This window comes from Micromonospora sp. NPDC047644 (assembly GCF_040704315.1).
Taxonomy (GTDB): Bacteria; Actinomycetota; Actinomycetes; order Mycobacteriales; family Micromonosporaceae; genus Micromonospora.
This window is the reverse complement of sequence record NZ_JBEYSY010000006.1, coordinates 230,687-288,357: the sequence shown is the minus strand read 5'-3', so window position 1 is coordinate 288,357 and position 57,671 is coordinate 230,687. Positions and strand designations below refer to the sequence as shown.

Annotated in this window: 43 protein-coding genes, 1 tRNA gene and 5 pseudogenes (1 of these 49 cut by a window edge); 25 read left to right on the top strand and 24 right to left on the bottom strand. The window is 70.1% G+C overall.

Going from position 1 to position 57,671, the window contains the following annotated elements; all coding sequences use genetic code 11:
- On the bottom strand, positions 1-319 hold the start of the coding sequence (locus AB0877_RS12445; protein ID WP_366608657.1) for a GH1 family beta-glucosidase. The gene continues 1,025 nt to the left of window position 1, outside the view; only the first 319 of its 1,344 coding nucleotides appear in the window; its start codon is at positions 317-319; the stop codon falls past the left edge of the window.
- Between the two features lie 845 nt (positions 320-1,164).
- Between AB0877_RS12445 and AB0877_RS12440 the strand changes: the two genes are divergently transcribed.
- Complete coding sequence (locus AB0877_RS12440) at positions 1,165-4,071, top strand: glycoside hydrolase family 48 protein (RefSeq protein ID WP_366608656.1); 2,907 nt, start codon at positions 1,165-1,167, stop codon at positions 4,069-4,071.
- A gap of 319 nt (positions 4,072-4,390) precedes the next feature.
- Here the strand turns inward: AB0877_RS12440 and AB0877_RS12435 are convergent, their stop codons facing one another.
- On the bottom strand, positions 4,391-5,059 hold the full coding sequence (locus tag AB0877_RS12435; RefSeq protein WP_366608732.1) for a DUF3159 domain-containing protein: 669 nt from the start codon (positions 5,057-5,059) through the stop codon (positions 4,391-4,393).
- A 170-nt stretch (positions 5,060-5,229) separates the two neighbouring features.
- Here AB0877_RS12435 and AB0877_RS12430 point away from each other — a divergent pair, with 170 nt between their 5' ends.
- The gene (locus AB0877_RS12430) at positions 5,230-6,117 is read left to right on the top strand and encodes a phosphatase PAP2 family protein (protein ID WP_366608655.1); all 888 of its coding nucleotides are present in this window, start codon (positions 5,230-5,232) and stop codon (positions 6,115-6,117) included.
- A 36-nt stretch (positions 6,118-6,153) separates the two neighbouring features.
- On the opposite strand, the gene AB0877_RS12425 is transcribed toward AB0877_RS12430, so the two are convergent.
- Positions 6,154-7,017: a DUF1028 domain-containing protein gene (locus tag AB0877_RS12425; RefSeq protein ID WP_366608654.1), complete on the bottom strand. Its 864-nt coding sequence runs from the start codon at positions 7,015-7,017 to the stop codon at positions 6,154-6,156.
- Positions 7,018-7,064: 47 nt separating this feature from the next.
- Complete coding sequence (locus AB0877_RS12420; protein ID WP_366608653.1) at positions 7,065-8,285, bottom strand: low temperature requirement protein A; 1,221 nt, start codon at positions 8,283-8,285, stop codon at positions 7,065-7,067.
- A gap of 154 nt (positions 8,286-8,439) precedes the next feature.
- Between AB0877_RS12420 and AB0877_RS12415 the strand changes: the two genes are divergently transcribed.
- Positions 8,440-9,423: an LLM class F420-dependent oxidoreductase gene (locus AB0877_RS12415; RefSeq protein WP_366608731.1), complete on the top strand. Its 984-nt coding sequence runs from the start codon at positions 8,440-8,442 to the stop codon at positions 9,421-9,423.
- A complete protein-coding gene (locus tag AB0877_RS12410; protein WP_366608652.1) occupies positions 9,420-10,211 on the top strand; it encodes an SDR family oxidoreductase in 792 nt (263 codons plus the stop codon). Before AB0877_RS12415 ends, AB0877_RS12410 begins: the two co-directional genes overlap by 4 nt.
- A gap of 4 nt (positions 10,212-10,215) precedes the next feature.
- On the opposite strand, the gene AB0877_RS12405 is transcribed toward AB0877_RS12410, so the two are convergent.
- From AB0877_RS12405 to AB0877_RS12380, 6 genes and pseudogenes are all read right to left on the bottom strand, one after another.
- Complete coding sequence (locus AB0877_RS12405) at positions 10,216-11,016, bottom strand: class I SAM-dependent methyltransferase (RefSeq protein ID WP_366608651.1); 801 nt, start codon at positions 11,014-11,016, stop codon at positions 10,216-10,218.
- 80 nt (positions 11,017-11,096) lie between these two features.
- Complete coding sequence (locus AB0877_RS12400) at positions 11,097-13,442, bottom strand: transglutaminaseTgpA domain-containing protein (RefSeq protein ID WP_366608650.1); 2,346 nt, start codon at positions 13,440-13,442, stop codon at positions 11,097-11,099.
- Entirely contained in the window at positions 13,436-14,599 is a 1,164-nt protein-coding gene (locus AB0877_RS12395) for a DUF58 domain-containing protein (protein WP_366608649.1), read from the bottom strand. The genes AB0877_RS12400 and AB0877_RS12395 overlap by 7 nt, the downstream gene beginning before the upstream one ends.
- A 14-nt stretch (positions 14,600-14,613) precedes the next feature.
- Positions 14,614-15,609 (bottom strand): MoxR family ATPase, encoded by a 996-nt coding sequence (locus AB0877_RS12390; protein ID WP_124777372.1) that lies wholly within the window; start codon positions 15,607-15,609, stop codon positions 14,614-14,616.
- Positions 15,610-15,636: 27 nt separating this feature from the next.
- On the bottom strand, positions 15,637-18,255 hold the full coding sequence (locus AB0877_RS12385) for a fibronectin type III domain-containing protein (RefSeq protein ID WP_366608648.1): 2,619 nt from the start codon (positions 18,253-18,255) through the stop codon (positions 15,637-15,639).
- A gap of 2,817 nt (positions 18,256-21,072) precedes the next feature.
- Positions 21,073-21,489, bottom strand: a pseudogene (locus AB0877_RS12380) (tetratricopeptide repeat protein); the annotation flags it as partial.
- A gap of 231 nt (positions 21,490-21,720) precedes the next feature.
- Here AB0877_RS12380 and AB0877_RS12375 point away from each other — a divergent pair.
- The 4 genes from AB0877_RS12375 to AB0877_RS12360 all read left to right on the top strand — a co-directional run bounded on the left by AB0877_RS12375 (position 21,721) and on the right by AB0877_RS12360 (position 28,107).
- Positions 21,721-21,804 (top strand) — tRNA-Leu (locus tag AB0877_RS12375).
- Between the two features lie 880 nt (positions 21,805-22,684).
- The gene (locus tag AB0877_RS12370) at positions 22,685-25,717 is read left to right on the top strand and encodes a family 16 glycoside hydrolase (RefSeq protein WP_366608647.1); all 3,033 of its coding nucleotides are present in this window, start codon (positions 22,685-22,687) and stop codon (positions 25,715-25,717) included.
- Between the two features lie 266 nt (positions 25,718-25,983).
- Positions 25,984-27,432, top strand: coding sequence for an MMPL family transporter (locus AB0877_RS12365; RefSeq protein WP_366608646.1), 1,449 nt, complete (start codon positions 25,984-25,986; stop codon positions 27,430-27,432).
- Between the two features lie 30 nt (positions 27,433-27,462).
- Positions 27,463-28,107 carry an MMPL family transporter gene (locus tag AB0877_RS12360; protein ID WP_366608645.1) on the top strand — a complete coding sequence of 215 codons (645 nt, stop codon included), beginning with the start codon at positions 27,463-27,465 and terminating at the stop codon, positions 28,105-28,107.
- Positions 28,108-28,135: 28 nt separating this feature from the next.
- Here the strand turns inward: AB0877_RS12360 and AB0877_RS12355 are convergent.
- Positions 28,136-28,252, bottom strand: a pseudogene (locus AB0877_RS12355) (IS5/IS1182 family transposase); the annotation flags it as partial.
- A gap of 215 nt (positions 28,253-28,467) precedes the next feature.
- Between AB0877_RS12355 and AB0877_RS12350 the strand changes: the two are divergent.
- On the top strand, positions 28,468-29,448 hold the full coding sequence (locus AB0877_RS12350; RefSeq protein ID WP_366608644.1) for a helix-turn-helix domain-containing protein: 981 nt from the start codon (positions 28,468-28,470) through the stop codon (positions 29,446-29,448).
- A 270-nt stretch (positions 29,449-29,718) separates the two neighbouring features.
- Positions 29,719-30,045 carry a DUF6355 family natural product biosynthesis protein gene (locus AB0877_RS12345; protein ID WP_366608643.1) on the top strand — a complete coding sequence of 109 codons (327 nt, stop codon included), beginning with the start codon at positions 29,719-29,721 and terminating at the stop codon, positions 30,043-30,045.
- A gap of 31 nt (positions 30,046-30,076) precedes the next feature.
- Here the strand turns inward: AB0877_RS12345 and AB0877_RS12340 are convergent.
- The 4 genes and pseudogenes from AB0877_RS12340 to AB0877_RS12325 form a co-directional block, all read right to left on the bottom strand.
- A pseudogene (locus tag AB0877_RS12340) lies at positions 30,077-30,160 on the bottom strand (IS5/IS1182 family transposase); the annotation flags it as partial.
- Positions 30,161-30,249: 89 nt separating this feature from the next.
- Positions 30,250-30,441: pseudogene (locus tag AB0877_RS12335) on the bottom strand (transposase); the annotation flags it as partial.
- A 64-nt stretch (positions 30,442-30,505) separates the two neighbouring features.
- Positions 30,506-32,143, bottom strand: a complete 1,638-nt coding sequence (locus AB0877_RS12330) for a hypothetical protein (RefSeq protein WP_366608642.1) — start codon at positions 32,141-32,143, stop codon at positions 30,506-30,508.
- Complete coding sequence (locus tag AB0877_RS12325; protein WP_366608641.1) at positions 32,140-33,033, bottom strand: ABC transporter ATP-binding protein; 894 nt, start codon at positions 33,031-33,033, stop codon at positions 32,140-32,142. Before AB0877_RS12325 ends, AB0877_RS12330 begins: the two co-directional genes overlap by 4 nt.
- Before the next feature lie 919 nt (positions 33,034-33,952).
- Here AB0877_RS12325 and AB0877_RS12320 point away from each other — a divergent pair.
- Complete coding sequence (locus tag AB0877_RS12320) at positions 33,953-35,020, top strand: FUSC family protein (protein ID WP_366608640.1); 1,068 nt, start codon at positions 33,953-33,955, stop codon at positions 35,018-35,020.
- Positions 35,021-35,199: 179 nt separating this feature from the next.
- Here the strand turns inward: AB0877_RS12320 and ctaD are convergent, their stop codons facing one another.
- A complete protein-coding gene (gene ctaD, locus AB0877_RS12315) occupies positions 35,200-37,200 on the bottom strand; it encodes a cytochrome c oxidase subunit I (RefSeq protein WP_366608639.1) in 2,001 nt (666 codons plus the stop codon).
- A 448-nt stretch (positions 37,201-37,648) separates the two neighbouring features.
- Between ctaD and AB0877_RS12310 the strand changes: the two genes are divergently transcribed.
- The 4 genes from AB0877_RS12310 (at position 37,649) to AB0877_RS12295 (ending at position 40,310) form a co-directional block, all read left to right on the top strand.
- Positions 37,649-38,755, top strand: coding sequence for a glycosyltransferase family 4 protein (locus tag AB0877_RS12310; RefSeq protein WP_366608638.1), 1,107 nt, complete (start codon positions 37,649-37,651; stop codon positions 38,753-38,755).
- Between the two features lie 164 nt (positions 38,756-38,919).
- Positions 38,920-39,258, top strand: coding sequence for a hypothetical protein (locus tag AB0877_RS12305; protein ID WP_366608637.1), 339 nt, complete (start codon positions 38,920-38,922; stop codon positions 39,256-39,258).
- A 36-nt stretch (positions 39,259-39,294) separates the two neighbouring features.
- Positions 39,295-39,483: a DUF6766 family protein gene (locus AB0877_RS12300; protein ID WP_366608730.1), complete on the top strand. Its 189-nt coding sequence runs from the start codon at positions 39,295-39,297 to the stop codon at positions 39,481-39,483.
- Positions 39,484-39,653: 170 nt separating this feature from the next.
- The gene (locus AB0877_RS12295) at positions 39,654-40,310 is read left to right on the top strand and encodes a DUF1345 domain-containing protein (RefSeq protein WP_366608636.1); all 657 of its coding nucleotides are present in this window, start codon (positions 39,654-39,656) and stop codon (positions 40,308-40,310) included.
- Positions 40,311-40,376: 66 nt separating this feature from the next.
- Here the strand turns inward: AB0877_RS12295 and AB0877_RS12290 are convergent, their stop codons facing one another.
- From AB0877_RS12290 to AB0877_RS12270, 5 genes are all read right to left on the bottom strand, one after another.
- A complete protein-coding gene (locus AB0877_RS12290; RefSeq protein ID WP_366608635.1) occupies positions 40,377-41,228 on the bottom strand; it encodes a hypothetical protein in 852 nt (283 codons plus the stop codon).
- A gap of 258 nt (positions 41,229-41,486) precedes the next feature.
- Positions 41,487-42,167 carry a TMEM175 family protein gene (locus AB0877_RS12285; RefSeq protein WP_366608634.1) on the bottom strand — a complete coding sequence of 227 codons (681 nt, stop codon included), beginning with the start codon at positions 42,165-42,167 and terminating at the stop codon, positions 41,487-41,489.
- A 144-nt stretch (positions 42,168-42,311) separates the two neighbouring features.
- Complete coding sequence (locus AB0877_RS12280) at positions 42,312-43,487, bottom strand: zinc-dependent alcohol dehydrogenase (protein WP_366608633.1); 1,176 nt, start codon at positions 43,485-43,487, stop codon at positions 42,312-42,314.
- A complete protein-coding gene (locus tag AB0877_RS12275) occupies positions 43,484-44,404 on the bottom strand; it encodes an SRPBCC family protein (RefSeq protein WP_366608632.1) in 921 nt (306 codons plus the stop codon). The genes AB0877_RS12280 and AB0877_RS12275 overlap by 4 nt, the downstream gene beginning before the upstream one ends.
- 409 nt (positions 44,405-44,813) lie before the next feature.
- A complete protein-coding gene (locus AB0877_RS12270; RefSeq protein WP_366608631.1) occupies positions 44,814-45,395 on the bottom strand; it encodes a type 1 glutamine amidotransferase domain-containing protein in 582 nt (193 codons plus the stop codon).
- A gap of 235 nt (positions 45,396-45,630) precedes the next feature.
- On the opposite strand from AB0877_RS12270, the gene AB0877_RS12265 reads away from it, so the two are divergent.
- The 3 genes from AB0877_RS12265 (at position 45,631) to AB0877_RS12255 (ending at position 48,300) form a co-directional block, all read left to right on the top strand.
- Positions 45,631-46,473, top strand: coding sequence for an aldo/keto reductase (locus AB0877_RS12265; RefSeq protein ID WP_366608630.1), 843 nt, complete (start codon positions 45,631-45,633; stop codon positions 46,471-46,473).
- Positions 46,474-46,639: 166 nt separating this feature from the next.
- Positions 46,640-47,128, top strand: a complete 489-nt coding sequence (locus AB0877_RS12260) for a hypothetical protein (RefSeq protein WP_366608629.1) — start codon at positions 46,640-46,642, stop codon at positions 47,126-47,128.
- Positions 47,125-48,300 (top strand): zinc-dependent alcohol dehydrogenase, encoded by a 1,176-nt coding sequence (locus tag AB0877_RS12255; RefSeq protein ID WP_366608628.1) that lies wholly within the window; start codon positions 47,125-47,127, stop codon positions 48,298-48,300. Before AB0877_RS12260 ends, AB0877_RS12255 begins: the two co-directional genes overlap by 4 nt.
- 57 nt (positions 48,301-48,357) lie before the next feature.
- Here the strand turns inward: AB0877_RS12255 and AB0877_RS12250 are convergent, their stop codons facing one another.
- Positions 48,358-49,488 (bottom strand): hypothetical protein, encoded by a 1,131-nt coding sequence (locus AB0877_RS12250; RefSeq protein WP_366608627.1) that lies wholly within the window; start codon positions 49,486-49,488, stop codon positions 48,358-48,360.
- Positions 49,489-49,658: 170 nt separating this feature from the next.
- Between AB0877_RS12250 and AB0877_RS12245 the strand changes: the two are divergent.
- From AB0877_RS12245 to AB0877_RS12220, 6 genes and pseudogenes are all read left to right on the top strand, one after another.
- Positions 49,659-49,759: pseudogene (locus tag AB0877_RS12245) on the top strand (IS5/IS1182 family transposase); the annotation flags it as partial.
- A gap of 72 nt (positions 49,760-49,831) precedes the next feature.
- Entirely contained in the window at positions 49,832-50,125 is a 294-nt protein-coding gene (locus AB0877_RS12240) for an NUDIX domain-containing protein (RefSeq protein WP_366608626.1), read from the top strand.
- A 189-nt stretch (positions 50,126-50,314) separates the two neighbouring features.
- The gene (locus AB0877_RS12235) at positions 50,315-51,856 is read left to right on the top strand and encodes a phenylacetate--CoA ligase family protein (protein WP_366608625.1); all 1,542 of its coding nucleotides are present in this window, start codon (positions 50,315-50,317) and stop codon (positions 51,854-51,856) included.
- Between the two features lie 128 nt (positions 51,857-51,984).
- On the top strand, positions 51,985-52,299 hold the full coding sequence (locus AB0877_RS12230; protein WP_366608624.1) for a DUF4188 domain-containing protein: 315 nt from the start codon (positions 51,985-51,987) through the stop codon (positions 52,297-52,299).
- On the top strand, positions 52,296-53,408 hold the full coding sequence (locus tag AB0877_RS12225; RefSeq protein WP_366608623.1) for a hypothetical protein: 1,113 nt from the start codon (positions 52,296-52,298) through the stop codon (positions 53,406-53,408). Before AB0877_RS12230 ends, AB0877_RS12225 begins: the two co-directional genes overlap by 4 nt.
- Positions 53,405-54,328 (top strand): hypothetical protein, encoded by a 924-nt coding sequence (locus tag AB0877_RS12220; RefSeq protein ID WP_366608622.1) that lies wholly within the window; start codon positions 53,405-53,407, stop codon positions 54,326-54,328. The genes AB0877_RS12225 and AB0877_RS12220 overlap by 4 nt, the downstream gene beginning before the upstream one ends.
- Before the next feature lie 463 nt (positions 54,329-54,791).
- Here the strand turns inward: AB0877_RS12220 and AB0877_RS12215 are convergent, their stop codons facing one another.
- Positions 54,792-55,868: a YafY family protein gene (locus tag AB0877_RS12215; protein WP_366608621.1), complete on the bottom strand. Its 1,077-nt coding sequence runs from the start codon at positions 55,866-55,868 to the stop codon at positions 54,792-54,794.
- Positions 55,869-55,960: 92 nt separating this feature from the next.
- Between AB0877_RS12215 and AB0877_RS12210 the strand changes: the two genes are divergently transcribed.
- Positions 55,961-56,359, top strand: coding sequence for a VOC family protein (locus AB0877_RS12210; RefSeq protein ID WP_366608620.1), 399 nt, complete (start codon positions 55,961-55,963; stop codon positions 56,357-56,359).
- A gap of 298 nt (positions 56,360-56,657) precedes the next feature.
- Here AB0877_RS12210 and AB0877_RS12205 read toward each other — a convergent pair whose 3' ends face one another.
- The gene (locus AB0877_RS12205; RefSeq protein WP_366608619.1) at positions 56,658-57,314 is read right to left on the bottom strand and encodes a nuclear transport factor 2 family protein; all 657 of its coding nucleotides are present in this window, start codon (positions 57,312-57,314) and stop codon (positions 56,658-56,660) included.
- Positions 57,315-57,671: the final 357 nt, after the last annotated feature.

Genomic DNA, 57,671 nt, shown 5'->3' with positions numbered 1-57,671 from the left:
AGTCGAGGCCGCGTTGGTTGGGCGTGCCGGTGCCGTCGGGCTGGATCCGGGGCCAGGAGATGGAGAAGCGGTAGCTGCGCAACCCGAGGTCGCGCATGAGGTCGAGGTCCTCGGCGTAGCGGTGGTAGTGGTCGATGGCCACGTCGCCGGTGTCGCCGTTGCGGGTGCGACCTGGGACGCGGCTGAAGGTGTCCCAGACCGACTCGCCGCGCCCGTCCTCCTTGGCGGCGCCCTCGATCTGGTAGGCGGAGGTGGCCGCGCCCCAGCCGAAGTTGTCCGGGAAGCGCAGCGGGCCGGCGGGCCCGGTAGGTATCGACATGGATTCTCCTCATGGATACGGGGCCACCGCCGAAAGATTCGGGAGCGCTCCCATGATAGGGCAGGCGCTGCCAGCCGGTCAGCCGGCCGTCAGAACGGCCGGCGCTGGCGGTTGGGAGGCGGGTGTGGGCCCCGAGCAGCGAACGAGGCCGTCCGGGCGGCGCGGCGCGCCTGTCCCGTCGGCCTCTTTTCCTATCGTGTACGGGGGTTTAGTGTGGGGACGGGGGAGGGCAACCCCCGTCCCCACCGTAACTGCACACACACGGGCGGAATTTGGGTCCTGCCGTGCGTGTCGCGCGGGAGCCGGGCCACGCGAGTGGCTCTGGTTCCACCTCCCTCCCTGTGGCGGGACGATGGCTGACGACGGCGTCCGGGCTGGCCCGTCGTCGGCCTTCGGTCTGGTCACTGGGCTCGTCAGGACGACCCCAGCGATCTTCTTGTTGGAACCTTGTCGATGGAAGCGCTCCCATCGACCGATGCTGCGACTGTAACGCCCGTCACGCCTTTGTGAAAGACCCAAAACGAGATCGAAACAAGGAGCTGATCCAGCGCTCCGTGCGCTTGTTGTGGGAGCGCTTCCATGGCACACTGTCGATTCGACGCGACAGGAGCCACATCGCGTGAGTGCGGGTCCACCGAGGGCAACCGGCAGCGTCAGCTCCGGTCACGGTCACCCGAGCGCAGCCGGCGGGACCCCTCCCGTGCGGGCCGCGACCGCCCTACCCCGGCCGGGCCCGGGGAAGACCACCTTCCCGGCGCCTCAACATCCCCGCGGACCACCACCACCCTCGCGGGCAGGCGCCTCGCCGGGACCATCCCGGCCTGGTCCGAGGAGACACCGCGCACATGAGACAACTGGCAATACGCCGCCGCGTGGCGCTCGCCGCCGCCGCGCTGCTGGCCATCGGCGGGGTGACCCTGCCCGCCGGCGCCGCACAGGCCGCACCCGCCTGTGACGTGGTCTACGCGACCAACGACTGGAACACCGGCTTCACCGCGAACGTCACCATCAAGAACCTGGGTGACCCGGTGAGCAACTGGACGCTCAAGTGGACCTTCCCGACCAGCGGTCAGCGGGTCACCCAGGGTTGGTCGGCCAGATTCAGTCAGACCGGCAGCGAGGTCACCGCGACGAACGAGTCGTACAACGGCAACCTCGCCACCGGGGCCTCCACCACCATCGGCTTCAACGGCGCCCACTCGGGCAGCAACCCGAAGCCCACCTCGTTCACGCTCAACGGCACCCCCTGCAACGGCACCCCGGCCAACCAGCCGCCGACGGTCTCCCTCGGCCTGCCGACCGGGCCGTTCACCGCGCCGGCCGACGTGCCGCTGACGGCCACCGCCAGCGACCCGGACGGGACGATCAGCAAGGTCGAGTTCTACCGCAACGGCCTGCTGATCAACACCGACACCTCCGCTCCGTACGTGTACACGCAGGAGGACCTGCCGGCCGGCAGCTACACCGTCCAGGCCAAGGCCTACGACAACGCCAACGGCATCGGGGTCGACGAGAAGGCGTTCACCGTCGGCAACGCCACCGGCCCGACACTGGTCGCCACCCCGTCCGCGGTGAGCGTCGCCGAGGGTGGCAGCGCCACCTTCAACCTCAAGCTCAGCGCCGCCCCGACGGCCAACGTGCCGGTCACCCTCACCCGCACCGGTGACACCGACGTCACGGTCTCGCCGGCCACCGTCACGCTGACCCCGAGCAACTGGAACACCGGGGTCACCGTCACGGTCGCCGCGGCGGAGGACGCCGACACCGTCGGTGGCGCCGCCACCATCACCGCGTCCGCCACCGGTCTGGCCTCGCTGGCGGTCAGCGCCACCGAGATCGACAACGACACCCCCGGCGGCGACAACGCCTACACCGCGAAGTTCCTCGAGCAGTACGGCAAGATCAAGAACTCGGGCTACTTCAGCCCCGAGGGCGTGCCGTACCACTCGGTGGAGACGCTGATCGTCGAGGCGCCCGACCACGGCCACGAGACCACCTCCGAGGCGTTCAGCTTCTGGCTCTGGCTGGAGGCCTACTACGGCAAGGTCACCCAGAACTGGGCCCCGTTCAACAACGCCTGGACGGTGATGGAGAAGTACATCATCCCCACGCACGCCGACCAGCCAACTGCTGGGTCCGCCGGAACGCCGCAGTACGCCGCGGAGTTCAACCTGCCCAGCCAGTACCCGTCGGCGCTGAACCCGAACGTCCCGGTCGGCCAAGACCCGCTCCGCTCGGAGCTGCAGTCCACCTACGGCACCGGCGACATCTACGGCATGCACTGGCTGATGGACGTCGACAACACCTACGGCTTCGGCCGCTGCGGTGACGGCACCACCAAGCCGGCCTACATCAACACCTTCCAGCGCGGCACCCAGGAGTCGGTGTGGGAGACCATCCCGCAGCCCTCCTGCGACACCTTCAAGCACGGCGGTCAGTACGGCTACCTCGACCTGTTCGTCAAGGACACCGGCGCCCCCGCCAAGCAGTGGAAGTACACCAACGCCCCGGACGCCGACGCCCGCGCCGTGCAGGCCGCGTACTGGGCGCTGACCTGGTCCAAGGCGCAGAACAAGCAGGCCGACGTCGCGGCCACCATCACCAAGGCCGCCAAGATGGGCGACTACCTGCGGTACGCGATGTTCGACAAGTACTTCAAGAAGATCGGCAACTGCGTCGGGGCCAGCACCTGCCCCGCCGGCAGCGGCAGGGACTCGGCGCACTACCTGCTGTCCTGGTACTACGCCTGGGGCGGCGCGTACGACGCCAGCCAGAACTGGTCCTGGCGGATCGGCTCCAGCCACAACCACTTCGGCTACCAGAACCCGTTCGCGGCCTGGGCGCTGACGAACACCCCGGAGCTGGCGCCGAAGTCGGCGACGGCGGCCGCCGACTGGACCAAGAGCTTCGAGCGGCAGCTGGAGTTCTACACCTGGTTGCAGTCCGCCGAGGGCGGCATCGCCGGTGGCGCCACCAACAGCTGGGACGGTAGCTACGCCCAGCCGCCGGCCGGTACCAGCACCTTCTACGGCATGTTCTACGACGTCGACCCGGTCTACAACGACCCGCCGTCGAACCAGTGGTTCGGTATGCAGGCCTGGTCGATGCAGCGCATCGCCGAGCTGTACCAGCAGACCGGCAACGCGAAGGCCAAGGCGCTGCTGGACAAGTGGGTGCCCTGGGCGATCGCCAACACCACCCTCGGCACCAACTGGTCGATCCCGTCGGACATGGCGTGGACCGGTCAGCCGACCACCTGGAACCCGTCCAACCCGCAGCCCAACACCGGCCTGCACGTCGAGGTCATCAGCAAGGGCCAGGACGTCGGTGTCACCGCCGCCTACGCCCGGATCCTGATCGCGTACGCGGCCAAGTCGGGCAACGTGGCGGCGAAGGACACCGCCAAGGGGCTGCTCGACGCGCTGTCGGCCGCCAGCGACGCCAAGGGTGTCTCCACCACCGAGAAGCGTGGCGACTACCGGCGCTTCGACGACGTCTACAACGCGTCCACCGGGCAGGGCCTCTACGTCCCATCGGGTTGGACCGGGAAGATGCCGAACGGCGACACCATCGCCGCCGGCAAGAGCTTCCTGGACATCCGGTCCTTCTACAAGAACGACCCGGACTGGCCCAAGGTGCAGGCGTACCTGGACGGTGGTCCGGAGCCCGAGTTCAACTACCACCGGTTCTGGGCACAGGCTGACGTCGCCATGGCGTACGCCGACTACGGCAGCATGTTCCCGAACGGCTGAGACGACCCGGGGTGGGTGGCGTGGACCGCCCACCCCGGGATTCGGCCCCGGTCCGGGGAACGACGGACCGGGGCCGGCGGGACGGCCTGACACCCACGGTCAGGCCGGGGTGGGCCGGCCATCTGGCCGACGCAGCGGATCGGCTGGCCCACCCCACCGCCCGGACTGGAGCCAGCCGCGAAAAAGCCCAGAAATTCGGGCCGTCGCGGGATCACACCGAGGTCTGTGACGGAGTAACGTACGTCACCGGAGAGGCCGCTCCCCCCGTGGCGGCCTCTCCACTTTTTTGCCCAGAGTCCGGCGAGCGGGACCGGGCTTCTCAGTCCGGCGGCACGACCGGGTGACGCAACCCCGGGTGCCCGGCCGGCAGCGAGCGCCGCAGCACCACCCAGCTCAGCGCCAGCGCCGCGGCGACCAGCGGCCAGGTCAGCGCCACCCGGGCGACCACCAGCGCGAGCACCTGCCCACCCAGGTAGAGCGGCACGAACACGGCCACCCGCAGCAGGTAGGTCACCGTCCACACCCAACTGGCCCGGCCGTACCCGCGCAGCAGCGCCGGGTCGCGCCGCCACCCGGCCCGCTGGCCCAGCACCGCGCCGACCAGCACGCCGAGCAGTGGCCACCGCACCACGATGCTGACCGTCCACGCCAGAGCGCTCGCGGCGTTCGACAGCACCTGGATCAGAAAGAAGTTCTCGGCCCGGCCGGTGCGTACCGCGATCAACGCCGCGACGCAAACGGCCAGCAGCCCGATCAGCACCGAGCGCGGCCGGTCACCTCGACGCAGCCGTACGCCGGCCACCACCGCGCCCACGGCCAGCGCCGCGCCGACCCCGCCCCACAGCGACTCGCCGCCCAGCAGCCAGCCCACCGCGAAGGCCAGCGGCGGCAGGGTCGCGTCGATGGCGCCGCGTCGCCCGCCCAGCAGATCCGTCAACGACTCGACCCGCGCCGACCCACCGGCCCCGGCGTCGCCGCCCGTCGGCATCGGCCCGGCCGACCCCGGTTTGTCGCCTTCACCCTGCTCCGGGCCGGGTTCGGTCGGTGCGCTGTCGCGCTCCGGTACTCCGCTCACCACCGCCTCCTCGCCTCCGGCACAACCTAACCGCCAGATGGTGGCGGGCCACCGGTCGGACCGCCGACACCTGCCGCTACGGTGTGCGGATGCGCGCGACGGCACGGGGTTGGACCGCTGTCTGGTTGGTCGTACTGGCCCTCGTCCAGGCGGCCGCCTTCCTCGCCGTGTGGCGGGTGGCCGTGCACTCCGAGATAGGTCAGTGGGTGGACACGGTCGCCCTCACCGGCAACCGGATCGGGCAGGACACAATCGACGGCCCCGTCGACAAGATCCTCAACGCGATGTCGGTGGTCTCCCTGCTGGCCGTCACCGCGACGATCGGGTTCATCGCGCTGATCCGGGGACGGATCGCCCTGGCGATCACCGCGACCCTGCTGATCGCCGGAGCGAACGTCACCACCCAGTTGCTCAAGTACGGGCTGAACCGGCCCGACTACGGTGTCGACCCGGAGCGCGCCGCGGTGGGCAACAGCCTCCCGAGCGGGCACGCCACGGTGGCCGCCTCGGTGGCGGTCGCGTTGATGCTCGTGCTGCCGCGCAAGGTGCGAGCCGTCGGGGCCTTCATCGGTGCCGGGTACGCCGCCGTCGCCGGAGTCGCCACCCTCTCCGCCGGCTGGCACCGACCCAGCGACGCCGCCGCCGCGTACCTGGTGGTGGGGGTGTGGGCGGCGTTGGCCGGGTTGCTGCTGCTGGTCACCCAGCGGGAGCAGGCCGAGATCGCCCCCGGCGACGCGCACCGGGTCGCGGCGCTGGTGCTCGGGGTCGGTGGTGTGCTCGCCCTGGTGGCCTGCGGGCTCTCGCTGTCCTGGCTGCTCGACCTGCGCGACACCGGGCCGGAGGAGCTGGCCCGCCGACCCCTGTTCGTCGGGTACGCGGGCAGCGCCGCCGGGATCGCCGGCACGATGGCGGTGGTGATGGCGTTGGCGCTCACCGTCGTGCACCGGCTGGTGCCCCGGGTGAAGGGCTGAGTCAGCCGGCGTAGCCACCTGGGCGGCCGAGCGCGGTCAGCTCGCGGCGCGCGGGGCGGGGACGTGCGGGGCGACACCGCGCAGGTGGGTGAGGACCACGGGGTCGATGCGACCCGGCACCAGCCGCTCCTCCAGGTTCTCCAACCCGGCCCAGGAGATCAACGCCGCTTCCGTGTCGTCGGCGTGCACCGGGTGGCCCAGCGCGCCGAGCAACGCCGCCACCTCGGCGGCGACCGCGCCGCTGAGGTCGAGCAGGGTGGCCGGGTCCGGCCGGCCGAACAGCATGGTGTGCACGGTGAGCAGCCGGCCCAGCTCGGCGACCGGGTCCGGGTGGTCGTCCACGCGCAGGTCGACCACCACGTCGCTGGTGCCGCCGTACCCGCCGCCGCGCTCGACCACCAGCAGGCCGGCGCTCTGCCGGCCCCGCCGGTCGCCGCCGGCCTCGTCGCCGGCCCGCAGCGCGGCGACCAACCGCTCCGCGAACGGCAGTGCCGCTCCCGCCTGCCAGGCCGCGCCGAGGGCGTCGACGACCTCCGGCCCGGTGAGGATGTTGCCCTGTGCGGCCCAACCGTCGCCGGTCCGCCCGCCGGCCCACGGATGGCAGGCCGGCCCGGTCCAGGTGGCACCCGCACCGGTGGCCCCCACGACGCCGACTTGGCGGTGCTCCCGCTCGGGGTCGGCGGCGATCAGCCCGGCCACCACGTCGGCGGGGGCCACCCCGGTGCGCAGCAGGGTGAGGCCCTGCGGGCGGTAGGCGAGGTTGACGTGGGCCTGGGTGGCCAGCGCGCCGACCTCGGCGGCGGCGGCCGGGACCAACGCCCCGGCGGCGAGGAACTTGCTGGCGACGGCGACGCCGTGTAGGCGACCGTCGGCGGAGCGGGCGACGAGGGAGAAGGTCACCGGCCGAGGTTAGCCCTCCGCGCCGCCGCGACAAGGGCAGGTGAGGCTCAGAACGGTGGCGTGGCGGCCTCCGGTGGGGCGCCGTGGGCGCGACGGGCGTCGGCCACCGCGACAGCGGCCAGCACCACCGCTCCGACCGCTGTCGCGGCCACCCCGGGCAGGTGTCGCAGCGGCACGGCCGAGGCCAGCAGGACCAGCAGGGCGATCCACCGGGACGGGGAGACCCGTGCGAACACCTCGTACTCCAGGCGGGACCGCCCGGCCAGGAACAGGATCGGCCCGGCGAGCACCATGACCAGCCACGGCCCGGGGATCCGCTCCAGCGGGCTTTCGATGATCAGCTCGTATCCGATCGCCGTGGAAGCGAGGCCGATCACCATCAGCAGGTGGGTGTCGGCGGCGGAGCGGCCGATGGTGGCGGGGTGCCGGGCCTTCGTCACCGCCTCGCCCAGGATCCGCCCGGCCCGCTGCACGTAGATCCGCCACAGCATGATCGAGGTGGCCAGTGCCAGCGCGAACGCCCACGCGTGCCCCGCCTCGTACGGGCCCTTGCTGTACGCGAAACCGGCCACCAGGATCGTCTCGCCCAGCGCCACGAGGAAGAACTGCTGGTACCGCTCGGCCAGGTGTTCCCCGGCGATCTCCCACTTGGAGATCGTCGAGCGGCCCAGGCCGGGCACCGGCCAACCACAGCGGGCCGCCAGATACTCGAACGCCAACGCCGCCGACCAGAGCGCCACCTGCCCGTTGGTGCCCTGCATCGCGCCGCCGATCCAGAGCACCCCGCTCAGCGCGAAGATCACCGCCATCCGCACCTTCAGCCGGCGGTACGGGTGCGCGCCCAGCGCGAACGACAGGATCACCGGCCGGGTCACCTGCGCGATCACGTACGCCACCGCGAACATCAGCGCGGTCTCGCTGAACGCCCGGGGGATCGCGACCCCCATCAGCATGCTGCACACCAACGCGGTGATCACCACGGTCTGCAACGGCACCCGGTAGGGGTCGTAGCGGCTGGTCGTCCACGCCGTGCCCTGCCAGACCGCCCAGAGCGCGAGCAGCAACAGCAGTGTCTTGCCGCTGCCGGTGACCGCCTCCCAGATGTACCTCCGGCCGGACTCCTCGGTCAGGTCCTCGAACGCGCGCGCCGAGATCCGGGTGAGCGCGAAGACGAACACCAGATCGAAGAAGAGTTCCAGGAACGTGGCTCGGCCGGGCGTTGCCGCCGCCGGAACCGGCTCCAGGTGTCCCGCCGCCCTGGAACCCATGGTCAGCGGCCTGCGCCGTCGGTCCGGTCCACCTCGAAGTGGTAACACTTTCCACCGCCACGCACGGTCGGAAACCGGCGATTCTGCCCAACCCGGGGATCTTGCTCGGGCCCGCGTCAACGGGCACGATCGACCGGTGACGAATCGATGGGGCATGACGGTGCCGCTGGGCGGGATCGCGCTGGCGCAGCACGACGCGGCCTACGCGGCCCTCGACCGGGCCGGGTTCACCGACGTCTGGTCGTCCGAGGTCGCCGGGACCGACGCGTTCACCCCGCTGGCGCTCGCCGCGGCCTGGCAGCCGGGGCTGCGGCTCGGCACCGCGATCACACCGGTCTTCACCCGAGGCCCGGGTCTGCTGGCGATGAGCGCGGCGGCGCTGGCCGAGGCCGCGCCGGGCCGGTTCTCGCTCGGCATCGGCGCGTCCTCACCGGTGCTCGTCCAAGACTGGAACGCCGTGCCGTTCGACGAGCCGTTCCGCCGCACCCGCGACGTGCTGCGCTTCCTGCGCGCCGCGCTGGCCGGCGAGACCGTCAACGAGGCCTACGACACGTTCACCATCCGCCGCTTCACGCTGGAATCACCACCGGCGACGCCACCACCGATCCTGCTCGCCGCGCTGCGCCCGGGGATGCTCCGGCTGGCCGGCGCGGAAGCCGACGGGGTCATCCTCAACTGGCTCGGCGCCGACGACGTGCCGCGTGCCCTCGCCGAGGTGGGCGAGCGCCGGGCCGGTTTCGAGGTCGCCGCCCGGATCTTCGTCTGCCCCACCGAGGACACCGCCTACGCCCGGGCGCTCGGCCGCCGGCTCATCACCAGCTACCTGACCGTCGCGGCGTACGCCGAGTTCCACCGCTGGCTCGGCCGCGACGAGGCGCTCGCGCTGATGTGGGAGGCGTGGGCCGCCGGTGACCGGCGCGGGGCCAACGCGGCGGTGCCCGACGAGGTGGTCGACGCGCTGGTGCTGCACGGCTCGCCGCAGCGGTGCCGCGCCGAGGTGCGCCGTTACGCCGACGCCGGGGTGGACGTGCCGATCATGGCGCTGTTGCCCACGCCCGAGGTCACCGCCGGCGGCGCGAGCGCGCTGCTCGGCCTCATCGCCCAGTTGGGCACGACCGTCGTGGAGGCGTCCGCGTGAACCTCACCGACCGGATCGTGGTGGTCACCGGCGGGGCCGGCGGCATCGGCGCGGCGCTGTCGCGCCGCTTCGCCGGCGAGGGGGCCGCCGCCGTGGTGGTCGCCGACCTGGACGCCGACGCGGCCCGCGCGGTAGCCGAGGGCATCGGCCCGGTCGCGCACGCCCGCGCCCTCGACGTCACCGACGAGGAGCAGGTCCGCGCGCTGGTCGCCGACACCGAGCAACGGTACGGCCGGATCGACCTGTTCTGCGCCAACGCGGGGGTGACCACCGGCGGGGGAGTGGAGGTCGACGACGCCGGCTGGGACCGCGCCTGGCGGGTCAACGTGCTCGCCCACGTCTACTCGGCCCGCGCGGTGCTGCCCGGAATGCTCGCCCGGGGCGGTGGGCACCTGCTGCACACCTGCTCGGCGGCGGGTGTGCTGACCGCGGTCGGCGACGCCCCGTACACCGCGACGAAGCACGCCTCGGTGGGGTTCGCCGAGTGGCTGGCCATCACCTACCGGAACCGGGGCATCCGGGTCAGCGCGCTGTGCCCGCAGGGGGTGGACACGCCGATGCTCGCCGACGGGCTCGCCGACGCTCACCTGGGCGCGCGGGTGGTCGCCGCGTCCGGTGCGGTGCTCACCCCGGACCAGGTCGCCGACGCGGCCGTCGCCGGGCTGGCCGAGGAACGTTTCCTGATCCTGCCGCACCCCGAGGTCGCCGACTACGCCCGCCGTCGCGCCGAGGACCCGGACGGCTGGCAGGCCGGCATGCGCAAACTCATCCGCCGGCTGACCACCTGACCCGCTACCGGCTGGGAACGCGTCCGACGGCCAGGAGGTGGGCACTGGAGCTGATCAGCGCGGGCTCGTTGCTGTAGAGCCGGGCCAGGTCCAACGCCGCGGCGAAGACGACGTCCTGCGCCGGCCCGTTCGCCGCCTCCGCCGCCGTCCAGGCCGGGCCCTCCACACCGTGTACGACAACATCGGTCAGCCCCGCGACCGCGCACTCGTCGGTGATCTCCTCGACCCGGTGGAAGTAGGCGTGGGTGAACCCGATGCGCGGATCGTTGACGCCGTCGCTTAGCAGCGCCCTGGCCTCGTCGAGCAGCCTCTCGTCGAGTCGTCCGGTGGCCGCGAAGTCCAACGGGCCGGCGAAGCGGGAGATGACGGCGGCCACGACGAGACCGCCGGGGCGGGTGACCCGGACCGCCTCGCGCAGGGCCTGTAGCCGGTCGGCGCGGCGTACCAGGTGGTAGAGCGGGCCCAGGAGCAGCGCGGCGTCATATCCATCGTCGGCGTCGGGAAGCGCGCGCGCGTCGCCCACCTGTGCCTCGACCGGAGGGTGCCCGTCGCGGGCCTGCGCGACGTGGCTGGGCACCAGGTCGACGAGGCGGACGTCGTAGCCGGCTAGGACGAGGGCCCGGGCGTACTCGCCGGTGCCCCCACCGATGTCCAGCACCCGGGCACCTGGACCGGGCAGGAGATCCCGCAGGAGCTGCGTCGTGCGGATCCATTCCAGTCGCGCCTGCGGGCGGGCGGTGAGCCGCTGGTCCTCGCGGTAGCGCTGCGTGTAGTAGTCGACGATGTCGCTCGAATGCTGATCCACGCTCTGATGCTCGTAGGCGGGCACCCTCCGCGCCAGCCTGTTTCCCCCCGCCCCGCCCGGAGGGCCGTCGCTGCTCGTGATCACCGCGAGGAGCGGCGGGCGCGGCGCAGGGGAGACGGGTGGACCGACCAGAGCAGGCGACGCCACCACGGGCGGGCGGAGCGCAGGGTGGTCACGTAGGCGGTGGCCACGTCGGCGGCGCGAGCCGCCTGGTCGGGTGTCGCCGCGCCGGGGGCGAAGCCCACCTGGTTGAGCAGGGCCGCCAACTCGTCCACGGCCGGGCCGGGCGGGTCCGCCGCCGCCGTGTCGCCGCTGGGCGTGACAGCGACCGTGTCACTTCCGCTGCGAGCGAGGCGGGCGTCGGCGAGGGTCTGGCGGGCGTGGCCGGCGACCTCGGTGGCGGCCAGGTCGTCGCCGACCGGTCTGCCGGCCAGCCGGAGCGCGTCGGTGACCTCCCGCCAGGCGCCGGCGATGCGCTGGCCGGGGTCGCCCCGCACGAGCCGGCCGCGGGTCAGCGAGCGGCGCATCGCCAGCAGGGTGAGCAGGAGCGCCCCCACCACCAGCAGCAGGCCGCCGCTGCCGCCGGCGACCAGCACCGGCGTGGAGACCCCACCGTTGCCGGGCGGGGCGTCGACGGCGGTCGCCGGGTCCGGTGAGGCGCTGGGCTCGGCGGTCGGTGCCGGCGCCTCCGACGGGGGCGGGTCCTCCGGCGTCGGGCGGAAGTCCTCCTCGACCGGTCGCGGCTCGTTGTCGGGGCGGGGCAGCGGGTCGAACGACACCCAGCCCAGCCCGTCGAAGAGCACCTCCGGCCAGGCGTACGCGTCACCGGCCAGCACCGGCCCCTGCCCGCTGGTCCGGAAGCCCACCACCACCCGGGTGGGCAGCCCGGAAAGCCGGCCGAGGACCGCGAAGGCCGCCGCGAACTGCTCCGAGGTGCCCTCCTGCCCGCCGCCGTTGCGGGGCCCGAACAGAAAGAAACCCAGATTGGGGTACGCGTGCCCGCTCGGCGCGTCCGCCACCACCCGGTAGTGCTCGGCCAGGAACTGCTCGATCGCCGAGGCGCGCGCGAACGGGGCGCCGTTCTCCTCGGCGAGTTGGGTGGCCAGCCGGCGCATCGGGTCGGGCACCCCGTCGGCGACCCGCAGCACCCGGGCCACCTCCTCGCCGGCGGGCACGTTCGCGCTGGCCAACAGATTCTGGTCGGGGCGTTCCTCGACGGAGGTCACCGCGTACCGCAGCCCCGGCGTCAGCCCCTCCGGTCGGATCAGCGTCCCGCTCGCCGGGTCGTACGCCACCCGCGCGCCACTGACCTCCCGGGGTGTCGCCACGGCGGGCAGCAGCCGGCCGCTCAACTCGGCCACGCTGATCTGCTGCCGGACCGTCCGCACGGTACTGTCGCGGGCCACGGTGGCGGCCGGCAGGATCCGCCCGGCGTTGCGGTACGTCGCGCCGACCCGCCAGGTCACCCCGTCGTAGTCGCTGAGCACCGCCAACCGGATCCGCACACTGCGCGCGGTGTCCGGGGCGGGATCGGCGTCCGGCGGGGGGCCGGCGGGCGGTGCGTCGGGGCGTTCCGTGCTCACGTCGAGCAGTTTCTGCTCCGGGTGCAGCGCCCAGCCGGAGATGCGGATCAGCGGGTTCTCGTCGAGTGTCTGGACCTGCGGTGGCTCCACGTAGCGGCGGGGGTCCACCGGCCGCCCGTTGACCTGTTCGGCGACGACGGGGCCGAGCAACGCCACCAGCCCGACCACCAGTGCCACCCCGAGCGCCGCGCTGGTGGCCAGCCGCAGTCGCACCGCCGCGCGTACCCGGGGGGTCAGCTCCGCGCTCGGATCGCCGCCGCCCGCCGCGGTGCGGGTGGGGGTGGCCAGGCCGAGGGCCGCGACCGCGACGAACACCACTGTCGACCCCAGGGCCGGTTCGGCGTTCGGGCCGACCACGTAGAGGGCGGCGGCGTAGAGCCCGGCCGCCGGCAGGTAACCCAGCAGCACTCGGCCGGTGCGTAGCGCCACCTCCGCGCCGGTCAGCCCGGCCAGCCAGGCGGCGACGACCGGCACCAGCACGTTGTCCGGGGTGGGCTCCACCGGGATCATCGCGGTGAGCAGCCGGGGGATGCCGTTGCGGGCGGCGTCGGCGGTGACCTCCAGCAGGCCGCCCGGTATCTCAGCGCGGGTGGCGGCCAGTCGCAGCGACCACAGTGTCCAGCCGGCCATCGCGGCCACCGACACCGGCGCCACCAACCAGGACGGCAGCCGCCGGGCGGCCACGCTGACCAGCACCGAACCCGCCGCCGCGCCGATCACCAGCCAGGCCAGCAGGTTGCCCGCGTACACCCGGCCGAGCACCACCCCGGCGAGCGCCGTCAGCCCGATCAGGGCCAGCGGCAGGACCGCCGCCCGCAGCACCCGCACGGCGAGCGTCACCACCGGCGTACCCCGTCCCACTCGGCGGCGAACTGCGCGCCGTCGGCCGCGTCGACGACCACCAGACCGGCGGTGCCCGGCGGCGTCGGCTCGGCCGCGCCGAACACCGCGACCACCACCGACGGGTACGCCCCGCGCAGCGCCCCGACGTGGCCCAGCTCGTCGCGGCCGCCGGGCCCGGTCAGGAAGATCAGCGTGTCGCCGAGCCGGTCCTGTCGCAGTCGGGTGGTGGCCGCCCGCACCGCGTCGCCGTCGTCGGAGAGGTCGGCGGCGGCGAGCCGGTCCAGCGGCCCGAGCGGACCGTCTGCCTCGCCGTCGGAGGTCAGGGTTTCGGCGGCGACCGTGAGCAGCAGCACCGGCAGGTCCGCGCGGTGCGCGGCGGTGACGACCGACGCCGCCGCCTCGCACGCCGACTCGAACGACTCCGCCACCCCGCCGACCCGCTGCGGGTGCGCGACGGCACGGTTGTCCAGCAGGACGACCAGGCGCGGCAGGCTGGTGTCCACGTTCTCGCGCACCATCAGCTCACCCACCCGGGCGCTGGTGCGCCAGTGCACGCGGCGCAGCTCGTCGCCGACCACGTACTCCCGCAGCGAGTCGAACGTGATCGACCCGTGCGGGACGCCGTCCACCCGGCCGTCGAGGCTGCGCCCCGCGCCCCTGGGCACCGCCGTCAGCGGGTGGATCCGGGGGTGCACCCAGACCGGCACCGCCGCGCCGTAGGAACGGGCCAGCGCCACCAACCCCAGCGGGTCGCGGCGGGTCACCCGCAGCGGCCCGACCGGCACCACCCCACGACGGTCGGTCGGCACGTCGTAGCGGACCTCGGTGTCCCGGCCGGGTCGCAGGCGCAGCACCGGCACCGGCACGGTCCGCTGGCCGCACCGGTCCTCGGCCAGCAGGTTCGCCGAGCGCAGCCGGCCGGTGTTGCGCACTGTCAACGCCATGCTCGCCGGCTCGCCGCGCGCCACCCGGTCCGGGTCCGCGCGGCGGGTCACCGTCAGCCGGGGCCGCCAGGCCGCGACCAGCGCGGCGTAGCCGACGGCCCCGCCGGCCGCCGCGCCGAGCAACGTCAACTCGGGGTACGCGAACCGGAAACCCGCCCCCAGCAGCACCACGGCGGCGACGAGCAGCCCGACCCCACGGGCGGTGATTCCCATCGCGCTGCTGCCGGTCAGCCCTGCACCGGAGCGGGTTGCCCCGACGGCAGCGGCACCGGCACCGAGGCGACGGCCTGGCGCAGCACCTCGGCCGGGGTCATCCCGCGCACCTGGGCGTCCGGGGTGAGCAGCAGCCGGTGGGCGAAGACCGCCTCGGCGAGCGCCTTCAGGTCCTCCGGCATGATCCAGCCCCGCCCGTCGATCAGCGCGTACGCGCACGCCGCCCGGGTCAACGCGATCACGCCCCGGGGGCTGACGCCGACGCGCACCTGCGGGTGGGTGCGGGTGGCAGCGGCCAACCGGACCGCGTACGCGTACAGCGGCTCGGCGATGTGCACCCGGCGGGCCATCCGGACCATCTCGCCGACGGTGGCGGTGTCGGTGACCGGGGCGAGCGCCTCGGGGGACCGCACCGTCGCGCCGCGCAGCACCTCGACCTCGACGGCCTCGTCCGGGTAGCCGACGGAGAGCTTCACCAGGAAACGGTCCAACTGCGCCTCGGGCAGCCGGTAGGTGCCGTCCATCTCCACCGGGTTCTGGGTGGCGACCACCAGGAACGGCGACGGCACCGGGTGCCGGACCCCGTCCACGGTGACCGTGCGTTCCTCCATCACCTCCAGCAGCGCCGACTGGGTCTTCGGCGACGCCCGGTTGATCTCGTCGGCGATGACGATGTTGGCGAAGACCGGCCCCGGATGGAACTCGAAGTCCCGGGTCGCCTGGTTGAAGATCGTCACGCCGGACACGTCCGAGGGGAGCAGGTCGGGCGTGAACTGGATGCGCCGCCACTCGCCCTTGACCGTGGCGGCGATGGCCCGCGCCAGGGTCGTCTTACCGACCCCGGGCACGTCCTCCAGCAGCACGTGACCCTGGGCGAAGAGCGCGGTCAGCGCCAGCCGCACCACCTGCGGTTTGCCGAGTACCACCGCGTTGACGTTCTCGGCCAGCCGGGCGGCCAGGGCGGCGAAGCCCTGGACCTCCGGCTGGGTGAGCGGCTCGTGGGTGTTCACGGTCGGTGGTGCTCCTCGCCTGGTGGTTCAGCAGGTGGGCAGGACCTTGATGTCATCGCCGCCCTCCAGGTTGAGCCAGGCCCAGGGGATGTAGTTCTTGCCACCCTTGTAGTTGACCTGCACCCACCAGGTGCTGCGCTTCTCGTTGTTGTAGATGTAGGCGTAGACCTCTTCGCCCGACTTCTTGCAGTACGCCTGGAGCCGGGTGCCGGGCTTGGCCCAGCCCACCTGCTTGTCGTTGTCCTGCCGGGTGACCGAGAAGATCTCGTTGCCGTTGCGGCCTTCCCGGTCCCGGTCGCAGTAGGTCGACTCGGGCCCGGACGCGCCGTTGCGGCAGGTCGCGACCCCGTACAGCGGCTGGGTGGCCTGCGCCTTCGTGGCGGTGCCCTTGCCGGCGGCGTTGCTCGCCGTCACCGTGAACGTGTAGGTGGTGCCCGGCGTCAGGCCCGTCATCGTGATGCTGGAGCACGCCCCGGCCTTCGCCGGTTCGCCCGTCGTGGTCAGCGTGCAGGTGGCCTGACCGCCCCCGGCGTCCACCGTGAACGTGACAGTCGCCCCGGTGGCCGTCGACGACGAGCCGGTCACGGTGACCCGTGGCTCGGCGACCGTGCGGGCGGTGGCGGTGGCCTCCGGGCCCGGCCCGGCCTCGTTGACCGCCTTCACCTTCACCGTGACGTTCTGGCCGTTGCCGAGCCCGGTGACGGTCGTGCGGGTGTCGGTCACCTCGCTGACCCGCCCGCCGACGTCGACCAGGTACTTCGTCACCGGCCGACCGTTGGCCTCGGCCGGGGCCCACTGCACCGTCACCGCACCCGGCTGGTTGGCGACCGTGCCGGCGCGCAGTTGCAGCGGCCGGCCGGGCGCCGCGAATGGCACCACGGTGTTGCTGACCGGTGACGCCGCCGACCCGGCGCCCTTGCTGTTGACCGCCACCACCGTGAACGCGTACTGGGTGCCGAACTCCAGCTCACCGGCGGGCACCACCAGCTCGGTCTTGGTCGACTCGCCGGCCGGCGCGTTCGTCCCCGCCGAACTGGCCGTCACCGCGTACCTCGCGATGGTGTTGCCCTGCCCGTTCGCCGCCGGCCACTTGACCCGCACCGTGCCGTCCGGCCGTTCCTGCGCGGTGACGCTTGCCGGTGGGTCGGGGACCGCCGCCGTCGGCGTCACCGGGTTGCTGTTGCGCGGCGGGCCGTCGCCCTTGGCGTTGACGGCGTGCACCGCGAACCGGTACGTCTCGCCGTTGGTCAGACCCTTGACCTCCACCGCTCGCTGGTTCGCGCCCACCTCCAGGCGCTGCCCGGCGCCCTGCACCACGTACTTGATGATCTCTGCGCCGTTGGCGGCGGCCGGGCGCCAACTCACCCGCGCCTCGGCGTTGCCGGCGGCGGCGGTGACGCTGCGCGGCGCGCTCGGCTTGCCCACCCGCGGCTTCTTCGGCGGAGGCGGCGGCGGGGGAACCGGCGGCGGGTCACCGCCGAGCACGTCGTTGGCGTACTTGTTGACCTCGCGCACCTGGTGCTTGTCGTCCACCACCCGGGCGGTCGCCGCGTCGGGGGAGTTGATGAACAGGTGGTTCTCCCGGACCTCCAGCTCCAGCGGCCCGTTGGCCCGCCCGCGGATGGTCTCGACCAGCTGCCCCGCCGCGTCGAAGGAGTAGATGGTGCCGGTGGCCTCGTCGGCGCAGTAGACCCGGTTCGCCCAGGCCACCGCCGGGCTGAGCCGGTCCCCCTCACCCGGCACGGTGAATGCGCTCTCCTGCCCACCGTCACCCACCAGCACGACCCGCCGCTCCGCGGTCACCGTGACCGGAACCCGGGCGCCGCTGGTGCGCGCGGGCAGCGCCGCCGGGCCGGACAGCGTCAGCGCCGTCGGGTGCACCTCACCGCGCTGCACCCGCACCAGCTTGCCCGCCGTGCGGTCGAGCACCGCCACCCCGTCGTCCAGGGCGGAGACCACCAGCTCGTGGCTGGCGTCGGCGACGTCGTACGACTCGACCTGCTTCGGGCTGAGCCCGGCACTTGCCGTCGCCGGCGCGGACGGCAGCTTGGCCGCGGTGATCGCCGAGACCGTGCCCTGGCTGGGCACCGCGATCCAGAGTCGACCCTTACCGTCGAACGTGCCGCCGGTGATGCCCGGCGGGTAGCGCACCGGCTCACCGACCGGGGTCAACGACCGCGGATCGAGCTGCCGGACGATGCCCTGCACGGCGTCGACGACGAACGCCGCGTCCTCGTGCAGGGCCACACTCACCCCCAGGCCGGGGGTGGTCCGGGTGGTCGCGCTGAGCTGGAGGGTGGCCAGGTCCAGGGAGCTGACCTGCCCCGTCTGCAGGTCCCGCAGGACCAGCAGCCGGTCGGTCTGGGTGATCTGCATCGGATGCTGCCGGGCACCCGGGATCTCGGTGCGGGTGTCCACCCGGGCGGTGACCCCGTTGACCCGGGCCAGCTCGCTGCGCGCCGCGCTCCACAGCCAGGAACTCGCGTCGTAGTTGGCCACCGCGTTGTCCGCCGCGCCCAACCCGAGCACGGTCAGCCCCATGGCGGCCAGCAGCGCGGCCACGGTGCCGACGGTCACCAGCCCACCGCGCAGCCGGGACCGGGAGCGGGGGGCCTCGGACTGTACGGCGTCGTCGATGCTGGCCACAGCCGGCTGCCTCCCCTGAGTCGTGGCAGGTGGCGCGCCTTGCGGCAACCCCTCCCCTGAGCCGGGTGCCATCATATGGCGCTGGTGGTGGCGGGGGAACCCGCACCGTCACCCCTATGGATACCGAGAGTGTGCGTTGTGGACGTCCAGCTCAGCCCGGTTCCGGTCGACGCGGCGCGGTTCCGGTGCGACTCAGCGCGGCGACGCCCGGCCGGAGGGCTCCCCGCTCGACGTGGCGTCGCGCTCCCGCGCGGTGCACACCTGTCCGGAAGTCGCAAAACTGTCAGTGGAGTAGACCGCCAACACGGTGAAACAGTGATCCACTCGGGAGTTCAACCCGTTGACCGTGTAGCTGGTCCGCCCCGGGTCCACGGTGGCCATCACGCCCAGAGCCTGCCCGGCCCGGCCGGCGGCGACCATGAACGGCACCGCCCCGCCGGTCGGGTCCGACCAGGTCAACGTGATCGTGGTCGAATCGTCGCGCAGCTTGAGATCGCCCGGCGGAAGCCCCGCCACCGTCGGTGCCGCTGCCGTCGGCGCGGTCCCGGTCGGCGGCGGATCGTCGCGGGTCAGCAGCACCGCACCCAGGCCCGCCACCGCCACGACGGCCACCCCGGCCGCCACGACCGCGCCGACCAGCGCCGCCCGGTTGCGGCCCGTCGACTCACCACCATCGGCGTACGCCGCCCGGTACGCGTCCGGCACCGGGTGGTACTGCTGACTCGGGTACGGCGCCTGGTGCTGGTCCTGGGCCGCGTACGACCCCTGGGGTGGCTGGTGGTGGTACTGCTGGACCGGCGGCGGTGCGGCTGGCGGCGCCAGCGCCGGGTTGGCGCCGACGGGCGGGAGCCAGGCCGGCTGAGCGGCGGGGTCCGGCTGGGCGGCAATGGGGCCTGCCTCAGCGAGGCCCGGGTTCGCCTGGGTGCCTGTTCGGTGAGCTTGCGCGGCGGCGGGGTGTGCGGCCGTGAGGTGCGTGTGCGCGGCGCTGGGATGTGTGCGCGCGGCGGTGGGGTGCGTGTGCGCGGCGGTGGGGTTCGCCTGTGCGGCGGCGGGCCAGACCGGGCTGGTGTCGACCCCGGCCGGGCCGCCCTGCGCCGGTACGGACGGCAACACCACCGTCTGGTCGGACAGTGCGCCAGGGCTCTGCTGAGCCGGCGTCACCGGGGCGTCGAGGATGCCCAGGCCAGAGTCGACGTCCGCGCCGGTACCGCCCACGTCCATCATGGTCTGCCCAGCCGGCGAGGCCTGACCGGCGGTGACCGTCTGCGCCGCCGTAGTGGTCGGGGTGGGGGAGTCGGCACCTGAAGTTGGCAGGGGCAGCGGTGGGGCGCTGCTGCTCCAGGGCGGTGCGGTCAACCCCCAGGGCGGCACGGGTGGTGCGCTCACCGGAGGCGCGGAGACGGGTGGCCCCGAGACGGGCGGCCCGAAACCGGGCGGCGCGGAGACGGGGTAGGCGTGCCCGGGTGCCGCGGACACGGGTGGGCCGTAGCCGGGCGGCGCGGACACGGGGTAGGTGTGCCCGGGTGGAGCGGATACGGGTGGGCCGTAGCCGGGTGGTGCGGATACGGGTTGGGCGTGGCCGGGTGGTGCGGAGACCGGGTAGGTGTGCACGGGCGGTGCGGACACGGGTTGGGCGTGCCCGGGTGGTGCGGAGACGGGTTGGGCGTTCCCGGGCGGTGCGGACACGGGTTGGGCGTAGCCAGGCGGTGCGGAGACCGGGTAGGTGTGACCGGGTGCCGCGGACGTGGGTGGGCCGTAGCCGGGCGGCGCGGAGACCGGGTACGGATGGGCCGGGGGTCCCGAGACCGGGGACGGCTGGCTGGGAGGCGCGGAGATCAGAGACGGAGTCACCGGCGGTGCGCTGATGGGCTGGGCCGGTGGCCCGCTCACCGGATAGGCCGGCCCCGGCGGGCCGACGGTCGGGGAGAAGCTGCCCGGTGATGTCGCCTCAGCGCCGGACACGTTGTGCGACTCGCTCGCCATGGTTGGCTGGGCGGCAGCTCGGGCGGCTTCCTCGGCGAGCAGCGGTTCGATCTGCCGTACCTGGATGGTGGGGTTGTCCCAGCGAGGTGCCGGCACCCCCGGTGTCGACGCCGGGGCGGTCGCGGCCGGGGCGGTTGAGGTTGGCGTAGTTGGGGTCGACGTCGGGGGTGGCGCGTCCGCCACTGGCGGGGTCGCGTGACCACCAACCCGTTGACGTGGTGCCACGGCCGGCCCGGACGGCGGCCGCTCCGGTGACTGCTGCTCGGCCGGCGTCGTCGGCTGGTCCTCAGCCCCCGGCCGGGGCATCGGACCGGCCGCTGGGCGGGACGGTCCGGGCGGTTGCCCGTTGGGACGCTGACGGGGCGGCGTCGCGCTTGCCGGCGGTGGCACGTCGGCGCGCGGGCGGGGAAGCGTCGCAGGTCGGGGCGCGGCCGTCGACGGGTCGGGCGGCGCTGGCGTGATCGAGGGAACTGCCGGCTGACCGGTCACCGAGGGAGCTGCCGGCTGAAGCGGCATCGAGGGCACTGCCGACTGAACGGGCATCGCCCGAGGGGCTGGGACCGGTGCGGGCGTGACGTTGCTGGGCGACGCGGGTGTGGCGGGTGCGCGTACCGCCGGAGGGGTTTGTGGGGGTGCGGCCGGCGGTTGCGGCGCCCAGGGTGAGACGGCGGGCGGCGGACCATCGGCGGAGGGCCGCATCGCGGCGAGGGTCGCCAGCGACAGGGTCGGGCCGGACAGCGCCGACCGGGTGCCCGGCTCGGTCACCGGGGCGGCCGGGACAGCACCGGGCGTCGGCGCGGGGTGCTGCTCGCCCGGGGACGGCGGGGGTGGGCCGAGGTAGTCGCGGGCTGCGCGTACCGCCGGGTGGTTCTCCCCCAGCGCGGCGGGCCCGGCGGTGGCGACGCGGGTGTAGTTGCGCCGGGCCTCGTGCCGGTTGCCGAGTTCCTCGGCCACCTCGGCGAGTTCGAAGGCGAGGGCGAGCATCAGCGGGTAGGAGTGCTCCCAGCGCCGCTCGCCCGCGGCGAACGCCTCCTCCAGGACCCGGCGGGCGGCGAGCGGGTCGTCCCCCTCCCGGTGCAGCCGTGCCAGCAGGTGCGCGGTGTGCAGCACCTCGGGATGGTCGTCACCGTACGGCGGGGGAGCGGATTCGACGACCTCCGCGAGCAGTTGCCGGGCGGCGCTGAGGTCGCCCGCGGCGCGCAGGGCGAGGGCTCGGTGCTGGGCGGCTGCCAGGGGGGAGGGATGGGACACGAGGCAATGCTGCCGTCAGAAGGCCGCCGGACGCTACCCGGACGCGCCCCAACGGTGTGTCGGGGCGGCCGTTTGAGGCGCCTTGAGCAGCGCCGGAAGCGCCAGGGGAGAGGCGGTGGAAGGCGATGTGCATGATCCACGGGCGGCGTGTACAGTAACTCCCCGTGCGGCCCGCTGTGCTGACAACCGGATGAAAGATCATCTGGTCGGCGAGGTAGGCTGAACGTGTAGGTCCGGGTGGCGGAATGGCAGACGCGCTAGCTTGAGGTGCTAGTACCCGTATAGGGTGTGGGGGTTCAAGTCCCCCCTCGGACACATTATTTTCCACACGAACTGTGATGGTTGTTCGTGTTTTGCGTGATCCCCGTCCCGTTGGGCGGGGATTTTTGCTGTCGTGGCGAGGAAGCTCCCCGCCGGGGTGAGCGGGTAGACCGCGGTTTTGGCTTCGATGGTCCACGCGTGGTGGTCACACACAATGATCATGTTGTTGGGGCGTAAGTAGGCGGCAAGCTTTTCCGGGTCTTGGCTGCGCAGTGCGGGATGGCGACGGTGTAGCCCGTCGGTCGTGTCGGATGCGGTCGAGCAGGTGGTCTTCCCGGATGTAGAGGATCGTCGGTTGGGCGGAGGGCCTGGTGCGGGTGCTCGGGTGTCCGTGTCGGCATCGGTAGCCGGGTCGGGCCGTGGACCCAGTGGGAGTCCATGACGCGGCCGCACACGCCGCAGCAGATAACTCCGGCCAACACGTAGCAGCGGGGGACGCCGTCGGCTGGGGTCGGTGCGCCGTGGATTGCCTGAATGGCGACGAAGTGTTCTTCGCTGACCAGCGGAGGGTGCGCGATCTCGCGGGAGATGATCCAGTCGGTGGAGGCGGTCTGCCGTTGGATCTCGTGGACCCGCTCAGCCCGGGCGACATGGAACGCCCTGCCCGGCCGGCGAAACGTGCAACCACCGGAGCCCCGGGCCGACCGTGCGGGGCATTGAAACATCTTGATAACTCAGATATAGTAATCCAGTCAGGAAAGCGCTTTCCTGGACCGACTTTGGGAATGTCTCCGAAGCGTTGGCAACCTGCTCCGTTGAGAAGATGACGCGGCGGCGCGCGTCCTACCTGCGTCAGGCAACCACCCGATCCCACCCCTGTCATCCGGGCCGGCGTTTGCGCTGCTGCGCGGATGCGAGCGCGAGAAGGATTGTCATGACCTTTCAAACCGTCCCAGAGGTCGCCCGCCGGCGGCGCCGGGCACCAGTCCTCGTTCTGGGGCTGAGTGTATTGCTGCCATTTCTGTTGGTGCCTGGTCAGGCACACGCCGCGATCCCACCGCAGGATCCCGGGGTCACACTGCGCACCTACAACCTCGGAATCGATCGGTCCGTACTCTGCACGCTCAAGCCCGGACAGACTCCCAACGTCGACAAGCTGATGCCGGTGATCGACTGGTCGACCCAGGCCGACTTCGGCGTTGCCGACAGGTTCCACACCCAGGTCATCACGAACATCAACATCACCACGGCCGGCTCGTACGTGTTCCGGCTCACCAGCGACGATGGCTCCCGCTTGCGCATCGACAGAAGCACCGTCGTCGACAATGACGACGCCGACAGCACGTTCACGACCGTCATCGACCACGACGGCCTTCATGGCGCGTCGCCGAAAGACGGCACCATCGACCTGTCCGTCGGCTATCACAAGCTGCGCATCGAACATTTCGACAACACCAACGGGCAGGCGCTCAGACTCGAGTGGCGGCCGCCGGGATCCACACAGTTCTCGCTCGTGCCGACCACGGCGCTGAGCACCGAAGCCGGAGTGACCCGGGTGACCGCACCTGGCACCAAGGAATGCGTCGAGGGGGTGGACAGCCCGGGGGACGGGCTGCCACTGAACGCGGTGCATCCCAATTACACGCTGACCAATCTGCGTCCCAGCGGGTTCGAGCCAAAAGTCACCGGGATGGACTGGCTGCCCGACAACAGGCTGGCCATCACCACGTGGGGCGGCGACTACGGCACCACTACGCCGCTTGGCGAGGTCTATGTGCTGGGCAACGTCACCGGCACCACCTCTGCCGCGCAGGTGACGGTGAAGAGGATCGCCACAGGGTTGCAGGACCCCATGGGAATCAAATATCTGGACGGCAAACTGTACGTCGCGGAGCGGTACGGGCTGATCGAGCTGACCGATGCCAACGGCGATGACATCATCGACAGCAGGCGAACGGTGGCGACCTGGCCGTTCGGCGGGACCTACCACGAGTTCGCGATCGGCCTCCTGTACAAGGACGGCTACTTCTACCTCAACCTGTCGGTCCAGATCACTCCTGGCGGACGCTCCACCAAACCGCAGCTCGCCAACAATCGCGGGACCGCGATCAAAGTCAACAGGGCGACCGGACAGGTCGAGTACACGGCAAGCGGATTGCGTACCCCGAATGGCATAGGCTGGGGCCCCGAAGGCGGCATCTTCGTCACCGACAACCAGGGCGACTGGCTACCGGCCAACAAGCTGGTGCAACTCAAGCCGGGCCGCTTCTTCAACCACTACAACGATCCGGCCGGTCCGTTCGACTCGAACGCGGTCACACAGCCGGTCCTGTGGCTGCCGCACAACGAGATCGCGAACTCGCCGAGCACACCGCTCATGCTCACCCAAGGCCTGTTCGCCGGCCAGATGCTGTTCGGTGATGTCACCTATGGCGGGATCCAACGCGGGTATCTGGAGAAGGTCAACGGCGAGTACCAGGGCGCGGTCTTCCGCTTCACCCAGGGACTCGAGGCCGGCATCAGCCGGATCACCCTCGGCCCCGACGGTGCGATCTACGCGGGCGGCATCGGCGGTGGACAGGCCAGCAGCAACTGGCGTCAGCAGGGCAAGCTCACCTTCGGTCTGCAAAAACTCACCCCCAGCAGCAGCAACGCCTTCGACATCCTGGCGATGCGGGCGGTCGCCGGTGGCTTCGAACTCGAATACACCCAGCCGTTGTCGGCCGCAACGCTGAGCTCGCTGGCGTCGCGGTACGCCGTCCGGCAATGGCGTTACACCCCGACCTCCAGCTATGGCGGCCCAAAGGTCGACTTGGAAACGCTGAGCGTCACCTCGGCCATCCCTTCGGCCGACGGCAAGAAAGTCACGTTGCGGATCAACGGCTTGAAGTCCGGGCGGGTGGTGTACGTGCACTCGCCACGGCCGTTCAGTTCGGCTTCGGGGCAGTCCCTGTGGAGCACGGAGGCCTGGTACACGCTCAACTCTCTGCCCGGTGGCCCCTACGAAGCCGAGTACGCGGCGCTCAGCGGCGCAACCGCAGGGTCCGAACACTCCGGATACACCGGAACCGGTTACGCCGACTTCGCGGCGACCGCCAACACCGGCGCACACACCGAATGGACAGTCAACGCGCCGAGCGCGGGAACCTATTCGCTGGAATTCCGTTACGCCAACGGCGGAACCGTCGACCGGCCTCTGGCCATCGCGGCCAACGGCACGACTGTCAGCCCAGCGCTGTCGTTCCCGCCGACGGGTGCGTGGAACACCTGGCGAACCGTAACGCTGAGCACAACGCTACCGGCCGGGCAGAGCAAGATCCGTGCGACCACGACGGGCGCCAACGGCGCCAACCTCGACCACGTCGTCGTCTCTCCGGTATCTCGCATCCCCCTGTTCGACGGCACCGACCTGGCGGCATGGGAGAACACGAACGGCGGCCCTGCGACCTGGCCGGTGGCCGGCGGATCTATGGAATCGCTTGGCGGAAACATCCGTACCAGAGCGAAATTCGGCGACTTCAAGCTGCACGGCGAGTGGCTGCAACCCGCCTACCCGCCTGAGGTCACCGGACAGGCCCGCGGCAACAGCGGATTCTACCTCCAGGAACGCTACGAGATTCAGGTGCTGGACTCCTACGGTGACACGACACTGGCCAACAACGAGGCCGGAGCCATCTACCTCAAGCGTGCTCCCGACCGGAACATGGCCACCGCGCCCAACACATGGCAGACGTTCGACATTACGTTCCGCGCGGCGCGGTTCAGCGCGACAGGCGCGAAACTCGAAGACGCCAGGGTCACGGTGGTGTGGAACGGCGTTGTTGTCCACAACAACGTCGCCATCAACGGACCCACCGGAAACGGCCAGCCCGAAGGGCCGACGCCTGGCTCCATAGCCTTGCAAGACCACGGCGACCCCGGCGAGAATCCCCGCTTCCGCAACATCTGGATCGAACCGCTGAGTTGACGCACACTCTGGTGTCGCCGCCGGTTCCCTGCGGCGGCACCAGAGTCCTGCGTGTCCGCCGGACCGGGCCACGTTGTCGGAGTACGGGTCGGCGGCGGTGATGAGGTAGACGTCGCACTCGGTCGCCTGCTGGAGCAAGTCGTCGATCGCGTCGCGGCGGCGATCGTCGCAGCAGCTCACAGCAGGACCTGCGAACCATTGTGGGACGAGGGCAGTTGATGTTGTATTGGCAGCGGCTAGGTCGGTTGCGGCCCGAGGAGGCTGCGGTGCTTGCACTGCTCGGCCGATGGACCGCCAAACACCGAATGTGGGTGCTCGCTGGCTGGAGCGTGATCACGCTGGCCGGTGCCATGCTCGGAGGTGCGGTTTACGACCGGACCCAGTCGGTGGACAGTCTGCGACCCGACGCGGAGTCCAGGGTCGCGCAATCGCGCATCGACCGGCTCGACCCGCAGGGGGAGCGGATCGTGGCGGTCATCGAGGGCCGCGACTTCAACGCCGTGGCACTGGTGGACAGCGCCACGCGGGTGATGTTCGACATCCGCGCGATCCCGGGAGTTGCGTCCGTCACCGATGCCTACACCGCAGGATCTTCGCAGGTGGCCGCCGATGATCAAAGCTCGCTCGTCGTCGTCGAGCTGCGCCCGCAACTCAGCGACGACGAGGCGCTCGCGGTGGCTGACCAGGTGGCCGCCGCACTGCGCCGCATCGACGCCCCCAGGGTGCTGGTCGGTGGGGAGCTGCTTGCCGAGCGGACCTTCGGCGAGCAGGCCGTCAAGGACGCCGCCATCGGCGAGTCGATTGCGCTGGTGGTGCTCTGCGGCGTTCTCACCGTCGTGCTCGGCGGGCTGATCGTAGGCAGTCTGCCGCTGGCGGCCGCCCTCGCCGCGGTTGCCGCAACGCTGCTGGCGCTGAGCGGGCTCGCCGAGGCGATGCCGGTCAGCGAGTACGCGGTCAACGTCGTCACCCTGCTCGGTCTCGGTCTCGCCGTCGACTACAGCCTGCTGATCCTTGCCCGGTTCCGGGAGGAACGCGAGGCGGCCCCTAGGGCACCGGTGGCGGAGTTGCTCGCCGCGACCACCGCGACGGCCGGACGTGCCGTTCTCGTGTCCGGTCTCACCGTCGGTGCGGCACTGGCCGGTCTTTTCGTCTTCGCCGAGCCGCTGCTGGCGGCGATGGCGGTGGGTGGAGCGCTGGTCGTCGGCATGGCCACGGTGATCGGGCTGACCCTGGTCCCGGCGCTGATCGCCCTGGCACACCGGCGTATCCCGCCGCCGCGAGGCGCCCGGACACGGTCCTCGGCGGGCAGCTCCCGTCGCCCGGCGCCGGGCCGGCCGGGCCTGCTGGCGCGGCTGGCGGCGTTCTCGCAGCGCCGTCCCGCCGCGGTGGCGTTGACCGTGACCGCCGGCCTGCTTCTGCTGGCGTCTCCGTTGTTCCAGATCACGCTCGCCAACTCCGACGCACGGTCGCTGCCGGCCGCCAGCGAGGAGCGGTTGGCGTACGAGGCCGTCGAACGGGACTTCGCCACCTGGGCCGCGCAGCCGGTCACCGTGCTCATCGAGGCCGGTGCCACCGAGCCGCCGGTGCGGGCGTTGCTGCAACAGTTGCGCGACCTCACCGGCGAGAAGGAGCTCGACCTGCGCTCGGACCTGCCGGGCGACGTCACCGTGGTGGACTTGCGCCCGGCCGGCCCGGCGAGCGGCGAACCGGCCTAACGCCTGGTCCGTGACCTGCGGGCCCTCGACATGCCGGTGCCGCTTCTCGTCGGGGGGCCTGCTGCCGAGCTGATCGACGCGCGGGAGTCGACGGCCGCGCGGCTGCCGATCGCGGTGGCCGTCATCGTCGTCGCGACCGGGCTGCTGCTGGTCGCCTTGACCGGCTCGGTCGTCGTACCGGTCAAGGCTATCTGCATGAACATCCTGACGCTGCTGGCGACGCTCGGCGTCCTGGTCGCCGTGTTCCAGTGGGGATGGGGTTCGGCCCTGCTCGGGTTCGAACCCTGGGGGGCTCTGGACATCACCACACCGCTGCTGCTCTTCGTGTTCATCTTCGGGCTGTCGATGGACTACGAGGTGTTCCTGCTCGCCCGGATCAAGGAGGAGTGGGACCGCCGTACCGCCAACGGCCGGATCGACAACGACCGGGCGGTCCTCGCCGGCATCACCGCGACCGGTCCGGTCGTCACCACCGCGGCCGTGGCGCTGGGCATCGTCTTCCTCGGCTTCGCTCTCGGCGAACTGATCGCGGTCAAGGAGATCGGTGTCGGCATGACTGTGGCCGTGCTGCTGGACGTCACCGTGGTCCGTGGACTGCTGCTGCCCTCTGTCATGTCCCTCCTTGGCGCGGCGAACTGGTGGCGTCCCGGCCGCCGTGCGACGCCCGCGTTGTAAGACGTCAGTTCGGTCAGGGTGAGCAAAGCCTGCCGGCATCAAGACGTCGCCACCGGCCGCGACGGCGGGTGCGTTCGGCGCGGATGATGTCGGCCAGGTGGTTCAGAGTGCGGCTGGACAGCGCAACCGCGGACGGGTACGACAGCGCAGGCTCCCGGTTGGGGCATCGGGTCTTGGTCGACGGCTGTCTGACCGGGAGCTTCGTCCTGTGTCGACACACGCTGCCTGCCACCATCGCGACCAGGCCCATCACGATGAAGAGCCCTCAATGCCTGACCCGCGCCATAAAATCGCAACGCCGTTATATCGACGCCAAGCTATCGTGGTGTGACCCCTGCGGCGACAGCGCGAAGGTGAGTCATGGACGTGGTCAGCACCACCGAGGTCCCGGTTGAAGACGGGTTCGCCTTCTGGCGCGAGGTGAACTCGAAGCTCTGGGTGCCCTACGATTTACGCTGTGAATCGCAGTGGGAGCCGGGATTTCGGGCTCAGGTCGGAATTAGCGAGTTCGGTCCCGTGCAGGCGACTCTAATGACCACGATGCCGCACTCGGTCCACCGCACTCCCAAGCTCATTCGGCAGGCCGATCCCGAGGTGTTCAAGCTGGGTTGCCTTGTGCGCGGTGGCGGCATGATCACGCAAGACGGCCAGCGCACAGATTTCGGCGTGGGGGACCTGATACTGTATGACACCTCCCGGCCCTACGTGGCTGAATTCACCCCGGATGCGCCAGTTAGTCAGCTGCTGCTCCTGCGCTTCCCGCGCTCGTTACTGCCGTTGCCCCCTCGGGAGTTGCGGCGCCTGAGCGCAGTTCGCATCCCTGGCGCCCAGGGCATCGGCGCGCTATCTTCACAATTCCTGCTGCGCCTTGCCCGGCACATGGACGAACTCAGTCCGTCGGACGCCGCCCGGCTGTCCACCCTCACCATTGACGTGTTGACAGCGGCACTGGCCAACGCGCTGGACGTCCAAAGCGCGGTGCCCTCCCACACCCAACGGCGAGCGTTGATGGCTCAGATCCACGCCTTCGTCCGAGAGAATCTGGGCGATCCGCGCCTGACGCCGGACGCGATCGCCGCAGCGCATCACATCTCGTTGCGATACCTGCACAAGCTGTTCCACGAGGAAGGGCGCACGGTCGCCGGCTGGGTCCGCGAGCGTCGCCTGGAGCAGTGCCGACGCGACCTCGCCAACCCCCAACTAGGCGCGCGCCCGATCCACGCGATCGCCGCCCAGTGGGGGTTCACCAGCCCGGCGCACTTCAGTCAGGCGTTCCGCAGCGCCTACGGTCTTTCGCCACGCCAGTTCCGCGAGCAGTGCGCGAGAGTACGCGCAGACTAAAGACCTGTGCGCTTACCAGTAACGACAGGCCCGGCTGTGGCCTGCACTCTTATCTGAGGAAGTCCGCTCAGTCAGGGTTGAATCTGATTCCGGCTTACGGAAGGAGATTCACTTGAGCGTGTTACATCGATCCGTGTTTTCGCGATGGAAGGAGCGCGAGGAAGTACATCGATCACTTCATGCAGTCAGCAGCATCATCTAGGCCGCAGCGGCGGCTGACAGGAGACCATTGTGAAAATGTGGTACAGAACGGCGCTTCGGATCTCGGCAGTGACCGCGATCGTCGGTGCACTCACCCTGTCCGGGACCGTGGCACAGGCAAGTCCGGGCGCCGGCTCCCGCCTGTCCCAACCCGAAACCACCGCGGTCTCGGAGCAGGCCAAGCCAGGGAGCGAGGACGTCGCCGCGCAGGTTTGCGGTTACTACGAAGACGCGGTGACGGCCTGGTACAACCACTGCGGGAGCACCCATGTGATCATCTACGTCGACGCGACGTGGCCCCGCAACGACTGGAGCTGGTGCATCGGCCCGGGAACGTGGGACATCGGCGGCGCCAACGCCGTATCCAACGCCTGGTACTCGGGTCAAACTTGTTGAACCGCAACCCAAGCGCTGCGCGATTCTCCACCTGCGTTCGGTGGTTGCGGATCAGGTCAGCGAGGCAAATGAGGGTGCGGTCGGACAGGGGAATCGCGGCAGGGTAGGACAACAGCGAGGCTTCCGGTTGGGGCATCGGGTCTTGGTCGACTGCTGCCTTACCGGGAGCCTCGCCCTACGTCGATCCCTGCCCAGGCGTTGTCCCACCGCCGGATACCGGTCGCCCCACTTGTCGGCGAGGTCGTCAAACGCGGCCCTGGCAGCTCGCGCGTCGACGGGCGTGCAGATCGGCTTGATGTCGTGTTTGAGCGCGTCTCAGTACTTGCGGGAGGCGAGCCGGAACGTCTTGCGGATCAGATGGATGATGCACGTCTGCACCACCGTGCGGGGCCACACGAGCGGCCCGGTGACCGAGACCGGGCCCTGCCTGGCAGCCCTACCCCAACGGAGGCGATCTGCGCTAGGAACGCAGGTCTCGGCGGTGGTAGCCGGCCACGCCGAGCACGGTCAGGAGTGTTGCTATGGCCAGCATGACCGCTGGGGCCATCAGGCTGGCCTCGGTGAAGGGTACGGGCGCGAGGTGAGCGAACGGGGAGATGTCGCGTACCCAGTCCGGCGCCGCGACGCTGTCGGCGACGACGAGCACCAGGAACCCGCCGGTGGTGGGAAGGCCGCCGAGGAGCATCGTCCAGCGTGGTATCCAACCAACCGCGAACACCGCTGCGCCGAGGCTGAGCAGTACGAGTGGAAGGATGTTCCAGGTGCCGCGCAGTGCGGCGCCCGCGGCCAGCTCGCCGCCGATGGCGGTTACCCCGAGCCAGGTCGCCAGACCGGCGCCGGTGACCAGCACCGCCGCGGCAACGGCGGTGACCGCTAGCTCGGTGCCGATCAGCCGGGTCCGGGTGATCGGTTGACTCGCGAGCAAAGTCAGTCGCCGGTCGGTCTCGGCGGTCACGAAGGCGGCCATCCGGACGGTGGCGAAGCCACCGACGGGCATGGCGAGGATCGCGAACAGGGTCGCGGTGAATCCGCTGATGCTGCCCAACCCGTCGAAGCCGGCCTGGGAGGCCCCCTCGGCCAGGGCCGGATTGTCGCGCAGGAATTCGGTGACCGACACCGCAGTCAACCCGATCAGCAGGTAATAAGCGCCGATACCGATCAGCCAGCCGGTCAGCGGCCGCGACACCCGGCGTACCGCGAACGTTTCCGTGCTGGCCAGCAGCAGGGTTCGCGGCTGCCGTCCGGACGCCGCGGGGATCAGACCATCGTGAACGTCGCGGCGGCGGGCCGCGGTCAGGGCCAGCACGGTGATGAGGGCGGTGGCGGCGGCGAGCAGGAGCAGCGGCAGGACACGGTTGTGGACGTAGGGGCCACTGATGGACAGCAGCCCGAACGGTGAGAGCCAGTGCAGCCAGCCGAGTGCGGTGATCCCGTCGCCGATCATCCGGGTCAGCAGGCCGCAGCCCAGCACCGCCACGGCTGCGCCGGTGGCCGGCGACCGGGCGGGGAAGATTTGGGCCGCCAGTGCGGCGACCGCGGTGAGGAACATCCCGAGCAGGCCGGTGCCGGCACCGTGGAGGAGCGCGCCTGCCGGTTCGGTGCCGGACAGCAGCAGGACGGCCGTGATGGCGATGGCGGTGGCCACGTTGACCGCCATCACGGGGGCCAGGTGGCGCAGCAGGACGGCCGGTGCCGCAAGACGGCTGGACAGCAGCAGGTCCCAGCGCCCGACGTCCTCCTCGCCGCGGGTGATTCGGGTGGTGGTCAGGATCGACCAGGCGCCGAGCAGGACCGCGATGACGGTGCCGACTCGCCAGACGGTGAATCCGCCCGCGGTGTCGAGGCCGACCGGGGCGCCGAACAGCGTTCGGATCGCCGGGTTGCCGGCCAGAGCCCGCAGGCTGCCGGCCGCCTCCGGGTCGGCCATCACCTGCGCGTAGGTGGCGGCGACCAGCGCGGTCATCCCGGCAGCCAGGCTGATAATGATGAGTGCACCGCGTCGCACCTGGCGGATGGCCAACCAGGTGATAGCCCGGCCCGGCGCGGGATCCGCTGTCAGGTGAGGCGTGGCCGGGGCGGGGAGGGTGTCGAGGCTCATCGAGCCGCCTCCGCCCCGTAGTAGTCGAGGAAGATCTCCTCCAGACTCGGCTCCCGCATGCTCAGGGCGGTGACCTGCGCGGCGGCGAGCGCCCGTAAAGCGGGGCCGGGTTCGCCGGTCAGGGTGAACCGCAGTCGTCGCTCACCGGCGGGTTCCACCGCCTCGACGCCGGGGATCACGCTCAGGTCAGGTGCGATGCCGGTGTAGGTGATCGTCACTTCAGCGCGGTGCAGGTCCCGCACGTCGCTGATCGTGGAGACGTCGGCGAGCCGGCCGGCGCGCAGGATGGCGACCCGATCGCAGACCGCTTCGACCTCGGCGAGTTGGTGGGAACTCAGGAAGACGCTCTGCCCCCGGTCGCGGGCCTGCCGCACCGCCGTGCGGAACTCCCGTTCCACCAGGGGGTCCAGGCCGCTGGTCGGCTCGTCGAGCACCAGCAGCCGGGCCCGGGTGGCGAACGCGGCGATCAGGGCCACCTTCTGCCGGTTACCCGTCGAGTAGGTGCGAGCCGGTTTCGACGGGTCGAGGGCGAAGCGCTCGACGAGGTCGTCGCGGTAGGCCAGGTCCGTTCCCGGACCGGTGCGGGCTTGCAGGTGCAAGATCTCGGCACCGGTCAGTTGCGGCCACAACGCCACATCGGCCGGCACGTACGCAAGGTGCCGGTGCGCGCGGGCGACGTCGGCGGCGTCGACGCCGAACACCTCGGCCCGCCCGGCGGTGGGCCGGGCAAGGCCGAGCAGAAGGCGGATGGTGGTCGACTTGCCGGCACCGTTAGGACCGAGGAACCCGAACACCTCACCGGGAATGACGTCCAGGTTCAACGCATCGAGAGCGGTCAGGTGGTCGTACCGTTTGGTGAGGTCGACAGCGCGCAGCGCGAGATCGGTCATCGCAGGGGGCCTTTCGGTCGGCGTGATTCAATGACCGCCGACCAGACTTCCCGGCACACCTGTGGGTCACCGTACTCCCCGCCCGCACTCGACAGGAAGCCCTGCCACGGTCAGCGCGGCACATCGGTTCCGGCAAGGCGGGACTCGCCTACTGCGACAAGTCCGTCGCCGAGCCGGTGGGTACCGCCCGTGCACCTTTCCCGACCCACGATCAAGCCCGCGCCCGTGGCGCCGTCGCACCGACCGATGCGCCGCTGCTCTACCGCAATGGCCACCCGCCCCCTACCGGCGCTAGGACCTGACGTGGAAACGCATCGGCCGACACGTGGGTCGCGGCGCGGGGAGGAGGCTAACCGAGGATCAGGCCGTACCCTGGCGGTTTACCCGCCCGTCCCGGGCCGTCTTCGACCGGCTGTGGTCGCGCTCGGTGCCGGCTGATCCGGTCGCAGTGCGCTCGTGCCGCTGGTTCGGCGAGTGCTCCACCGTGGCCCCCTGCCGACCCCGTGCGCCGCTGCCCGGGTGCCGGCGGCCCCGCGCCGACTCGCCGCCGCTGTCATGCTTGTTACGCTGTTGACTACCCATGCCGGGGCGGATACCCCATGCCTCGGCGCCCATGCTTCGAGCGGGACGGCTTCGGGAAGGACGTCGAGCTGTTCGAGTTCGACGGATCTCCGTTGTCGGGTTAAGGGGTATATCACCAGGCCCGTAACCGGTCCGGCCGGCTACAGCTGTTGTGCCACACCACCAGCGACCCCGATGGCACTGGTTGCTGACTTGTTTGTCGCTGCTTCGGGTAGCTACCCCCATGCGTGGTGCCCAGGAACCTTCGCCCGATCCGCCCTCCGGTGTCGACGCTGTTTCGGCCGAGGTGCGGCAGGCGGCACAGCGGGCTCGCCAGCGTGGGCGTCAGGGTTGGCGGGTGCGGCTGCGCCTGACGAACGTCATCCTGGTGATCACGGTGCAGGCGGCACTGGCCGCGGCGCTGTCCTGGTTTATCGGGCACGACGTGTTGGGCATCCCTGCGCCGGTTTTCGCTCCGTCCGCGGCGGTCGGGACGATCGTCGCGGCAATCGGCCAGCGGGTCCGTCGAACCGTCCAGACGCTGGTTGGCGTGGTGATCGGAATCCTCATCGGGGATGCTCTGCTCTACACCGTGGGCCCGGGACCGGTGCAGATCGGTCTGGCGGTGGGGATCGCGATCGCGTTCGCGTTGATCCTTTCCGGTGGCAGCGGCGCGACCGTGGCCCACGCGGGTGCTTCGGCTGTCGTGATCGCGACCCTGTCGCCGGTGGATCCCAACCTCGAGTGGCCGAGGATCCTGGATGCCGTCATCGGTGGGGCGGTGGGGTTGGTGGTGGTCACGCTCCTGTTTCCGGTCAACCCGATGCGTGTTCTTGACCGGGCGGCCACGCCGATCGTCCAGTTGGTCAGTGCAGAACTACGGACCATCGCGACCGCTCTGAACGAGCGTGACGCGGAGCAGGCGACGGCGTCCCTGCAGCGCCTGCGGGACTCGGGACCCGATCTCGCACGATTGTCGCAGGCGCTTGACGGGGCGAAGGAGGTGGTGAGTCTGGCGCCGGTGAGATGGCTCAGGCGAGATGATGTGGAACAGTTCGCCCACTTCGCTGAGCATGCTCAACGCCTGATTGGCGACGCACAGGATCTGGCGCGTACCTCCGCGACCGTGGTGCAGTACGACGAGGTGGTTCCGTCTGAGCTGACCACGACACTCAGGCAACTCGCCGACGCCAACGAGCACCTTCGGGCCGAACGCGTGTCGGGCCGTGATCCGCAGCGGGCGCGGGCGACAGCCCTGGCGGCGATGCACAGCGCTCGCAGAGCCGGCGACGTTGCCACCGGCCGGTTCAGTCAGACCCTGGTCACCCAGACGCGGGTCGCGGCGAGTGACCTGCTTCGCGCCAGCGGTCTCGATCCGGAGACGGCCAACCGGCTGACTCGGGAACGTTACGGCGAGAGCGCCTGAGTTGGCAGAGGGGATGCCCCTGGCGGCACAGGACTTTTTCGCGGACTGCAGCTGCGCAGCAGCGTGGCCGTCTGCCAATGCCTGACCCGGAGGCCGCTCATCGAGGAAACGACACCCACGCGACGCGGCGGACGGGGTGCTGGTCGGTGGGGAGTCGGGGGCAATGGCGACCCGACTCCTCACCTTCTCTCGCCGTCCCCATCGCCGGGGTGGCGCCACCGCGGCGGGGCTTCCTCTCCCCGCTGGGAGTCCAGCGGGTTCTCGTCGGCCTCCCTGGTCGGCTCGAAGCTCGGTCGTCGGGCCTGCTCCGGGTCCGGTACCTCGATGGGGCGGGCACCGGACTGCGGGATCTGCTGGTCGCCGGCCGCGCCCCCACCGCCGCGGGCGCCTTCGACACGGGGCGGCTCCGGCGCGTGTGTCTCGCGGTGCAGCTCCTCGCTAACGCTCTGTGGGGGTTTGGCGGCACGTTGCGGCAGGTCACGGCCGAGGTCGGCGACGCGGGTGCCGTACTTGGCGTCGAAGGCGGGGCGTTCGGAGCGGATCCGGGGTATGCGGTCGAAGTTGCGAAGCGGTGGTGGGCAGGTTGTCGCCCATTCCAGGGAGTTCCCGTACCCCCAGGGGTCGTCGACGGTGACGGCGGCCCCGAACCGCCAGGATTTCCAGATGTTGTAGATGAAGAACAGCGTGGACGCGCCGAGCACGAACGACCCGATGGTGGAGATGGTGTGCAGGGTGGTGAAGCCGTCCTGCGGTAGGTAGTCGGCGTAGCGGCGGGGCATTCCGCGGTTGCCCAGCCAGTGGTGGACCAGGAAGGTGGTGTGGAAACCGACGAACATGGTCCAGAAGTGGACCTTGCCGATTCGTTCGTCGAGCAGTCGGCCGGTCATCTTCGGAAACCAGAAGTACACGCCGGAGAACGCGGCGAAGACGATGGTGCCGAAGAGGACGTAGTGGAAGTGTCCGACGACGAAGTAACTGTCGTGGACGTGAAAGTCGACCGGCGGGCTGGCCAGCAGCACGCCGGTGAGGCCGCCGAAGAGGAAGGTGACGAGGAATCCGATGGCGAACAGCATCGGGGTCTCGAAGGTCAGTTGCCCCTTCCACATGGTGCCGATCCAGTTGAAGAACTTCACTCCGGTGGGCACGGCGATGATGAAGGTGGTCGCCGAGAAGAAGGGAAGGAGGACCTGGCCGGTGGCGAACATGTGGTGTGCCCACACGTTCAGGGAGTAGAAGAAGATCACCCACAGCGCCAGAACCATGCCCTTGTAGCCGAACAGAGGTTTCCGCGAGAAGACCGGCAGCACCTCACTGATGATGCCGAAGAAGGGCAGCGCCACGATGTAGACCTCGGGATGGCCGAAGTACCAGAACAGGTGCTGGTAGAGCAGCGGACCTCCGTTGGCGGCGTCGTAGATGTGGCTGTCGAGCACACGGTCCGACAGCAGGGCGAGGAGCGTCGCCGACAGCAGCGGGAACACCACGATGGCCATCAACGCGGTGATGAACATGGCCCAGGTGAACAGCGGCATTCGCCACATCGTCATCCCCGGGGCGCGCAGGGTCAGCGTGGTAGTGATCAGGTTGACCGAGCCGAGGATGGTGCCGACGCCCGAGAGCACCAGCCCGATGACCCAGAGGTTGCCGCCCACCCCTGGCGTGTGTTCCACCTGGCTCAGCGGCGGATAGGCCGTCCATCCGAAGTCTGCGGCACCTGCCGGGCTGATGAAGGAGCCGAGCACCATCAGGCCGCCGAACAGGTACAGCCAGTAGGCCAATGCGTTCAGCCTGGGGAAGGCGACGTCGGGTGCGCCGATCTGCAGGGGCACGAGGTAGTTGCCGAATGCGAAGGCGAGTGGGGTGGCGAACAGGAACATCATGATCGTGCCGTGGGAGGTGAACAGCTGGTTGTACTGCTCCTGGGAGAGGAACTGCATCCCCGGGCGGGCCAACTCACCGCGCATGAGCAGCGCCTCGATGCCCGCGGCGATGAAGAAGAAGAACGACGAGATCAGGTAGAGCAGGCCGATCTGCTTGGCGTCGGTCGTGGCAAGCAGCCTGAGCAGGGCGTTGCCGGGCACTGCGCGACGCAGCGGCCCGGGATAGCCGCCGAACTCCGCCGGAGCCAGGATCGGCGCTTGACGGTCTTGGCCAGGCTTGGTGCTCGCCGGCTTTGGCATGACTTACTCCGAGACCTGGATCCGTAAGAAGCTCAACGATCGTAAACATGGCGAACCCCTACGAAAGTTGCTTATCCGGTAATTCACCGGCCTGGACGTCCATGCTCGGCGGGCGGGAGTGGTGGCGGCGGATCCGAAGGCCGGGCGGTGCCTCATCCGGAGTCTCCGCTCAGTCGGCGACGGCGGCGTCAGGACGCGACGCGACGCGACGACCGAGGGCGTCGGCCGCGTCCCGAGGAGCGGATGGCTCTCCTTTGTGGTCACGAGCATGGAGGCGCTTTCGGCGGCGCAAGGCACTGCGGGAGGGGTGAAGGACTAAATCGCACAAGCTCAGTGGCGCTGAGTGACTGATCAGCCAGCAACTGTGACACTGAGTGACGGGTTAGTGGTGCTGTTTGGCGGGAAGCCAGCAGCCGAGCACGCGTACCGGTGACCGATCGGAGGACTCATGGCCGTTGGCCAAGCAGCTGCACTCACCCGTGATCGGCCCCTGCGCATCGCGATGGTCGTTCCACCCTGGCTGCCGGTGCCGCCGCCGGGCTACGGCGGGGTGGAACAGGTCGTTGCCGGGCTGGTGGACGCACTCGTGCTGCACGGTCACGCGGTGACCCTGTTCGGCACCGGCGACCGGCACGGCACCGCCGCCCCTAGCTTCGTCTCCACCGCCCCCGAGCTGCAATTCGCACGGCTCGGCGAGTCGCTGCCGGAGCTGGCTCACCTGGCCCGGGTGAACCACCTGATCAGGGCGGCGGACTTCGATCTGATCCACGATCACACAGTGGTCGGTCCGCTGGTCGCAGGGCGTCGCGCCGTGCCGACGGTGGCCACCGTGCACGGCAACCCGGTGGGCGAGCACGGCGACGTGCTCAGCGACACCGACCGGCGAGTCGGCCTGGTCGCCATCTCGCATGGGCAGCGCCGGTTGAATCCGGGGCTGCCGTGGGCCGGCACGGTGCACAATGCCTTGGACCCCCGGCTTATCCCGTACAAGGCCGAACCCGGCGCCGGACCGGTGCTGTGGCTGGCCCGGTTCAGTCCTGACAAGGGCCCGGACGTGGCGATTCGCGCGTGTCGGGCGGCCGGGTTGCCGTTGGTGCTCGCGGGCAAGTGCAACGAGCCGGCTGAACGCCAGTACTACGACGAGGTGATCGAGCCGATGCTCGGCGACGACGTCAGCGTGGTTTTCAACGCCGACCGGGAGGCCACCCTGCGGATGCTGGTGGAGGCCCGCTGCCTGATCATGCCCATTCGCTGGGATGAGCCCTTCGGCATGGTGATGGTGGAGGCGATGGCAACCGGAACGCCCGTGGTCGCGCTCGCCCGAGGCGCGGTACCGGAGTTGGTCCGCTCCGGAGTGACCGGCCTGGTCTGCGAACACCCCGATGAGCTACCCGACGCCCTGCGCGCCGTGGAGCGGCTCGATCCGGCGGACTGCGTGGCGCACGTGGCGGAGAACTTCTCGACCACCCGGATGGCGTACAGCTACGAGGCGGTCTATCGACGGTTCCTCGCCGACGCCCGTGCCGGATCTGATGTAAGCGAGCCGGTCGGCTGACCCCGCCTGGAGCCTTCGACGGTGCGGATGCCAGAGCAGCGGAGCACCCGCTGCGGGTCGCTGTTCGATCACGTCGAACGTCACTCGACGCATCCCACTGGCGCGCCGTGCGGGTGGCAATGGTGGGCGCGGCGCTGGCGGTGACGACCGGAGGATGCGGCCCGGTGACCGCACGGGGTGACGCGGCGGCTGACGTCGCGCTGCGGATGCTGACCGCGATCGCCGAGAAGGACGGGGTTGGGGCCTGCTCTTTTCTGGCACCCGATACCGCAGCCGGGCTTGAGCGCTCCGTCGGCAAGCCGTGCGCCGAGACCATCCTGGACGAGGGCCTGCAAGGGCCCGGGCAGGTCTTGGCCAGCGAAGTGTACGGCCAGCAGGCGCAGGTGCGACTCGACGGCGACACCGTCTTCCTCGCCGTCTTCCCCGGTGGCTGGCGCGTTGTCGCCGCCGGATGCACCGCTCGGGGCGACAAGCCATATCACTGCGTACTGCAGGGTGGTTGAGGCGCCCCCGCGCCGACGTGGGCGCGGGTCGGTGGCCTGCGACGGGCGCTGTTCTCCCGCTCGCTGGGTCTGGTTCTCGGCGCGATCTTCATGCTGTCGTGGTTGGCCCAGTCCATCACCGGGGTCGCCGCCTACAACGAGCATCAGCTCGGCAATCTACCTTGCGACAACGGGGGTCCTCGCAGTCCAAGCCGGTTGGCGCAGCGCACACCTCCAACGGAGTAGACCGCTGAGCGCCGCAGCCCTCGTACCCGCGTCGCGCGGTTGAGCAGCTTCTGACAGGTGTTGGTCAATTCGTCCGGAGTGCCTCCACGGCTCAGACATAGTGACACCTGAACCGGTAATCCCGTCGGGTACATCCCATATGATCCGTTTCGAGCTGCAACGCTGAGCGGGTGGAGCAGCAATTGGGACGACCGGCGCGGGGACGGCTGCTGTCGGTCCGGCGTGCCCTGTGGTCGTTGGCGGTCGGTGTCGTCGCGGGGGCCGCCACCGCGCTGGTCGGGGCGCCGGAGTTGACGCCGCTGGTGATGTGGACGATCGCGGCCGGCACGATCCTCGTCTGGGTGTGGCGGGCGTGCTGGTCGGCGAACCCACGACGTACCGAGCAGCTTGCCGAGGCGGAGCAGCAGTCCCGGTCCACCGATGCGGCGATCCTGATCGCGTCCGCCATCAGCCTCGTGGCCGTGGCCGAGGCGCTCATCCGCGCCTCGGACCAGCAGGACGTGGTGGCTGTGACGCTGGTGATCCTCAGCGTCGTCGCGGTGGTCCTGGCGTGGGCCCTGGTGAATACGGTCTTCGCATTGAAGTACGCCCGGCTGTACTACCGCCACGATGGTGGCATCGACTTCAAGCAAGAGGATCCACCGGCGTACGCCGACTTCGCGTACGTCGCCTTCACAGTCGGTATGTCCTACGCCCCGGGCGAGAACGAACCGACAAGCAACCGCGTGCGTCGGATCGCGCTCGGGCACGCGCTGCTCTCCTACACCTTCGGAACCGGCATCCTGGCCGTCGCGGTCAACCTGGTCACCAATCTGGGCCAGTCGTGACCCCCGGGCAGCGGACAGTGGCGTGACCTGGCCAGTTGCTCTGCCACCACCACGGCGGACGTCGAGTCAGCTCGGCGGCTGTTGCCCCTGCGGTCCAGCCAGCCACGTCGTGACCTGCCTCAGTGGCTGGCTGCTGTTGACAATCTTCTTCATCCGTTGCCACGCGGCCTGGGCCGGAGACCCGCCCAGCATGCCGCCGAGGCCCTCCATGCCGCCGCCAGCCTCCGTCCCGCTGCTCTGAGCAAGTTGCTGGGTGCTCTGTCCGAGCTGCTGCGTGGCCTGCCTGAGTTGTTGGCCGACCTGCTGGGTCGCCTGCTGCAGCGTCTGCGACAGCGGTCCATTGGGTCCCAGGGTCTCCTGCGCCGTCTGCCCGACCTGGTTCACCGCGTTGTCCACCGTCTTCGCCAAGGACTCGATGATCTGAGGGTTGCGCTCGATCGTGTGGAGGGCGCTGTCGAGGATGCCCCGGACCTCATCGAGCCGAACCTCGAGCATGGCCTCGGCCTCGACGCCCTTGATGTCGACCTTCACCGTGCCGAGATGCGCCTGAACGCCCACGTCGAGTTGGAGCAGGCTGCCCAGCCGTGCTCGCAGAGAGACAGAGGTATCCAGATCGTCTACCTCGACGTAGATCTGCTCAACCTTGACCTGCGGGATCTGGAGGACGACGTCCGGGTCTGACATCGTCTTGCTGCTGCGCCCGCCGGCCGGCTGAGGAAGGCCGTGCCCGCCACTCTCCGGAACGAGGGGGTGTTGTTCGCCGGGCTTGGCAGCCGTCGGCCCGTCGGCGACACGGCGGCTCTCGCCCGGTCCGGCGGATTTTGCGCCTTCCTCGGCGTCGCGCTGCCCATCCACGCGCTGAGGTGGTTGCGCCGGCGACTCCCGTGCGCCCGTGTCCCGGCTCTCCGGTTCGGTCATCACGCACTCCTCGGGTTTCGCCTAACGTCCGAACGGGAGCAGGTGCCGATTCGGCGGGGCTGGAGCTGTCCCGACCCTGGCCCGCCACGGTCTCAAGCGTGGCTCGGGTGATGGATTCAGCCTTCTCGGGCGGGCGGAACCTTGGGTCGTGCTGCCACAGACCGAATGAACTCGTTGTCGTTCACCCCGGATCCCCTCTCGAACCGGATTGCGGCGGGTACCCGCCGTCGTAGGGGTGAAACGGCGGCTCGTCCGTCTTCAGGGTCGTGGCGGAGGACTGTGGGTGATACGTCGGGTCACGGGCGACTGGTACAGGCCAGCGCTGGTGATGGCGTAGAAGATGGGCAGGAGGACGAAGATGACCAGGCCGATCAACGGCGCGACAAGGTAGCCGATCAACCCCGCGAGGACGTACAGGACGACCCCGACGAGGGCTCTGACCCGCTCGACGGGAAAGAAGCCGCCCCTGGCCTGGTCCTTGAGCAGGTCCGGGTTCTTCGCCAGGTAGTGGTAGAACGCCAGCCAGGTAGCGCACAGCAACGCGCCGATCAGCGCGTAGAAGGCGACGGCCACCCGCTGGTCCGCGTTGTTGTGCTCCTGCAGCGCGTCCGACACGACGGCGGTCGGAAACGGCAGCAACGCCGTGCTGAACAGCACGAGCAGGTTCATCCAGTGCAGGCCGCGATCGACCTGCTGGATGCGGTTGAACGCCGCCTTGTGGTTGAGCCAGACAACGGCCACATACAAGTAGGAAGCGAGATAAGCGGCATACGAGGGCCACTGCTCGAGCAGGCCGGGCAGGAGGCGGCCAGGAGGAACGTCCGGCACCCGCAGGTCCAGGACCAGCAACGTGATGATGATGGCGAAGATGGCGTCGCTGAACGCCACCGCGCGGCTGGTGTCGGACCGGGTGCCTAGGTCTGCGTCTGGCCCGCTCACCGACCGCGCCTACCCAGGGTCGTCCATGGCAAACAGATGAGAGCCGGGGTTGCGAGTGCAGGCCGTCCGCAAAAGGTCGGCGCCCGCGCACAGACGTCGCATCCGGCCACCGTGAGTGCCGCGGTGGCCGGATGCGGGTGGTGGTCAGGGTTTGAGGACGACCTTCTCGCAGTTGTCCTGCTTGTTCTTGAAGATCTCGAAGCCGCGTTCCGCCTGGTCGAGTGGCAGGGTGTGGGTGATGACCCGGGTCGGGTCGATCTCCCCACGTTCGATGCGCTGCAACAGCGGTTTCATGTAGCGCTGCACGTGGCACTGACCGGTACGCAGGGTCAGCGCCCGATTCATCCACGCCCCGGCCGGGAACTTGTCGAGGAAGCCGCCGTACACGCCGATCACCGACACGATACCGCCGCTGCGGCAGGACAGGATCGCCTGCCGTAGCGCGTGCGGGCGCTCAGTCTCCGAGCGGACTGCCTGCTTGATCCGGTCGTAGGCGTGCACGTGCGCGGCACCGTGGCTGGCTTCCATGCCGACCGCGTCGATGCACTTGTCCGGCCCCCGCCCACCGGTCAGTTCCAGCAGCCGGGACCGCACGTCCACATCCTCGAAGTTCACCGGCGTATGGCCCGCCCGTTCGGCCATCTGCAGCCGGTACGGCTCTTTGTCGATGGCGATGACCTTCGCCGCGCCGAGCGCCCGGGCGCTGTCCATCGCGAACTGCCCGACCGGACCGGCGCCCCACACCGCAACCACGTCGGTGGGCTGGATGTCGCACATCTCGGCGCCCATGTAGCCGGTGGGCAGGATGTCGGAAAGGAACAGCACCTGCTCGTCGGTGAGGTCGGCCTCGATCTTCAGCGGACCGACGTCGGCGAACGGAACCCTCGCGTACTGCGCCTGACCGCCGGCGAAGCCGCCGGTCAGATGCGAATAGCCGAAGATCCCGGCAACCGGGTGACCGAACATCTTCTCCGCGATCCCGGCGTTGGGGTTGGAGTTCTCACAGCAGGAGTACAGCTCGGCGGCGCATGCACCGCACGCGCCGCACGCGATCGGGAACGGCACGACAACCCGATCCCCGACGCGCAGCCGACCTGGGTCGACGCCCCGGCCGACCTCCACCACCTCGCCCATGAACTCGTGACCCATGACGTCGCCGTCCTGCATCGTGGGCACATACCCGTCGAGCAGGTGCAGGTCCGAGCCGCAGATCGCGGTGGAGGTGATCCGTACGATGGCGTCGCGGTCGTTGAGGATCTTCGGGTCCGGCACGTCACGGACCTTGACCTTGTTGCGGCCCGCCCAGGTGTTCGCCCTCACGCGTCTGCCCCCTTCGCGAGCTCGGAGTCCGACAGCGGTTGCGCCGGACGCTGCGGGAACTCCTTGCGGGCCCGCTTGCCCCACGGGGCGCCCTCGGATCGAACCACCTGACCGGTCTCCAGCACCTGCTTGAGCCGGCGCAGGTCGTCGTCCAGTTGCTGGTGCGGTTCCTCACCGAAGTACCTGGCGACCACCTTGCCGACCGGGCCGCCCGGGATGTCGTACGACATGACGACATGCACCTCGGTGCTGACCCCATCCGGGGCGGGAACGAACCGGACCGTGCCGGCGTTCGGCACGTCGGCGTTCCCGGTGGACCGCCACGCGATCGTCTCCCCGGGTCTCTCGTCGATGATCTCCGCGTCCCACTCGACATTCTTGCCGAAGGGCGCGCTGGCGGACCAGTGGCTCGTACGGTCGCCGGTGGCGCGAATCTGCTCCAGGTGGGCCATGAACGTGGGCAGGTTGTCCAGGTCACGCCAGAACGCGTAGACCGTGGGCGGGGGTTTGCGGATGGTTGTCGTGGCTGTCAGCTCCATGGATCCTCCTTCGCGTGTGCCTCGTACCGCCGGCCCTGAGCTCATCCTTTGCACGCGGGTGGCCTGCATGGCGGTCAGCAGGTCGACCACCGTGATCCCGACGATGGCACCGGTGACACCGACGAGACGGCGCCGGCGGTGCCCGCTACGGTGAGCGATGGCGACCCCGAGGGAGGCCAGGTCCATCGCGTCGCCCACGACCCGGGTCCACGCCCAGATGCCCTTGCGCCGGCTCGTCAGGAGCCCGGCTGCATGGACCAACTCCCGCGCCCCGACCAGTGGCACCACGGCGCGGGAGGTCGAGGAGTCGTCCACCCCGCTGATCCGGCGCACCGTGTCCGGTGCTGCCAGCTGCGCCACCCCCAGGCCGAGACTCATCCAGCCGAGCCGGCGCCCTCGCCGTCGCACGTCTTCCCGTCTGACCTGGGCGGCCTCTCGGGTTGCTAGTTGAGTCACGGGTAGCCTCCATCCGGTCACAGCCCGGCCGAGCCGATCCGGCTCAAGAAGTCCGGGACGAGACTCATAGAGACCCGCATACCCCTCGAAAATCACCTCAACCGCACATCAGTCGCGGCACGGAGGTGATCCCTGTCCTGCGGCTCAGCAAGGAGTGCGGGCCGCTACCGCCAGCAGCGGTACGCCCAGGTCGTCGTCGACCCCTGCCAAGCGCCTGTATCCGGACGTCGATCCAAGAGCCTCACCGCGGCGGCGCACCGACCGGCGAAGCGCCGCCGCGGTGCGGACTCAGGCCCGGTTCTGCTCCTCTGGTTCCTGAGCCCTCACCACGTCAGGCGGTCGCCATCTGGCGGACGTTCTCGCCCTGGGCGAACACCTCGACCATCTTGGCGCAGAACGCCGGAAGGTCACTGGGGTTGCGACTGGTGACCAGGCCATTGTCGACCTGTACCTGTTGGTCCACCCAGTTCCCGCCCGCGTTGCGGATGTCGGTCCGCAGGCTGGGGAACGAGGTGACGGTCCGGCCGTTGACCATGCCGGTCTCGACCAACGACCACGGGCCGTGGCAGATCGCCGCCACCGGCTTCTGTTGCTGAAAGAACGCCCGGACGAAGTCCATCGCCTGTGGGTTCATCCGGAGCCGGTCGGGGTTGACCGTCCCGCCCGGCAACAGCAGGGCGTCGTAGTCGGCCGCGCTGGCCTCGTTCACGGTCCGGTCCACCCGATAGCGGTTGGCCGGGTCGATGTCCTGGTTCATGGACTGGATCTCGCCGGAGTTCAACGAGATCAGGTGCACCTCGGCGCCCGCCTGCTCCGCGGCGGCCCGGGACTGGGTGTACTCCACGTCCTCCACCCCGTCGGCGGCGAGACAAGCGATTCGTTTGCCGGTCAGGGGCTGCTGGCTCTGCGCCATTTCGGGTGGCCTCTCCCTCGCGGCGCCGCCCCGTCGACGGCGCATCGTTTCGCTCACGGCCGCCTTCCCGGTGTTGGAACCGAGAAACAGGTCACCGAAGGTCGCTCAGGGATAGACGGATAGGTGCGCCCGCCGATGCGGCGGGGCCCGGAGGGCGGGTCGCCGTACGAGACTGCCTTCGCTCGAAGCGGGTAACGCACTGATCCACTGGCGCCGAGGCCCCGGAAAGGCCGACATGACTCTCCCCACCGCTTCGGTCGAACTGCCGTCCGGTCAGACCATGCCCATACTCGGCCAGGGCACGTGGTACCTGGGTGAGCGCCCCGCCAGGCGACGGGATGAGCTGGCGGCCCTGCAGGCTGGCCTGGACCTGGGCATGACCTTGATCGACACTGCGGAGATGTACGGCGACGGCGCCTCCGAGGAGCTTGTCGGCGAGGCCATTGTCGGCCGGCGCGGAGACGTGTTCCTGGTCGACAAGGTGCTGCCGTCCAACGCCAGCCGCCAGGGGGCCGTGCAGGCCTGCCGCCGCAGCCTGCAACGACTCGGCGTCGATCACATCGACCTCTATCTGCTGCACTGGCGCGGCTCACATCCACTCGCGGAGACGATCGAGGCCTTCGCCGAACTCGTCGACGCCGGCGACATCGGACAGTGGGGCGTGAGCAACTTCGACCTCTCCGACATGACCGAGCTGCTCGAGGCCGGCGGGGACGACTGCGCGACCAACCAGATCCTGTACAACCTCACGCGGCGCGGACCTGAGTACGACCTGCTGCCGTGGCTCCGTGAACACCGGATCCCGGTGATGGCGTACTCCCCGATCGAGCAGGGCAGGCTACTCGGCCACGACCAGGTCGCGGAGGTCGCCGCCCGGCACGGGGCGACGCCCGCTCAGGTCGCGTTGGCCTGGGTGCTGAGGCAGGAGATGGTCGCGGCAATTCCCCGATCGTCCAACTCGGAACACACCCGCCAGAACGCGGAGGCGCGCGATCTGCACCTGACCGAGGAAGACATCGCGGCACTCGACAGGGCGTTCCCGCCACCTGCTGGCCCGCAACCCTTGGAGATGTTGTAGGGCCGGCGGCCGTTCCGGCGGGAGCAGTGCCGGTGCCGTGACCAGCGGAAACTCCGCGAGTGTCACAAACACCCCCTGCGAGGCCCGCCCTTTATGAAAGGGTTTGCTCTGAAGGTTGCCGATTTTCGACGGTGCCGAACGAGCAGACCAGGTGACAGGGGCGGACATGAGGTGGCTGATCGGTGGTGCGGTCGCGATCGCCGGCGGGATGATGGTCCGGCGCCTGCTCGCTGGGGGTGGCCGGGGCGGTGACCAGTGGCAACGGGTTCAGGGCCGGCGGCGCGGGGCGCGGTGGCATGTGGCAACGGTGAACCGACCGGCCGGTGACGTCGCCCCGGGCGGCCGGTTCCCCGAGCCGCTGGCCGGGCTTGGCGACGCCGTCGAAGTCCAGGTCCGGCCGGCCCCCGGCGACCGGGGGACCGAGATCGCCGTACGGCTGCGCGACGGCGCCCGACTCCCTGCTGCCGCCGCGGCCCGACGGGTCACCGGCCGGGATCCGGAACAGGCGATCCGGGCTGCGCTGCGAGAGTCGAAGCAACTGATCGAGACTAGTGAGGTCCTGCATCCGGACTATCCGCCCACGACCGAGCCGACTCCGACGAACAAGCCACTGCGAGTGGCCACCGCACAGGGTCGACGGGAGGGACGGCTGTGAAGGCGCTGGTCTGGGAGGGGGCCAACGAGCTCGCGGTGCGGCAGGTGCCGGAGCCGCAGATCCGCAACGAGCAGGACATCATCGTGCGGGTCCGTCGGACGGTGACCTGTGGGTCGGATCTGCACCTGCTCGGCGGGTACATCCCGTTCATGGAACGCGGCGATGTCCTCGGGCACGAGTTCCTCGGCGACGTCGTCGAGGTCGGCTCGCAGGTACGTAAGCACAAAGTGGGCGACCGCGTCGTCGTCTGCTCGTTCGTCTCCTGCGGCAAGTGCTGGTACTGCCAGCAACAACAGTTCTCGCTCTGCGACAACGGGAACACGAACCCGATGATCACCGAGAACGTCTGGGGTGCCGCGCCCGGAGGCTGCTACGGCTACTCGCACGCCCTCGGGGGCTTCGCCGGCAGCCACGCCGAGTTCATCCGCGTCCCCTACGCCGACCAGGGTGCCTTCACCGTCCCGGACGAGGTGAGCGACGAGCGCGCGCTCTTCGCCTCCGACTCCGCGCCGACGGGATGGATGGGCGCTGACCTCGCCGGGGTCAAACCGGGCGATGTCGTTGCGGTCTGGGGCGCCGGTGCGGTCGGACAGATGGCGGCTCGGGCGTCGGTGCTCCTCGGTGCCGATCGGGTGATCGTGATCGACCGACTCGACAACCGGCTCCAGATGGCGCAGACACATCTCGGTGTCGAGACGCTGAACTACGAGCAGCAGGACGTCAGCGGCGAATTGTTGGAGCGCAGTGGCGGTCGAGGCCCCGACGTGTGCATCGAGGCAGTGGGGATGGAGTCGCACAGCAGCGGTCCGCAATTCCTGTACGACCAGGTCAAGCAACAACTGCGCATCGAATCCGACCGCCCGATCGCCGCCCGGGAGGCGATCTACAACTGCCGCAAGGGCGGCAGCGTGTTCATCCTGGGCGTGTTCGCCGGCCTGGTCGACAAGTTTCCCCTCGGAGCGGTGATGAACAAGGGGCTCACGCTGCGCGGCGCACAGCAGCACGGACAGCGCTACATTCCCATGCTGCTGGAGCGGATGGCCCGCGGCGAACTGGTCACCGAACATCTCGCGACACACACCATGCCGTTGGACGAAGCGCCGCGCGGCTACGAGATGTTCAAACAGAAACTCGACGGATGCGTGCGAGCCGTCTTCCAGCCCACCAACTGATGATGCCGTCGCCAGTACCCGTCGCTCCTACCCCGGACCCGGCAGCGGGGGCCCCGCTCAGCTGGCGCCGCTGGACCGCTCCATGCTCTTCTCGTCCTGCCAGCCCCCGGGTTCGGGATGGTAGCCGTATGCGGCGGCCCGGACGGTTTCCTCGTTTTCCAGCCCTGAGCCGATCGCGCCGCCGACGGTGGCCAGTGAGCTGGTGATCCAGGCGAGCGTCAGATAGTCACCGGTGTGCACCGGCCGCTGCAGAACCTGCTCGAACACGGATGTGTCGATCAGCAGCGCCCCGACGAGCACCGTTCCCACGAACAGCACCACGTAGGACACCGCTGTGGCCAGACTGAGGGTGAGAATCGTACCCAGGTTGAACAGCCGTGCCAGCTCGGCCGGTGTCTCGCGGCTCGGCTTCTCCCATAGGTCGTGCCCAACGATCAACCAGGCCACCAACGCGCCCAACCCGAGCACCATGATCACGGCCAGCCGGAGTCCGCCGAGGGCATCACCCATCTGCCAGATGGTGTCCGTGGTGAGCGCGAATGCCGCCGTGCCGAACGCGCCGACCAACAGCTTGGACAGGCCAAGCAGGGCCCGTCCAGGACGGTTGGCGCGAACCATGCCGGTCAACAGTCGCACCCGGCCGATCAGCCCCGAGGCGACGTAGCGCCGCTCACCGGCGTCGGCCCCGTCGATCACCCGACGGACAGCGGGAAGATGTCGTGTCGTCTCGGCCGGTCCCCGGCGTGCCGGCGGCACCCGGTGATCGGCGGCGTCGGCCAGCAGTTGGCCCACCAGATCCGGGACTGCTGCGCGGACCGCGTGCATCTGGCGCAGTCCCAGCGCGGGCAGGGAAATTATCCCGACGTGGCGTCGGCCAGAGGTCTGAGCGACCAGAGGCGCCCGCTCAAAATGCAGTGGCAGATCGGTCAGGCAGATGGCGACGTCCCACTGATCGTCGGTGCGCCGCCGGGCAAGCTCGTCGAGCAGCGCCTCCGCGCCGCCATCGCGACGGGGCGCCACCTTCCCCCAGCCTTCTCGGACGGTCCACCGCACGTCCGGGCTCACCCGTGCGGTGAGCCCGTCGATGAGCTCCGCAGTGAGCCTCGCAGCCACCCGGGCGGGCTGGTCCGGTGGGGTTGCCACCAGTCCCACGACTACTTCCGGGCGATGTCGTTCGCTCTGGGTCACCGCTGCTCCTCACCGGTAGCCGGCAGGCCGCAGAGGGGGATGCCCGGACTGATCCAGACAGCGGCAATGCGACGCCTGCGTAGAACTGGGCGGCGGCCCGCCCACGCAGCCTAAAGGACCGCTCCGAAGGGTGCAGCGGATTCGCTGGGCCTAGGTGCCATCTTCACCCTCGAACCTGGAAGATGCTGGCCCAGCTGCGCTGCTGCCCACGCCGATCGTGCACGCCATCCTCGTCCTGCACCACGTCGAAGCCGATCGCTACGCACCATGAAAGGGCCTCGCCGAACGCCGGTCACGCGAAGGTCGTCGCCGGCTCGCTAAGGTCCGGTGGGGAGGTACACGGATGAGTTTCCGGCTGGCGGCATATGCCGTGTGCATCGACGAGGGGCGTGTGCTGCTCGCCCGTCATGTGTCGCCGACGGGGGACACCCACTGGACCCTTCCGGGTGGCAAGGTTGAGCAGGCGGAGGATCCGTTCGATGCTGTGGTGCGGGAGGTCGCCGAGGAGACGGGCTGCGTTTCGGTGGTCGAACGCCTGCTAGGCGTGGACTCGCGGGTGATTCCGGCCGCTGAGGCGCATCTGGCGATCGAGCATCAGAGTCGGTCTGAACGTCGATATCAGATGTCGGCGGCCTGATTCGGCACTGACGTGCCACCCGGGCAACGACAGCTAGCAGTCAATGAGCTTGGAAAAGGCTCACTGTTCGGTCCCCGAGCCGACCCGGCCTCGTCCCGAACTCGTGGCAACCCGCGGGGGTTCGAATACTCAGGAGGGCTGAGTATTCGTCATCAGGTGGCCGGCTCGACCGACCCCTAGTGTTGCCGCGTGGTGACATTCCTGCGTCGGTGGACCCTGCGGGCCGCGAGCTTCGCTCTGACCTGGCTCTACACCCTCTACCGGATCCATCCGGCGGTGTGGCGGCTCACGGCACGTCAGTACCGCCCCTACATGGGCCGCTTCGCCCGGCTACACGCCTGGATGACCTGCCAGTTCGCCGCGATCGACGTGCCCGCGTACGGGGTCTTTCTCCGCCGCCACCACTGGCGGTTCCGCTGGTTCGATCTGTCGTCCTACCCGCCCACCGACAAGCGGTCGTACGTGCAGGCGTACCCGGAGGCGCAGCGTTGCCGGCACGGGCGGATCGAGATCGCCGGCAGCGTGGTCGACGAGTCGTCGGGCTCGTCCGGCCAGCCGTTCAACTGGATCCGCAGCCGCCGTGAGCTGCGCTCGGTGCACAAGAACCTGGCCGGCTACGCGACGATGGTGTTCCCGTCCGAGCGGCGCTTCGTCATCAACGCGTACTCGATGGGCGCCTGGGCCACCGGGACCAACACCGGCATCGCCATGTCGGCGATCGCGATGGTCAAGAACACGGGACCCGACCTGCGGAAGATCGTCGACACCCTGTCGTACTTCGGCCCCGGCTTCGACTACATCGTCACCGCCTACCCGCCGTTCCTCAAGCACCTGCGCGACCAGCTCGACGCCGTTGACTTCCCCTGGGCCGAATACCGCATCAGTGGACTGGTCGGCGGTGAGGGGATGACCGAAGCGCTGCGCGACTACCTGGAGGAGCGCTTCGTCAAGGTGCGCTCCGGCTACGGGGCCAGCGACCTCACCATCGGCATGGCGGGGGAGAGCGACTTCAGCGTCTGGGTCCGCCGACAGCTGCGTACCGACGCCGCGCTGCGGACCGCGCTGCTCGGCGCGGACGAGCACCGGCTGCCGATGGTCTTCCAGTACAACCCGCTGGAGACCTACCTGGAGACCACAGCGGACCACGAGGTGCTCTGCACGATCAACTCCACGGCGGTGCTCAATCCCCGGGTCCGCTACAACATCGGCGACGAGGGCCGGCTGATCTCGTACCCGGATGTCCTGGCCGCGATCGCCGACCCCGCGGCGCGGGCCGCCGCGGACCGTGCCTGGCAGGTGGACCGGATGCGTCTACCACTGCTGTTCCTGTACGGCCGCAAGGACAGCACGATCTCCTACATGGGCGCCAACATCTACCCGCAGGACGTCGAGTACGGCCTCTATGCCGGCAATCCCCAGGCGCACCTGCTGCAGAGCTTCTGCCTGGCGGTGACCGAGCAGGCCGACCTGGAGAGCCGGCCGGTGGTCAACCTGCAACTCCGCGAGGGCCTGGCGCTCGACCCGGTGCAGCGGCGGACCCTCACCGACACCTGCCGCGCGGGGGTGTTGCGCCACCTCGCCGAGGTCAGCCGGGACTTCGCCGAGTCCCTCGCCGAGGACCCGACCGCCGCCGACCTGCGGGTCGAGGTCCACGAGTACGGCACCGGCCCGTTCGCCGACGCGGCGTCCAGAGTCAAGAATGTCTACCTGGTGAAGGGCGCCCCGGCATGAGGACCACCGACTTCTCCGCCGCGCCCCCGGTGGGCCAGGCGACAGCCATGTTCGTCGGCGCCACCCGTTAACGGGGGCCGCGCTCGATCATCACGCTCACCCGGACCTGGATCCGAATGGTCCGGCAGATGAGACAGATGGACGGATACCGCTGGCACACCGTCTACTACCAGTTCCCGTTCACGCTCGGCACCATCGCCTTCTTCAGCGACCGTGACGCGCTCCTGACGTTCGCCCGCAGCCGTCATCACCGGGACCTCATGTGCTGGGTGACCGATCACGGCACGAAGAACGCGACAGGCGGCTACATCCGCCTCTACAACGCCGAGCCCGAGGGCTACAGCAACGGCATCTGGCGCGCCGAGGCCGACGTCATGGCACACATACCCACGTTCACGCCGCTCTCGCGTGAGACGTCCGGCCCGCCGGTGCACCGCGCATGAGAGTGGACCCCGTGCAGTCGCGGGCCGACCTGCGCGCATTCGTCGACTTCCCGCTCCGGCTCCACCCGACCGACCGGTACGTACCCCTGGTGTCCTCGGTCATCGCGGCCCACCGGGACGCCGCCGAGCTGTTCGTGGTCCGCGACCGACGCGGCGAGGTCGTGGGACGCACCAGCATGCACCGCAGCGCGCCCCTCGACGACAAGATCGGCCCACGACAGCTGTTCGGGCACACCGAGTTCGTCGACGACGACGATGTCTTCGCCGCCATCATGGACGCGGTCGCGGCCCGGGCCGACGGTCGACACCTGTTCGGGCCGGTGGCCCTGCTGCCCAACCAGACCGGCGGGGTGATCACCTCCGGCTTCGCCGACCGTGGCTTCGTGGACTCGGCGTGGAACCCCGCCTACTACCCCAGAATGTACGAGCGGCACGGCTTCCACCGTCGCTTCGAGGCCGACACCTGGCTAGTCGACCTCGCCGGCACGGCCACGGCTGCTCGGCCCGCCGCCGGTGCTCCGGCCGGAACCGACCACGGGTTCACCTTCGACGATGCTCGGATGGCCGCCGAACGGCTCGTCGTCCGGCACGGCTCCCGGTGGCACCTGCGCAGCCAACTGCCGATCCTGCGCCGGATGCTCAACGCGAGCTTCGCGCAGTTGGGCTACTACACCGACATCTCCGCCGAGCAACTGGCGGAGCAGACCGACGGCCTGGCGTTCCTCCTCGACGAGGCGCTGCTGCTCTGGCTGGAGAAGGCCGGCCGACCCGTCGCCTTCGTCGTCACCGTGCCGGACATCTCCGACTACCTGATGAGCGTCGGCGGTCGGCTCGGCGTAATCAATCAGCTCCGGCTTCTCGCCACCCGCGGCCGGTACCGGCGGGACGCGGTCCTCATCATCAAGGGCACCGTTCCCGACGAGCAGGGCAACGGGTACCTGACGCTGCTGTCCCGGGAGTTGCATCGCAACCTCGCCCGCAACGGCTACCGGACGCTGCGCAGCACCTTCGTCGAGCGGACGAACGTCGCTTCGGCCGCTCAGTACCGCCGCGCGGGTGGGCGGCCACTGCACGGGTACACCTTCTACGAGCGAGGAACAGCGGCGTGAGTTGGGTCGAGCAGCTGCGGGCCACCGAGGCGATCTGCCGCCGGGCACCAAGCGCACACAACACGCAGCCGTGGCGACCGGAATACCACGCCGACGAGATCACCATCGACGTTGATCCCGCGTGCCGCCTGCCCGACTCCGACCCGACCGGGCGTGACCTGACCCTCGGTATCGGCGCGTTCGTCGAGACATCCCTCATCGTTTCCGCCGAACTCGGCCTCACCGTCACCGTGGCACCCGGTCCACGACTGGTCCCCGCGGCACACCGGTACGCGACTCCGTTCACGATCGCCGACATCGAGGCCCGCCGGGTCGCCCGTGGTCCATACGCACCCGGGTACGTCGACGACGCCGTCCTCGCCGATCTCGAGCCGGGTGTCGCGCACGTCCCGACCCGAGATCTCGTATCGGACCTGGCCGTCGCCGACCGGTGGATGTTCGGCACACCTGCCGTCGCCGTGGAGTTGCGGGACTGGCTGCGTCTCAGTCCACGCCATCCGCGATATCACCTCGACGGACTCACGGACCGGGCGCTCAGCCTGTCCCGGACCGAGGCGCGTGTCCTGTCCGCCGCGCTGCGCGCGTACCCGGCCACCCGCCGACTGGGCCTGCCGGCGCTGCTGGCCGCCAGCGGCCGCGGCCTGTTGCGCTACGACGGCAGCGTCCTGGTCCTCCTCGCCGTCGACGGCGACGACCAGATCAGCTCGGGCCGACGTCTGCTGCGTACGTGGCTGGCTCTCGCCCGGCACGGCCTGGCGGTCCATCCGCTCAGCCAGCTCATCGACTGCCCCGCGACCGCCGGTCGGCTCGCCGAGCGGGTCGCAGGCCTTCCGCTCGCCGTGTTTCGCGTCGGCCGACCCCGCACCGCCCCGGTCCGTTCGGCCCGCCGCGGCGAGCAGTCGACAACTCAGCCGGGATAGCGTGATCTCGCCGCCGTGACCGGGCCGGGGTTGGTGGCGGGCGACGCTTGCCCGGCGTTTCCCGGCCGCCATCGGCCAGAGCCCGGTCGCCTCCCTGACCCAGTGGCGGATGGACCTCGCCGCCGCCCGCCTGCGGAGCGGCTCCGATCGGTCGAGGCCATCGCCGCGTCTGTGGGTCATCTCTCGGTACCCGCACCGTCTGCGTTTCAGGCTGGTGGTTCCGCCGGAGGCCGAGTTTGCCGGTAGACCTCGGCCTTGTCGGCTGGGGGTGCGTCACGAAGCACGGTGGTGATGGCGCCGAGCGCGGTCACCAGGGTCGTGATCTCTTCTTGGCTCGTCCGGCGCGGGGTGGTGCCCGCGAGAGTGCGGTAGCTCGGGTTCCGCGCGGGCGCGTGCCATCTTCTTCGTGCCTCGGATGGTGAACGTCCTCGAGGGCTCACAGCCCTCTGATCTCGGATGTCCGTCAAATCGGGTCAGGCCCACCGTCCGTGTCGTTCGGATCTCGGGACTGGCCAGCGCACGGCCAGCACGGGCTGCCGTTATCCGTGAGGCGGACTCCACGGGCGGAGGTCGCAAGCCGGTCGGCGAGCGCGATGACGAGATCGCGGAGTTCATCCGGTCGCTCGATGACAAACGGCCGGTCGAGCGACGCGAGCACCGGAGGCAACCAGTCGAGCCGCTCCGCCCACAGCTCGACGCGCAGCCAGCGCTCGGTCTCCGGATCTGCATCTGCCCCGGACGGTGACTCCTCCACGCTCGCCACGCTGGGGGGAAGTCGGGCGCGGACCTGCTCGACCGTCCCCTGGATCCACAGTGTCACGTGATGCCGGTACGGAGCCTTGGCGAGCCCTGAGAGGACGCGCTGCGCCGGATCGAGTCCGGCGGGCGGCTCGAACGCGCCGGGCAGGGTCCTCGCGTCGGTGATGCGATCCAACCGGAACGTCCGGTCTTCGCCGATCCCGGGATCCGCGCCCGTGACGTACCACCGGCCCGAATGGGCGACGAGCCCGTACGGGTGCAGGGTGCGCTCGCTGTGCCGCCCGTCGGCGGCGGTGTACCTGATCGAGACCGGCCGTCGATGGTGCACGGCATCGGCGAGAGAGAGCAGAAGCACGGTCTCCGGGACGGCGAACTCGCCTGCCGGCGCCGTGAAGGTGAGGGATTCGAGCACAGTGTCGAGCCGGTGGGCGAGCCGCTTGGGCAGTACCCGCCGGATCTTCGCCGCCGCCGTCTCACTCGCCGTGCCCGTCGCCGTCATCAACCCCGCTCGGCGACCGGCGACCAGGCCGAGCAGCACGGCGAGCCCTTCGTCGTCGCTCAGCATGAGCGGAGGCATGCGGTATCCGGAGGCGAGCCGGTACCCGCCGTAGCGGCCGCGCACCGACTCGACGGGCACGTCGAGCTCGATCAGGTGGTCCACGTACCGCCGCACGGTGCGCCCGTCGACGCCGAGCCGGTCGGCGAGTTCGGCCACCGTCCGGCTGCCGCCCGACTGTAGGAGCTCCAGCAGAGCGAGCACGCGAGCGGTAGGTCGAGCCATGCGTGGAACTTAGCGTAAATGTGGACCGATTCTGTCCGGTATTGGTCCTAGCATGCGAGATAGAACGGCTCCACCGGAACAAGGAGATCACGATGAACTTCGTCTCTACCCGCATCATCACGGACGACGTCGTCCGCCTCGTCGACTTCTACGAGCGAGCCACGGGAGTGCAGGCGAGCTGGGCCAACGAGGACTTCGCCGAGGTCAGGACCACCTCCGCGACGCTTGCGATCGGCAGCACCCGCACCGTCCCGCTGTTCGCGCCTGGTGCAGCCCGGCCGGCCGACAACCGTACCGTCATCATCGAATTCCTCGTGGACGACGTGGACGGCGCGCATCAGAACCTGGCCGGCCTCGTCGAGAACTTCGTCAACGAGCCCACCACGATGCCCTGGGGCAACCGGTCGTTACTGTTCCGCGACCCCGACGGCAACCTCGTCAACTTCTTCACCCCGGTGACTCCGGCCGCCATCGAGAAATATGCTCGCTGACGACAGTGCAGCCCCCGACAGGTACCTCCGGCCGGGACGCGGGATCTCGGGGATCCCGGTGAACGCGACGCCGTGTGCGACACCTCGTGGGCAACGTGGAACAACCTTTGGCTGGCTGATGCACACCGCTGGCTCGTCCGCGACTACGAGACCCTTCCCCGACGCACCGGGGCGATGATCCGTTGGGTCATGGCTAACACAATGAGCCGATATCTCACCGGAGGTTCCGCCCCAACCTGGGCATGTGGCTCGGAAGGTGGTGGCGTGTCGGGTTACGCAACCCGACACGCCAGCTGCCTCACCTGCCGTTCGTGGTTGTTCGCGGGGTGCTGGGGTTCGACGGGGTCGTGGCCGCCGGAGGAGTCCAGGCGGGCAGCGGGTCCATCCAGAAACGGGTCAGCAGTACCGAATGGATGAGCCACTTACCGTTGACCTTCTTGTAGGTCTCGCGGTATTGCCCGTAGCCGTTGTGCCCCTCGGGAGCGTTCGGGCCGGCCGGGAAGGTAAGGATGTCTTCCATCGACCATGTTCCGGACGCGGTGTTCGGTCCCGTGATCGTGATCTCTGGCATGGCTCCCGAGTGGGCTGATGGGGCGGCGCCGGTGAGGTCGCGGATCGTGTGGGCGAACTCCTTCGGTGATTTCCAGGTGATCCCGTCAGTCACGAGCTGGGCATCGGGCGTGAACAGCGCGGCCAGGTCATCGTGCTTCTTCTCGTCCACGAAGCGGAAGTAGCGGGCCTTGAGCTGGTGGATTTCCTCGATGTCTTCCAAGCGCTGCACCCGGTCGGCGAGTGACTTGGAGGAGGCGCTCGTCGAGTGGTCGTTCGCGCTCGCCGCCTGGGAGGTGAGGGCCGCTATGCCCACCCCGCCGCCGACCAGTAGCGCAGCCGCCGCGGCCGCTGCGCTGACCCGTGATCGCAGCGAGGTTGCCCGACGAACTTCTTGCTTGCTCATGAGCTGGTTCCTTTCGTCTCGGTGACGGTCTTGGACGCTCGATCGTGTGCCTCCGTGAGGCGAAGACCCTAGACCGGACAATCCGCGCATTACGCTTCAGCCGTCTATGCGGACGGAGTCCGTCCGCTTCTAGCTGACAGCGAGCCTAGCTCAAGAGGACGAAAGTCGTCCGCTTCTGCTGGTGGTCGACGCGGTGACCCTGGCCACCGTCTTGAAGCACCGGAGCGGGCCGCCTCGGGCAGGTGCCGGCTGAGCCGAGTGGACCAGCATTGGTCGGCGCGGGCGCTCGACGGGCGGGGTCGGGCTGGCAGATCGGCCCGGACGGCAGCGTGCCCCGTCGCGCCAGGCGAATGGGTG

Excerpts from the sequence above, each read along its gene's own strand:
- ctaD (WP_366608639.1), bottom strand. The coding sequence starts at position 37,200 with ATGCCAAAGCCGGCGAGCACCAAGCCTGGCCAAGACCGTCAAGCGCCG.
- AB0877_RS12290 (WP_366608635.1), bottom strand. The coding sequence starts at position 41,228 with ATGACCGAACCGGAGAGCCGGGACACGGGCGCACGGGAGTCGCCGGCG.
- AB0877_RS12265 (WP_366608630.1), top strand. The coding sequence starts at position 45,631 with ATGACTCTCCCCACCGCTTCGGTCGAACTGCCGTCCGGTCAGACCATG.
- AB0877_RS12270 (WP_366608631.1), bottom strand. The coding sequence starts at position 45,395 with ATGGCGCAGAGCCAGCAGCCCCTGACCGGCAAACGAATCGCTTGTCTC.
- AB0877_RS12440 (WP_366608656.1), top strand. The coding sequence starts at position 1,165 with ATGAGACAACTGGCAATACGCCGCCGCGTGGCGCTCGCCGCCGCCGCG.
- AB0877_RS12395 (WP_366608649.1), bottom strand. The coding sequence starts at position 14,599 with ATGGGAATCACCGCCCGTGGGGTCGGGCTGCTCGTCGCCGCCGTGGTG.
- AB0877_RS12360 (WP_366608645.1), top strand. The coding sequence starts at position 27,463 with ATGCCGGTGCCGCTTCTCGTCGGGGGGCCTGCTGCCGAGCTGATCGAC.
- AB0877_RS12310 (WP_366608638.1), top strand. The coding sequence starts at position 37,649 with ATGGCCGTTGGCCAAGCAGCTGCACTCACCCGTGATCGGCCCCTGCGC.
- AB0877_RS12275 (WP_366608632.1), bottom strand. The coding sequence starts at position 44,404 with ATGAGTCTCGGCCTGGGGGTGGCGCAGCTGGCAGCACCGGACACGGTG.
- AB0877_RS12240 (WP_366608626.1), top strand. The coding sequence starts at position 49,832 with ATGAGTTTCCGGCTGGCGGCATATGCCGTGTGCATCGACGAGGGGCGT.
- AB0877_RS12260 (WP_366608629.1), top strand. The coding sequence starts at position 46,640 with ATGAGGTGGCTGATCGGTGGTGCGGTCGCGATCGCCGGCGGGATGATG.
- AB0877_RS12350 (WP_366608644.1), top strand. The coding sequence starts at position 28,468 with ATGGACGTGGTCAGCACCACCGAGGTCCCGGTTGAAGACGGGTTCGCC.
- AB0877_RS12370 (WP_366608647.1), top strand. The coding sequence starts at position 22,685 with ATGACCTTTCAAACCGTCCCAGAGGTCGCCCGCCGGCGGCGCCGGGCA.
- AB0877_RS12420 (WP_366608653.1), bottom strand. The coding sequence starts at position 8,285 with ATGGGTTCCAGGGCGGCGGGACACCTGGAGCCGGTTCCGGCGGCGGCA.
- AB0877_RS12330 (WP_366608642.1), bottom strand. The coding sequence starts at position 32,143 with ATGAGCCTCGACACCCTCCCCGCCCCGGCCACGCCTCACCTGACAGCG.
- AB0877_RS12325 (WP_366608641.1), bottom strand. The coding sequence starts at position 33,033 with ATGACCGATCTCGCGCTGCGCGCTGTCGACCTCACCAAACGGTACGAC.
- AB0877_RS12230 (WP_366608624.1), top strand. The coding sequence starts at position 51,985 with ATGAGACAGATGGACGGATACCGCTGGCACACCGTCTACTACCAGTTC.
- AB0877_RS12215 (WP_366608621.1), bottom strand. The coding sequence starts at position 55,868 with ATGGCTCGACCTACCGCTCGCGTGCTCGCTCTGCTGGAGCTCCTACAG.
- AB0877_RS12205 (WP_366608619.1), bottom strand. The coding sequence starts at position 57,314 with ATGAGCAAGCAAGAAGTTCGTCGGGCAACCTCGCTGCGATCACGGGTC.
- AB0877_RS12435 (WP_366608732.1), bottom strand. The coding sequence starts at position 5,059 with ATGCCGACGGGCGGCGACGCCGGGGCCGGTGGGTCGGCGCGGGTCGAG.
- AB0877_RS12225 (WP_366608623.1), top strand. The coding sequence starts at position 52,296 with ATGAGAGTGGACCCCGTGCAGTCGCGGGCCGACCTGCGCGCATTCGTC.
- AB0877_RS12210 (WP_366608620.1), top strand. The coding sequence starts at position 55,961 with ATGAACTTCGTCTCTACCCGCATCATCACGGACGACGTCGTCCGCCTC.
- AB0877_RS12415 (WP_366608731.1), top strand. The coding sequence starts at position 8,440 with ATGACGGTGCCGCTGGGCGGGATCGCGCTGGCGCAGCACGACGCGGCC.